Origin of the sequence: Saccharothrix algeriensis (genome assembly GCF_016907655.1) — a bacterium.
Taxonomy (GTDB): Bacteria; Actinomycetota; Actinomycetes; order Mycobacteriales; family Pseudonocardiaceae; genus Actinosynnema; species Actinosynnema algeriense.
On sequence record NZ_JAFBCL010000001.1, the window covers coordinates 6,327,649 to 6,385,319 of the forward strand.

The following is a 57,671-nucleotide window of genomic DNA, read 5'->3' on the forward strand; positions in this document are numbered from 1 at the left end:
ACGGCGGCGACGGCCGCTGGGCGCCCCTGAACGACGACCGCAAGGCGTGGCCCGCCACGCAGGTCGGCAACAACGTCTCGTTCAACTGGCTGATCACGGCCAACCACTCCACCTCCACGTGGCAGTACTTCGTCGGCGGCAGCAAGATCGCCGAGTTCAACGACCACGGGCGCCAGCCGGGCCGGACGGTCAAGCACGACGTGAGCCTGGGCGGTCGCACCGGCCGCATCAAGCTGCTCGCCATCTGGAACATCGCCGACACGGCCATGGCGTTCTACAACTGCGTCGACCTCCAGGTCGGCCCCGGTGGCGGCCCCGGCCCGACGACGACCACGACGCCGACCACGACGACCACCGAGCCCACCACCACGACGACCACCACCCCGCCGGTGAGCGGTCCGTGGACGACGGGGGTCGCGTACTCGATCGGCTCGCAGGTCACCTACGGCGGCTCGTCCTACCGCTGCCTCCAGGCCCACACCTCGCTGGCCGGCTGGGAACCGCCGAACGTCGCTTCCCTCTGGCAGCGCGTGTAGGTCGCAAGCCGGCCCTCGCGCCGGGGTGCGCCACAACCGCACCGCACAGCAGTTCCGCGTCGCAGTCGCCCTCGGCGGCTGCGACGCTGCTGTTCCGGGGAAACCGCCCCTGGTCCGGTCCGCGACGCCCGCTCGGCCGGACACCTCGCGCCGGGGGAGCGCGACACAGTGCGGCACAACAGGTCTTGACAGCGGCCGGACAATGAAAAGTCGGCGTGCTCTCCGAAACTCGAAGGAGAACCCGCCGAACCTAATGCCAAGTTAGCCGCTGTGAGGGGCATGTGTCAACTCAGGGGTACGAAGACGAGCTGCGGTCCGAGCGGGACTACGTGGCCGGGCTCTACGAGCGGCTCGACGCCGAGCGCGCGCGGGTGAAGGGCGCGTACGAGGCGGCGTTGCGGGGCACCGGTGGGACCCCCATGGAGCGGGATTTCGAGGTGCGCGCGCTGGCCAGGGAGGCGAAGCGGCTCGACGTGGCGGACAACGGGCTGTGCTTCGGCCGGCTGGACGGCCTCTCGGGCGACCGCTCCTACATCGGCCGCATCGGGATCTTCGACGAGGGGGACGAGTACGAACCGGTGCTGCTCGACTGGCGGGCGCCGGCGTCGCGCCCCTTCTACGTCGCCACCGCCGCCAACCCGGAGGGGATGCGCCGCCGCCGCCAGTTCCACGCGCGGGGCCGCCGGGTGGTCGACTTCACCGACGAGGTGCTCGGCCGCCCCGACGGGCGGGAGCGCGGCGACGCCGCCCTGCTCGCGGCGGTCGACGCGCCGCGCGGCGAGGGGATGCGCGACATCGTGGCGACGATCCAGGCCGAGCAGGACGAGGTCATCCGGCTCGACCACCCCGGCGTGCTGGTGATCGAGGGCGGTCCGGGGACCGGGAAGACGGTGGTGGCGCTGCACCGCGTCGCCTACCTGCTCTACACCCAGCGGGAGCGGATGGAGCGGCACGGCGTGCTCGTGGTCGGGCCCAACCCGGCGTTCCTGCACCACATCGGCCGCGTCCTGCCGTCCCTGGGCGAGTCCGACGTGGTGTTCACGACCCCCGGCGGCCTCGTGCCGGGCCTGCGCGCCACCGCCGAGGACACCCCGGAGGTCGCGCGGCTCAAGGGGTCGCTGGAGATCCTCGACGTGCTCGCGGCGGCGGTCGCCGACCGGCAGCGGCTGCCCGAGCGGCCCGTGCCGGTCGAACTCGGCGGTGTCGCGGGGCGCGTCGACGCCGAGACCGCGCAGTGGGCCAGGGAGGAGGCGCGGGCGAGCGGCCTGCCGCACAACGAGGCCCGCGCCGTGTTCACCGAGGTCATCACCTACGTGCTCACCGAACGGGCCATCGCGCGGATCGGCCGGGGCTGGCTGACCAGGCAGGACCGCGCGGGGTGGGAGCGGCTGCGCGCGGACCTGGTCGAGGAGCTGGCGCAGGACGGGGCGTTCACCGCCGTGCTCGACGAGCTGTGGCCGGTGCTGACGCCGCAAGCGGTGCTGGCGCGGCTCTACACGTCCCCCGAGCGGCTGCGGGCGGCCGGGGCCGACCCCGCGCTGCTGCGCTCCGACGGCGAAGCCTGGACGGTGTCGGACGTGCCGCTGCTGGACGAACTGGTCGACCTGCTGGGCCGCGACCGGCCGGCCGACCGGGCCGCCGAGCGGGAGCGGGAGCGGGAGGCCCGGTACGCCGCCGAGGTGCTCGACGGCCTCGTCGGCCGCCAGGACTCGATGGACGACGAGGACCACCTGTTCGCCACGGACCTGCTCCACGCCGAGGACCTGGCGGACCGCGTCCTGGAGCGCGACACCCGCGAACTGGTCGAACGCGCCGCGGCCGACCGGGACTGGACCTACCGGCACGTCGTGGTGGACGAGGCCCAGGAACTGTCCGAAATGGACTGGCGGGTGCTGATGCGCCGCTGCCCGGGGCGGTCCTTCACGGTGGTCGGCGACCTCGCCCAACGCCGGTCGGCCGCGGGCGCGACGTCGTGGGCCGCCGTGCTGGAACCGTACGTGCCCGGCCGCTGGGTCTACCGGCCGCTGACGGTGAACTACCGCACCCCGGCGGAGGTCATGGCGGTCGCCGCCGCCCTGCTGGCCGACTTCGCCCCGGACGTCCGACCCCCGGACTCGGTCCGCGCCTGCGGCGTCCGACCGTGGTCCAGGCGGGTCACCGAGGACGAACTGCCCGCCGCCGTCGAGGAGTTCACCCGGGAGGAAGCCGCGCGCGAGGGCACCAGCGTCGTGATCGGCCCGCCGGGCGTGCCGGGGGCGGTGCCGGCGTCGGAGACCAAGGGCCTGGAGTACGACGCCGTCCTGGTCGTGGAACCGGGGCGGATCCTCGCCGACGGCCCGCGCGGCGCGGCCGAGCTGTACGTGGCGCTCACCCGGGCCACCCAACGCCTCGGCGTCCTGCACCGGGACCCCCTGCCGGCGGCCCTGTCGGGCCTGGTGGAACCGGGAGCACCCGCCCGGTCGGGCGACCGGCGGTAGGGGCGGCGACCCGCGCGCGGCCGGGCGGGGGCGGACCCGGCCGCGCGCGGACCTCCCGCTTGCGCCTCCCGGCACACCGGGCGCCTTCTCGTTCCCCGCACCGGATCGATTCGGTGGTTGGTCGCGGCGGTCGGCCGTTGCCGGTCCGCGGGCGCTCAGGGGGGTGGCGGCCCCGCGGTTTCCGGCAGGTGCGCCGCGACCACCTCCGAGTCGACCCGCCAACCCAGCGACTCGTACAGGCGACGGCCCTCGACCGTGCTGACGAGAACCGCGACAACCGCGCCGCGCACCTTCGCGTGCACGCCGATCGTGCTCATCACGTGCCGGCCCAGGCCGCGCCGCCGGTGTGCGGGCTCTGTCACGACCTGGTCCACCACGGCCACCCCGCCGTGCACCGCGAACCGGCCGCGCGCGGCTCGCGCGCCGTCCGAGGCGACCACGACAACCTCGTGGAACCCGTGCTCGCGCACGAGCCCGGTGCGGTACCCGGCCGGCGCGGCGACCGGTCCACCGCTCCCGCGCAGGGCGGTGCTCATCAGGAACTCCGGTTCGTCCAGCACCCAGCGGGGGTCGAGCAGCGGGGCCACGGCCTCGCGCCGCCCGCAGACCTTGAGCCACGTGCCCGGCTCCGCCGCCGCCCGCTCCCGCACCGACTCCGTGCCGGGCAGCACGAACCGGACGCGGTGGCCCGGCACGCCCACGTCGATCCGGAACCCGTCGGCCTCCTCGACCGGTTCCGGCGCGCCCCTGCACGACGACCAGCCCCGCACCCATTCCCGCACGCGCTGCTCCACCGGTCAGCAGCCCCCACTCCCGACCGGGGCGCCGGGCTGCCGCTCCGCCGTCGCGGCGTTCGCCCGCTGCGCTTCGACGACGCCCCGGAGTTCGGCCGGGGTGAGCCAGCGCGTGCCGCGGTGGACCATCCGGTGGCAGTTCGCGCACAGCACCGCCAAGTCCTGCAACTTCGTGGTGGTCTCGCCCGAGACGTGCAGCGGCACGACGTGGTGGCACTCGGCGTACCCCTCGCCCCTGGCGCCGTAGGCGCGGTGGAAGTCGAACCCGCACACCTCGCACCTCAGGGCGCCGTGCTCGCGGAGGGCCTCGGCGAGCTTCTTCCTGCGCAGGCGCGGATCACGCTCCCGGCGCAGGTGCCTGCGCTCCAGCAACCGCCCCTCCCGCGCCGCTCCCTCGTCGTCGACCACTTCGTCGGCGTCGGGCAGGTCGTCGAAGTCACCGGCCGCGACACCGGCGCGCAGCTGCGCGGCGCAGGCGTGCATCTCCTGCGGGCGGTCCAGGAACGCCTGCAACACCTCGCGGTCGAGCCGGCCGCCGTTGGTGTGCCGGCGCACCGAGTCCGGGTGCCGGGTGGCGATGTCGGCCATCTTCCGGCGCACGCTGCTCGGGCTGCGGAACTTCGGGCCGCGCACCGCGGTCGGGTGGACGGGCAGTGACCGCAGCACCTCCGACAGCTCGACCACCAGCGGGTTCTCCGAGGGCAGCTCGTGCCACCCGTTGCGGGCGACCAGGTCGCAGGCCAGGACCAGCTCGTCCCACGCCCACGCCGGGTCCCTCCCCGGGGAGCCGCCCGCCGTGCTCGTGCCACCCGCGCCCGAGCCGGCCGGGTCGCTGTCGTCCAGACCGGTCAGCTGCCGCGCTTCGGCCGCCGGGCCGTCGTGGAAGAACCGGTCGAGCAGCGCCCGGACCACCTCCGCCCGGACCACCGGGTCGGCGGTGAGCCGGTCGTGGAGCTCCACCGGCAGCCCACCCCGAGGGTCGTGCTCCTTCAGCCACCTCAACGGGACCGAGCCGTGCGCACGGGGCGCCTCCGCCCCCGCGTCCGCCAGCTCCCACCACCGCGTCCCGGCCAACGCCACGAACGGGTACTCCGGCGTCGGGCGGCTCCCCTCGCGCCCCAGCGCCACGAACAACGGCCGCAACTGCCCCTGCGCCTCGGACCAGCGCACCAACCGCGGCAACCCGCGCGCGGCCCTGCCAATCGCCCACAACAACAAGATCCCCTGGTGCCGCACAGGCCGCTCCGGAGCACCGGCCGGAGCCAGCTCGTCGACCATCGCCACCAAGTCCCCAGCCGCCACCACACGCCTCCCCACTAGGTTGACGACAGCATAGGAACCACCACCGACAGCGGACCGGATCGCCGAGCCGCGCCACGGCGCGCCGCCGGGGTCGACGGACGAGGAGGAGACCGGGGTTGAGCACCGGATCGAGCGGGCAGGCCGTGGAGCAGGTGCTCACGGGCGGGCTCAACGAGGTCGTCCGCGTCGGCGACACCGTCCGCCGCAGGCGCGGCCCGTGGAGCGAGCGGGTCACGGCGCTGGTGCGGCACCTCGAACGGGTGGGTTTCCGGCAGGCGCCGCGGTTCATCCGCGCGGAGGGCGACTTCGAGGTGCTGGAATTCCTGCCGGGCGAGGTCGGCTCCTACCCGCTGACCCCCGCCGCCCGCAGCACCACCGCGCTGGTCTCCGCGGCGAGGCTGCTGCGCGGCTACCACGACGCGACGGCCGACATCGCGACGAGCATGCCCGGCGGCTGGATGCTCGCCGACCACGAGCCCGCCGAGGTGATCTGCCACGGCGACTTCGCGCCCTACAACTGCGTGCTGCGCGGCGAGGAGGTCGTGGGCCTCATCGACTTCGACACCGCGCACCCCGGCCCGAGGTCCCGCGACCTCGGGTACGCGGTCTACCGGTTCGCGCCGCTGACCGACCCGGCGAACGAGGACGGCTTCGGCACGGTCGGGGAGCAGGCCGCGCGGGCCGGGCTGTTCTGCGACAGCTACGGCCTGACCGACCCCGCCGCCCGCGCCGCCGTGATCACCGCCGCCGTCGACCGGCTGCGCGACCTCGTGGAGCACATGCGCGCCCAAGCGGCGGCCGGGCACGAGGGCTTCGCCGCGCACGTCGCCGACGGCCACGACGAGCTGTACCTGCGCGACATCGCCCACATCGAGGCCAACGCCGCCGCGTTCGCCGCCGCGCCGGCGGGGTGACCGGGGGGTGGTGCGGTGACCCGCCGGTCACCCTGCCGGCGGGTCGGCGACCCGTCGCCGCGCTCCCGGCCCGGTCGCGGATCGCCGGGTCCAGGGCGCGCAGCACGGTCTCGACCGCGTCGGGCGACTCGCCGATCCCGGCCGGCTCGACGGTGGGGTGCTTCCGCACCACCACGTCGTCGGCGTGCGGCAGGGCGGCGTGCAGCGGGGCTGCGTGCAGCGCCGGCTGCGTGCGCAGCTCCGCCCGGGACTCGGCCGGGCGCGGCGCCGACGCCGCCGCGCGGTCGAAGACCTCGCGGTGCCCCGGTGCTCCAGCGCCGACACCGCCTGCGCCCACGCCGCGCGGTAGCGGTCCGCGACGTCGGGCGCGGACCGCTCAGGAGTCCGGGTTCGTCACGAAACCCTTGTCCACCAACCAGTCCCGGGCGACCACGGCCGGGTCGCGGCCCTCGACGTCCACCTCGGCGTTGAGCCGGCGGATCGTGTCGTTGTCCAGCTCCGCGACGACCGGCGCCATGACCTCCGCGATCCGCGGGTGCGCGTCGGCGAACTCGTCGCGCAGCACGATCGCGGCGTTGTACTGCGGGAAGAACCGCCTGTCGTCCTCCAGCACCACGAGGTTCAGCCCGAGGATCCGGCCGTCGGTGGTGAACACCTCGCCGAAGTTGCACGACCCCTGCGCGGTCGCGGTGTAGATCGTGCCGATGCCGAACGTCTTGACCTCCACCGAACCCGGGTCGAACCCGTAGGCCCGGGCCACCCCCGGGAACCCGTCGTTGCGGCTGGCGAACTCGGTCTCCAGGCAGAACACGCCCTCGCCGGGGTCGCGGCGGATCAGCTCGGCCATGTCGGACGTGGTCCGCAGGCCGTGCTCGCGGGCGTAGGTCTCGGTGACGGCGAACGCGTAGGTGTTGTTCACCGCCGCGTACTCCAGCCACCGCAGGCCGTTGCGGGCGAGGTCGGCGTCGCGCACGGCCTCGTACTGCGCCCGCTCGCCCGGGACCGGCTCGGTGTTGCCCAGGTAGCTGATCCAGCCGGTGCCGGTGTAGTCCCAGGACAGGTCGATGTCGCCGGTGATCAGCGCCTGGCGGGAGCTGTTGGAGCCCTGGATGTTGGTCATGTCCCGCACCTCGGCGCCGGCCGCGGTCAGCGCGACCTCGGCGATGTAGCCCAGGACCTGGTTCTCGGTGAAGTCCTTGGACCCCACCGCGACGGCCACCCCGGACAGCTCCGGCGCCGGCCGGATCGAGCCGGGGCCCACCTCGAACGGCAGCGCGAACGAGGACTCCAGGCCGCACCCGGACGCCAGCAGCGCCGTGGCGGCCACCAGCGCGACCAGCCGCCGCCGCTGCCCGCTCACCGCAGCCCCTTCGGCCCGAGGAAGGTCTCCGCGACGGCGCCGAGCCAGTCGACCAGCAGGGCGAGCCCGACGGCCAGCACCGCGCCGGTAACCAGCACCGGGACGCGGGCGAGCTTGTAGCCGGTGTCGATCAGCAGGCCCAGCCCGCCGCCGTTGACGAACACCGCCAGGGTGGCCACCCCGACCGCGTGCACCAGCGCGGTGCGCAGCCCGGCCAGGATCAGCGGCACCGCCAGGGGCAGCTCGACGCGGCGCAGCACGGTCGCCGCGGACATGCCGATCCCGCGCCCGGCGTCGACCAGCGCCGGGTCGACGCCCTGGAGGCCGACCACGGTGTTGCGCAGCACCGGGAGCAGTGTGTAGAAGGCGATCGGCAGCACCGCCGCCCACAGCCCCTCCAACCCCGACACCAGGAAGAACAGCACCAGGATGCCGATGGCCGGCGACGCCTGGCCGATGGTGGCGATGCCGAGGAACACCGGCGCCGCGCGGCGCGCCCACCGGCGGGTCAGCACCACGCCCAGCGGGACGGCCACCACCAGGACCAGCGCGGTCACCACGAGGCTGATCACCAGGTGGTCCCGGGTGGCCGACACCAGCGCCGGCCCGTTGAGGCTCTGCCGCTCGATCGAGTCGAGGTCCCGCGAGAACGCCCAGGCCAGCACCCCGCCGACCAGCGCCACCACGGCCAGCGGCTGGACCAGCAGCCGCGCCCGGTCGGCGCGCCGCCGCTGCCGCACCGCGGCCGTCACGAGCCCGGCTCCGCGTGGTCCTCGCGCAGCTTGCGCACCGCGCCGATCACGGTGTCCATCTCCACCAGGCCGACGTACTCCCCGCGCGCCCCGGTGACCACCGCCGCGCCGCCCTCGGTGAGGATCGCCTCCAGGGCGTCCTGCAGCGTCGAGCGCAGCGACACCGAGTCGCCGACCGGTCGGGGCTGCCCGGGGTGGCGGACGTGCGCCCAGCCCACCGGCCGGTCGCGGGCGTCGAGCAGCAGGGCGTGGTCGCGGCCGGACCCGAGCAGCCTGCGGCGGACCTCGGCGGGGTCGTCGGTCACCCGCGCGGTCACCGCCGAGCCCAGCTCGACCTCGCGCACCCGGCGCAGCCGCAGCTGCTTGAGCGACGCGCCCGCGCCGACGAACCCGGCGACCGTGTCGTCGGCCGGGTTGGCCAGGACGGCCTCCGGGACGTCGTACTGGAGCACCCGCGACCGCGGGCCGAGCACCGCGATCCGGTCGCCGATCTTGACCGCCTCGTCGAAGTCGTGCGTGACGAACACGATCGTCTTGCGCAGCTCCGCCTGCAGCCGCATCAGCTCGTCCTGCAGGTTGCCGCGGGTGATCGGGTCGACCGCGCCGAACGGCTCGTCCATCAGCAGCACCGGCGGGTCCGCCGCCAGCGCCCGCGCGACGCCCACCCGCTGCTGCTGGCCGCCGGAGAGCTGCCGGGGGTGGCGGTCGCGGAACTCGGCCGGGTCCAGCCCCACCAGGTCCAGCATCTCGTCCACCCGGTCGGCGACCCGCGACCTGGACCACCCCAACAGCCCCGGCACCGTGGCAACGTTCTGCCCGACGGTCAGGTGCGGGAACAGCCCGGCCTGCTGGATGGCGTAGCCGATGCCGCGGCGCAGGTGGTCGGGGTTCAGCGACCGGGTGTCCACGCCGTCGAGGGTGATCCGGCCCGACGTCGGCTCGATCAACCGGTTGATCATCCGCATGGTGGTGGTCTTGCCGCAGCCCGACGGGCCGACCAGGACCACCGTCTCGCCCGCCCGGATGGTCATGCTGACCGAGTCGACCGCCGGGGCGGCGACGCCGGGGTAACGCTTGGTCACGTCGATCAGCTCGATCTCACCGGCCACGGATCCCCCTGGGTGTGGTGTGGCGGCCGATCAGCGCGAAGACCCCGTCCAGCAGCAGCGCCAGCACGACGACGCCGAGCGTTCCCGCGATGGCCTGGTTGGTGGCGTTGGCGCTGCCCGCCCTGGTCAGCCCGGCGAAGATCTCCACGCCGAGCCCGGGGCCGCGGACGTAGGCGGCGATCGCCGCGATGCCCATCAGCATCTGGGCGGCGACCCGCGTGCCGGTGAGGATCGCCGGCCACGCCAGGCGCAGCTCGACCCTGGTCAGCACGCCGAGCCGGCTCATCCCGACGCCCCGCGCCGCGTCCCGCACGGCGCCGTCCACCCCGGCCAGCCCCACGATCGTGTTGCGCACGATCGGCAGCAGCCCGTACAGCACGAGCGCGACGACGGTCGGCTCCGCCCCCAGGCCCAGCACCGGGATGAGCAGCCCGAGCAGCGCGAACGAGGGGATCGTGAGGATCGCGCTGGTCAGCGCGGTGGCGATGGAGGAGCCCAGCGGGCTGCGGTGGACCGCGACCCCGATGCCCACGCCGATGGCCACGGCGATCAGCGTGCACTGCACCACGGCGCTGACGTGCAGCAGGGATTCCACCAGCAGCCGGTTCCACCGGTCGGCCACGAACTCCCAGAAGCTCACGGCCGCGCCCCGGGATGCCGGCCCGCCGGCGGGCCGCTCCGACCGGGGGCGGCGGTCGATCGGGCGGCGATCGGGGCGCGCACTGGGGGAAGGATCATCGACCACCTCTGCCGGGACGGACACCGCGGGCGCGCCGGGCCTCCGACCGGGGGAGGACCCGATCGGCCCGGCGCGGGGCCGCGCGGGCCCCCGGTGATCGGAGTCGGCGCAGCACCACCGTACCCCTGTCGATCACATCCGACCTGCGGACGTGATCAGGTCGTCCCCCGGCGTGCCGTCCACTGTGCACGGTCGGGCGCCACCGCTCCTCGACGGCAGGGCCGGTGCGGACGGGCGGAACGCCGCTCCCGGCGTCCACTCCGGAGAGTCGTCCCTGGGGCCGCGCCCCGATCGGGGAGCCGATCCCCGCGAACCGGTCGCGTCGGCTCGCGGCCCCGGGCCACGACCCCGTCGCGCGCCGCCGGCGGCACGGGGGCTCCCCGGCGACCTCGTCGGGCGGCGGGGCCGGATCGGCCCTTGCCCGCCGCGATACCGTCGGACATGCGCTCTTCCGGACGGGAAAGCTGGTGCGTGTCCTCGAGTTCGGGCGGTGAGCTGTTCTTCGCCCTCTACGTCCGCGACGCCCTCGGCCTGCCGTCCACGTCACCGGAGCCGGTACCGCCGCTGGAGCCCGCCGTGGAGCGGTTGTCGGTCGCCCTGCCCGTCGACCGCTCCACGGCGGCGCTGCGGTGGGACCGGTGGTGGGACCGGCTCGTCGGCGCGCGCGTCGCCACCCCGGACGCCCGCCTGCCGCCGGCCGGGTTCCCGACGGGTTCGGGGACCTGACGGCGCGGTTGCGCCGCGACAGCTCGCAGTGGTCCTGGGAGCAATGGGCCGAACAGCGGCGGAGGGGGGAACCGGACACCCGGGACGTGTTCCCCGTGCAGGAGGCGGTCGACCGGGTCAGCCGGGAACTCGGCCGGGACCGGCTGCTGTTCGACCTGTCGATCGAGGAGGTCCCCGTGCGCGGCTTCCTCTGGCGGCGCCTGGGACCCGGGACGGTGCTGGCCTCGACGACCACGCTGCGCTCGCCGCGGGTCGTGGCGGAACTGCGGGCGGTGATCCGCGAGCTGGTCGACGGCGGCACGGGCTGAGCCCCGGCCGGGAGGCCGGACCCCGCGCCGCCGCGCCCGTGCCACCGCTCCCGGCCACCGCACCGACCGCACCGACCGCATCGCCGAAGCCGCTGCCGGTGCCGCCGCCGGTCCCCGGTCACCGGCGGGGCCGGTAGCCGCGCAGGCGCAGGCTGTTGGCCACCACCAGGACCGACGACAGCGACATGGCGGCCCCGGCGACGAGGGGGTTGAGCAGGCCCAGGGCGGCCAGCGGGAGGGCGGCGGCGTTGTAGCCGAAGGCCCAGGCCAGGTTGCCGCGGATCGTGGTCAGGGTGCGGTTGGCCAGCTCGACCGCGTCCGGGATCGCGTGCAGGTCCTCGCGGACGAGGATGACGTCGGCGGCGTGGGCGGCGACGTCGCTGCCGCGCGCCACGGCCATGCCGAGGTCGGCGGTGGCGAGCGCGGGGCCGTCGTTGACGCCGTCGCCGACCATCGCGACCCGGTGGCCGCGGGCGCGCAGGTCCGCCACGGCGGTCGCCTTGTCGACGGGCCGGACGTCGGCGATCACCTCGGTGATGCCGACCTCCGCGGCGACCGCGCGGGCGGCGGCCGGGCCGTCGCCGGTGAGCAGGACGGTGCGCAGGCCCAGGGCGTGCAGGCGGGCGACGGCGTCGGCGGCGGAGGGCCGCACGGTGTCGCGCACGGCGATCCCGCCCACCAGCGCCCCGCCGCGGGCGACGAGCACGCCGGTGGCGGGGCCGAGGCCGGCGAGCCACCGGTCGGCGGCGGGGGAGGCGGCGACCCCGAGCCCGGCCACCAGCTCCGCGCTGCCCACGGCGGTCGGCACGCCCTCGACCTCGCCGCGCGCACCGGCCCCGACCAGCGCCGCGAACCCGGTCACGGCCGGCAGGCCGCCGCCGGCCGCCGCCACGACGGCCGCGGCGATCGGGTGCTCCGAGGCCGCCTCCACCGCGCCCGCCCAGCGCAGCACGTCGCGTTCCGCGGCGTCGCCGAACGCGACGACGCCCACGACGGCCATGCGGCCGGTGGTGACCGTGCCGGTCTTGTCCAGCACCACGGTGTCCACCGCGCGCGAGGCTTCGAGCGCTTCGGGCCCCTTGACCAGGATGCCCAGGCCCGCGGCGCGGCCGACGCCGACCATCAGGGCGGTGGGCGTGGCCAGGCCGAGCGCGCACGGGCAGGCGATGATCAGCACGGCGACGGCGGCGGTGAACGCCTCGCGCGCGCCGTGCCCGGTGGCCAGCCACCCGGCCAGCGTCAGCGCGGTCAGGGCGAGCACCGCCGGCACGAACACCGCGCACACCCGGTCGACCAGGCGCTGCACCGCGGCCTTGCGCTGGGCGGCCTGCTCGGCCAGCGCGCTCATCTGGGCCAGCTGGGTGTTGGCGCCGACCTCGGTGGCGCGCACCACCAGCCGCCCGGTCCGGTTCACCGTGCCGCCGACCACGCGGTCGCCCGGCCCGACGTCCCGGGGCACGGGTTCGCCGTTCATCGCGGCGGTGTCGACCGCGGAGGTCCCGTCGGTGACCACGCCGTCGGCGGGCAGGCCCTCGCCGGGGCGCACGACGAACAGGTCGCCGACCCGCAGCAGCGCGGCGGGCACCGGGTGCTCCGCGCCGTCGCGCAGGACGCGGGCGTCCTTGGCGGCCAGCCCGGCCAGGGCGGTGAGCAGGCCGACGGCGTTGCGGCGCGACCGGGTCTCGAAGTAGCGGCCGGCCAGCAGGAACGTGGTCACCCCGGCGGCGACGTCGAGGTAGACCGCGTCCGCGCCCTCGGCGGTGACCCCGAACCCCAGCCAGTAGCCGGGCCCGGAGGACCCGGCGGCCAGCGACCACACCGCCCAGCCGAACGAGGCCAGCACGCCCAGCGACACCAGCGTGTCCATGCTGGAGGACCCGTGCCGCAGGTTGCGCAGCGCGGCCCGGTGGAACGGCCACGCCGAGAAGGCCACCACCGGCAGGGCCAGCAGCACGCACAGCAGCTCCCAGCCGGCGAACCGCAGCGAGGGCGCCAGGGCCAGGCTGATCGACAGGTTGCCCAGCGGGACGGCCAGCACCGCGGCCACCACGAGCCGGCGCCGCAGGTCGGCCACGGCCGCGGTGTGCGCGGCCCGGTCGTCCTCGGCGCGGTGGCGCACGCGGGCGTCGTACCCGGCCCTGCGCACCGCCTCGATCGCGTCGGCCGCGCCCAGCTCCGCCGGGAGCTGCACGACGGCGCGCTCGGTGGCGTAGTTGACCGAGGCGCGCACCCCGTCGAGCTTGTTGAGCCTGCGCTCGATCCGCGACGCGCACGCCGCGCAGGTCATGCCGGACACGGCCAGCTCCACCGGAGCCGCCGCGCCCGCCGTGGTGGTCATCGGTGCGGTCCTCTTCCCGTGATTCAGTCCCGCCGCCCGGCCAGGTCGGCGAGCATGGCGTTGTAGGCGGCCAGGCGGCCGTCCTCGGCGCTGTCGAGGCGGCGGTCGAGCCGGGTGGCCTCGCGGCGGTCGGCGGCGGCCCACTGGGCCAGCAGCGCCACCACCACGACCAGCATCGGCACCTCGCCGGTCGCCCAGGCGATGCCGCCGCCGAGCCGCTGGTCGGTGAGCAGGTCCGGCACCCACGGCAGGGCCAGGTGGCGGTAGAAGGTCTCGGCGATCACGGTCTGGTGGTTCATCAGCACCACGCCGAAGAACGCGTGGAACGGCATGACCGCGAACAGCAGCCCGAGGCGGCCCAGGTGCGGCAGCGGCCGGGGTGGCCGGTCCGTCCCGACCACCAGCCAGAAGAACACGTACCCGGACAGCAGGAAGTGCAGGTTCATCACCTGGTGCGCCCAGTGGTAGCGCATCGCCTCGCCGAACAGGCCCGAGAAGTACAGCAGGTAGAACGAGCCGACGAACACCACGGCGGCCACCGCCGGGTGCGCCGCCAGCCGCGCGGCCCGGCTGTGGACCAGGGCGACCAGCCACGCGCGCGGCGCGGGCGGCAGGGTGCGCAGGGCCAGGGTGATCGGGCCGCCCAGCACCAGCAGCACGGGGGCGAGCATGTTCAGGGACATGTGCGCGACCATGTGCGCGCTGAACGTCCCCGGCGCGTAGCGGCCCAGGCCCGAGGACGTCACCACCAGCACCACCGCGCAGCCCGCCAGCCACGCCGCCGTGCGCGCGCCCGACCACCGGTCGCCACGCGCGCGCAGCCGCCGCACGCCCACCAGGTACGCCACCGCCGCCGCCACCGCGCCGACGCCGAGCACCAGGTCCGGCCGCCACCCGAGCAGCAGCCCGGCGGCGGAGGGCGCCGCGGGCAGCTCGTAGCCGAGCACGGTCTCCTGCACCGACGGGCGCGCGGTCAGCCAGGTCGGCGGCACCAGGTGCGACAGGCCCACCGACGCGCCCAGCGCCACGCCCAGGCCCACCGCCTCCGCCGCGAGCGGCCGGCGCGCGCCCCAGCGGCGGCGCAGCGCCAACAGCACCGCGCACACCGCCAGCTTGACCGCCAGCAGCAGCCCGTAGCCGGAGACCGGGCCCGCCGGGCCGGCGAGCACCGCGCCGGTCACCGCGCCACTGGCGACCAGCACCACCAGGCACACCAGGGTCAACCGGCGGTAGCGGCGCAGCACCCCCTCGTCGGCGGCGCGCCTGCGCAGGAACCCGCGCAGCGCCACCAGCGCGCCGACCCACACCGCGGCGGCCGGCACGTGCCACACCACCGCGTCGGTCGCCAGGTCGTGCCACGCCCCGACCGACACGTGCCCGGCCACCACCGGCGGCAGCAGCCCCACGACCGCCAGCGCGCACCACAGCACCGCCACCGGCCACGTCAACGTCGCCCGCGCGCCGACCGCCACGACGGAGGCGACCACCGCCACGCCCAGCCACGCCTTGGGCTCCTCGGTCGCGGCGACCAGGTCCACCAGGTGCGCCCGCACCACCCCCGGCGGCTGCCCCGAGGCGTCGCCCGCCGACAGCGGCACCGCCGCGAACGCCGCGGCGGCCCACACCGCCGCCGCGCCGGCCGCCAGCCGGACCGCCGCGTAGGCGTCCGCGGTCAGCCGGCCGCCGCGCGCCGGGGGCACGACGAACGCCGCGAACGCCGCCGCACCCGCCGTCACGGCGCCGGCCGCGTCGGCGACCAGCCGCACCACCGCGAACAGGACCGAGGCCGACCGCCCCGGATCGGTGTCGCCGAGCGCCGAGTGCACGTCGCCCGCCGCGAGCACCACCGCCGCGGCGCACGCCGCCGCCGCACCGCCCGCGAGCACCACGGGCCTGTCAACCTTCACGTCTACACCGGTCGGGTGAACCGGCCGGGTGGTTCCCGGGGATCGCCGCTTCCGGTGGAGGGCGCGCCCGGCCCCGCAGGGCCGCCCGCAGTCGCGCCGGTCGCGGCGGGGTGTCGCCGGGGGAAGTCGGACCGGGTGGGGCAGAGTCCTGCACCGGGGTCCGCCGCGGCGGACCCCGTCGGGGTGGGGCGGAGCCGGGTGGGACACGCCGGCGTCGAGCGGGAGGTGCGGGGTGGGCGCGTACGCCGGGCGGGTCGCGGTGATCACGGGCGCGGGGTCGGGGATCGGCCGGGCGCTGGCGCTGGCCCTGGCGGCGCGCGGCGCGCGGCTGGCCCTGTCCGACCTGGACGCCGACGCGGTGGGCGAGACCGGGCAGCGGTGCCGGTCGCTGGGCGCGGTGGCGCGGGTCGACGTGCTGGACGTGACCGACCGGTGCGCGGTGGCGGCCTACCCGGAGCCGGTGGTGGCCGGGTTCGGGCGGGTGGACGCGGTGTTCGCCGTCGCCGGGGTGATCCACGTCGGGGCGCTGGTGGACTCCGAGGTGGCCGACGTGGAGCACGTGCTCGACGTCAACGTGCGCGGCGTGGTGCGCACGGCGGCGGCCTTCCTGCCGCACCTGATCGCCTCCGGCGACGGCAGGCTGGTGACCGTGTCCAGCGCGTTCGGCCTGGCCGGCGTCCCGTACTACAGCGCCTACAGCGCGTCCAAGGCGGCGGTGCGGGGGTTCACCGCGGCCCTGCGCCAGGAGCTGGTCGCCGACGGGCACCCGGTGGCGGTCACCTGCGTGGTGCCGGGCGGCGTCCGCACGCCGATCATGCGCCACGGCCGGTACGCCGCCGGCGAGGACCCCGCCGCGGTGGCCGCGGTGTTCGACCGCAGGATCGCCCGGACCGACGCGGGCGCGGCGGCGCGGGCGATCCTGCGCGGCGCCGAGCGGCGGCGGGCCGAGGTGCTGGTCGGGCCGGACGCGCAGGTCGTGTCGTGGTTGGTGCGGCTGCTCGGCAGCTCCTACCAGAACGTCCTGCCGCGCCTGCTGCGCGGCGGGTCGCCCCGGCGCTAGGCTTCCGCCCCCAGGGGGTCCGTTCCGGCGCCGGGTTGGGCGAGCGACGACGGCATGGGGGTGGTGGCGGTGGCCGGGAAGTGGCTGCTGATCGAGACGTTCGGCGGGGAGGGGCACGAGGAGCCGACGGTCATCGGCGTGGGCAGCAGCCCGCGGCGCATGGTGCCGTTGAAGTCCGTGCTCGGCAGGGGTCGCCACCTCGACGACGTGCGCGCCCTGGTGGCGCGGGTGGTGGCGGCGCGGCGGCCGGTGGAGGCCGGCACGGCCGACGGGCGGCGGCGCATGGTCGGCCTGCCGCTGGTGACGTTCGCGGGCCGGGTGCACGGCGTGTACGCGTGGCTGGGCGAGCACGACGAGCAGCCGCCGCCGCGGGACCCCGCCGGGGCCTGGTACTTCAACCTGTCCACGGACAAGATCGGCGGGTCGGACGACCTGCTCGACCTCTACGGCGTGGCACCGGCGGACCGCCGCACGCAGCGGGCCACCGCGGAGGCGTTCGGCCGGCTGGTCACCAACGCGGACGAGTCCGCGGCGCTGGCGGTGATCGTCCGGTCCACGCCGGGCGCGGAGCACCAGGCGACGTGGACGGTCCGGCGCGACGACGGCAGCCTGCGCGCGGCGAACTTCGCCTGCCGCGCGGTGGAGGAGACGACCGAGGACGGCCGGGTCGAGGTCGTGCTGCACGGCATCACCCACGACATCGGCCCCGCCGACACCACGCCGAGCGCGCCGCCGCCCAGGCCGGTGGTGCTGGCGCAGCAGGTGCTCGCGGCCGAGCGGGAACCGGGCCGCCACCGGGCGATCCTCAACCTGCGCAACCTGACCCTGCTGCGGTGGCTGGACGACCCGATGCCCGGCGTCGCCTGGGAGCTGGCCGCCGAGCGGCCACCGGGCATCCACCCCGACGACCTGCCCGTCGCGAAGGAGCTGTCCAGGGGGCTGGCGACCGCCGGCCGGGTGGAGGGCGTGGTCCGGGTGCGGTCGACCACCGGCGGCTGGCTGCCGGTGCACCTGGTGGCGAACCTGATGCTGCTCGACCAGCACACCACGGCCGCGCTCGTGACGCTGTCGGACCCCGATCACCCGAACGGCCCCCGCCGGTGACCCGCCGTAGCGCGCCGGTTGCTCCGGGTGTCCCATCCTGATTGACGGGTGATCCACCGCTTCGTACCCTGTCCACGCCCCCACAGCAGTGGGTTGGGTCGGTTCTGTCGCCCTCGCACCGGTCCCCGCGCGCAGTGATCAGCAGGCCGTCCCGGTCTGCCGGATCGACGTGACCCGGGGGGGTCGACATGATCGACACGACGCGATCGAACGACGACGCCGGAGGCCGCGACGCGGCCCGGTGCGGTCTTCTCGCCGGCCTGCGGCGCCTGGCCGCACGGCGCTCACGCCGCCGTTCACCGGCTTCCGGGCAGTGCTGCCCCGCGTGCGGCACGCCGCTGGAGAGCAGGTGGACGCTCGACGGCCACACCGGTCTGCTGGTCTGGGGGGCCTGGCAGGACGACGCGGACGCCGCCCTGGCCTGGGCGCGGCGCGCGGACCGGCAGTGCGCCCTGCTGCTGGTCGACCTCGACCGGTTCAAGACCATCAACGACTCCCACGGGCACCTGGCGGGCGACGCGGTGCTCACGGCGGTGGCCGACGTCCTGCGCTCGGCGACCCGCCGCGGCGACGTCGTGGGCCGGTACGGCGGTGACGAGTTCGTCGTGCTGCTGGCCCCGGCGGACGCCGCGGAGGCGTCCCGGATCGCCCGGCGCGTCACCCGCGGCATCCGGGAGCTCGTCGTCCCGGTGACCACGACGGCCGGGGAGGTGGTCGCCGTCGACCGGCTGTCCGCCTCCGTCGGCCTCGCGCTGGCCGACGAGGGGACCGACCTGCGGTGCCTGCTGCTCCGGGCGGACGCGGCCCTGCTGTCCGCCAAGCGGCACGAGGACGACCACGTCGTGCGGTCCATCGCCGACGCCCCGCGGCCGAGGTCGTGGCGGCGCGCCGCCCACGGGTAGGGCCGGTCGGCGATCGGGGGCGCACCCGATCAGGGGGCGACGACGCCCTCCACGATCGACAGCCGGGTGTCGGTGGGGACGACCCGGGTCAGGCGGAGGCCGGCCCGGGCGAACAGGCCGTCGAACTCGGCGCGGGTGCGCTCCCGCCCGGGCATCGAGCTCATCATGAGCAGGTCGATGACCTTGCCCGGGTCGGGGTCGTTGCCCGGCGGGACGACCGCGTCGACCACCAGCACCCGGCCGTGCTCGCGGGCGGCGCGCCGGCAGTGGCGCAGGACCCGGACGCAGCGCTCGTCGTCCCAGTCGTGCAGGATCCGCTTGAGCAGGTAGACGTCGCCGGGCGGGGCCTCGGCGAAGAAGTCGCCGGCCGCCGACTCCCAGCGGTGGTCCGCGCCGAGTTCGCCGAGCCGGTGCCCCTCCAGCACGTGCGGCCGGTCGAACAGCACCCCGCGCAGCCCGGGGTGGGCGCGCAGCACGGCCAGCAGCAGCCCGCCGTGCCCACCGCCGACGTCCACCACCACGGCCTGCGAGGGGAAGTCGCAGGCCCGGGCGACCAGGGGGTTCTCCGGGTCCGACATCGACGCCATGCCGACGTGGAAGACCGCCGCGGTGTCGGGGTCGCGGGCGAAGTGGTCGAAGAACGGCATCCCGAACAGCCGCTCGAACGGCGAGGTCCCGGTGCGCACGGCTTCGTCCAGCTCGCCGGCGGGCTGCCAGGACGTCCTGTCGGTCAGCATCAGGATCGCCGAGCGGAACGACGACGGCACGTCGGAGCGCAGCAGCTCCGCGGTCGGCGTGAGCGCGAACCGACCGGCGCCGTCCTCCACGAAGATCCCGCGAGTCGCCAGCAGGCGCAGCGTCCGGTGCAGGTTGAGCGGATCCGCGCCCACCGCTCCGGCCAGCTCGGCGACGGGCCTCGGCCCTCGCACCAGGTGGTCCGCCTCCCCCAGCACCGCCGCCACGCGCAGTGCGGCGGGGAACAGGTAGCCCATCGCGTGGTCCATGAGGGCGAAACGGGGATCGACCTCCGCCGGCCGGTCGACCGGCCCGGGGAGGGCTTCAGCAGTCGCCACGCACTGCACAGAACATTTCACGGAGGGTGATCACCAGCGGCAGCCGCGCAGCCGCTCCGCGCGGCGGCACTCCAGCCCTCCCCACAGGCCGCGCTCCGCGCGGCGGCGCTTCAGCGCAGCCGTGTGCCTCGTGTTCTCCCCGTACGGCCTGGGCGCAGCCCAATCATCTTTGTCGGGGGGTGTCAAGCACGCTTCACCGCTTGACACCCCCCGACAAAGATGATTGCCTCCGGCAGGCCGTACGGGGAGAACACGACGCACTTCCCTCCTCCTTGGGGGCCTCTCGGCCGCTCTTCATACCAAGGTCGCGCACCGATCCAGGAAATATTTGGTGCGGTACGGATCCAAGCTGAAGAGCTTTAAAGAGTCCTCGCCGGACAGGCAGACCGCCAAGGAGAATGAAAAGAAACAGCGGTCGTGTTCCCCCCGCATGACCTGTCAAAGACGACCATGCTTTTCCTGGGGGTGCAAGCGAAAAGCGTGCTTGCACCCCCAGGAAAAGCATGGTAGCCCTCCGGGCAGGCCATACGGGGAGAACACGAGAGCACCGGTCTGCACGGGGCGTGCCAAGAGCTACGAGCAAAAGCCACAAGCCGATCCGAAGTGGTTGCCGTGCGGGAGTGCTAGAGGACCAGGTACTGCTGCCCCGGCATGAAGTCGCCGAGCGGGACTGCCGTCGTCCCCGCCGCGAGCACGGCTCCGGTGAACGGGTCCCCGGCGTGCATGGCCAGCAGGAGGGAACCGGCGCCGAACCAGCGGCGCTCCACCACATCCGCCCTCGCCTTCGGAGTGCTCTCGTTGAGCGCCCAGTTGGAGATGAACAGGTCCGCGGCCACCTCCGTCGCACCGACCAAGCCGATCGGCACGAGGTTGACGCGCCCGGGAACCGGCAGGACCGGAGGGGAGTCGTGCAGGACGACCCGTTCCTCGCCGAGCGCTGCCGACAAGTACAGCCACTGCACCGCGCTGAAGATCGGGGTGTCGAAGACGACGCAGGTCGGCTCGCCGCTGTGCAGGGCGACGATCAAGCGCATCAAGGCGCCGAACCCGCCACCCCACTCCACGACCGTGGCCGCGTCGTCGATCCGCCGCCCGGTCGCCTCCTGGTAGCGCAGCAGGTGGAACATCTGGTGCACGGTGTTCGACGTGGTGCGCGTCCCGGTGCCCGACAACGTCACCGTCGGGGGGTCGCCGACCGGAGGCTCGGCGAGCAGGCGCTCATCGGCGAGGTGCGAGCGGACGTAAGGGAGTTCGTGTGGCAGCACCCGTTCGCCGACGAACATCTGGAACGCGATCGACGGGTGGCGGAGGAAGTCGCGAGGGGGAAAGGGCAGCAGGTCGCGTTCGAGTTCGGCGTTGCGCTGCGCCCAGTCCGCGCGCACGTACCGCTCGTCCACCCAGGGCCGCACCGCGGCGACCCGCTCGGCGAAGCGCTGTGCCGGCCCGGCGAAGACCGGGTCGTCGCGGGAAGCGCGCTGCCGGTCGTCTGCTGAGTGCATGTCGACTCGCTACCCCGTGCACCGCTTGTGAAACCCGCGGTGACGGGCGCAGGGGAGTGGCTGTCGGCCACACTGAGCTACGAACCGTCACGCCACCCGACGAGTTGCGCTCGTCTCGTTATCCCGACCCCGATCCCGGGTAGGCCGAAAGGAGCAAAACCGCGCACGACGGTGCAGAAGGGACCACGCGAGCTGATGACTGACGTGGCGAGCAAGGGGCCGGAGCAGGGCGACGACCGCCCGGTGCTCACCAACCGACAGGGGCACCCGGTCTACGACAACCAGAACCAGCGGACGGTGGGGCCGCGCGGCCCGGCCACGCTGGAGAACTACCAGTTCCTGGAGAAGATCAGCCACTTCGACCGCGAGCGCATCCCGGAGCGGGTGGTGCACGCGCGCGGTGCGGTGGCGTTCGGGCACTTCGAGAGCTACGGCAAGTGGGGCGACGAGCCGATCTCGTCCTACACGCGGGCGAAGCTGTTCCAGGAAGCGGGCAAGCGGACCGACGTGGCGGTGCGGTTCTCCACCGTCATCGGCGGGCGGGACTCGTCGGAGTGCGCCAGGGACCCGCGCGGCTTCGCGGTGAAGTTCTACACCGAGGACGGCAACTGGGACCTGGTCGGCAACAACCTGGCGGTGTTCTTCATCCGCGACGCCATCAAGTTCCCGGACGTCATCCACGCCCTCAAGCCCGACCCCGTGACGTTCCGGCAGGAGCCGAACCGGATCTTCGACTTCATGTCGCAGACGCCGGAGTCGATGCACATGCTGGTCAACCTGTTCAGCCCGCGCGGCATCCCGGCCGACTACCGGCACATGCAGGGCTTCGGCGTGAACACCTACAAGTGGGTCAACGCCGAGGGCGTCACGCACCTGGTCAAGTACCACTGGATGCCCAAGGCGGGCGTCAAGAGCATGACCGAGGCCGACGCCGCGAAGATCCAGGGCACCGAGCTGGGGCACGCGACGAAGGACCTGTACGAGTCGATCGAGCGCGGCGACCACCCCGAGTGGGAGCTGCTGGTGCAGGTCATGTCCGACGACGAGCACCCGGAGCTGGACTTCGACCCGCTGGACGACACCAAGGTGTGGCCGGAGAACGAGTTCCCCGCCAAGCCGGTCGGCCGCATGGTGCTCGACCGCAACGTGAGCGACTTCTTCGCGGAGAACGAGCAGATCGCGTTCGGCACCGGCGTGCTGGTCGACGGCCTGGACTTCTCCGACGACAAGATGCTCGTGGGTCGCACGTTCTCCTACAGCGACACCCAGCGCTACCGGGTCGGCCCGAACTACCTCCAGCTCCCGGTCAACCAGCCGAAGAACGCCCGGGTGCGCACCAACCAGCGCGACGGGCAGATGGCCTACCACGTGGACTCCGGCGGGGAGAACCCGCACGTCAACTACGAGCCGTCGATCACCGGCGGGTTGCGGGAGGCGCAGTACCCCACGACGGACGACCAGGGGCCGGTGATCGAGGGCCGGGTGACGCGCAAGCGCATCCCGCGCACGAACGACTACCAGCAGGCCGGTCAGCGCTACCTGCTCATGGAGCAGTGGGAGCGCGACGACCTGGTGCACAACTTCGTGACGCTGCTCTCGCAGTGCGACCGGCCGATCCAGGAGCGCATGGTCTGGCACTTCCTGCTCGTGGAGGACGACCTCGGCCTGCGGGTCGGCGAGGGGCTCGGCATCAAGCCCCAGGACGTCGCCCACCTGCAGCCGCTGGCCAGCCAGGACCTGACCGACCAGGACCGCGAGCGCCTGGAGAACCTCGGCGCGAACGGGCCGCGGGACGTCGCCGACCTGGAGATGACGCACTGCGTCCCCGACGAGCGGGTCCGGCTCGCCTGACGGGAACGGCTCGGGGCGCGACCCCGCACGGGCGGCCGGATCGTCCGGAAGTGTTGAGCAGGCAGCACTTCCGCGCGGTCCGGCCGCCCGTCGCGCGGGCGGGGGCCGGAAAGCGGATTGCCCCGCCGGGCGGGGTGCGGCGATGCTGGCCCGGACCGCCGCACCCGACCCCGCGGAAAGGCCGTGATGTTCTCGATCCCCCTCGGCGACGACGGCGCCGGACTGCACCCGCTCGAACCGTGGCAGGCGGAGGAGTTCCTGGCCCACGTCGACCGGGGCCGGGAGTTCATCGGCCGGTACACGGGGTTGGCCGACGCCGTCACGGACCTGGCGTCGAGCCGCGCGTACCTGCAGGGCTACGCGGACCGGGCCGCGGCGGACACCGGGCGGATCTGGGGGACCCGGCTGGACGGCGTGCTGGTCGGCGGCGTGCTCTTCCGGGCGCTCGACGTGGCCCGGGGCACCGCCGAGGCGGGCTGCTGGCTGGAGCCGTCGGCGGCGGGCCGGGGCCTGGCGACGCGGGCCGCGCGGGTGATCATCGACTGGGCCGTCCGGCAGCGGGGCGTGCACCGGGTGGAGTGGTTGGTCGCCGCGGGGAACGACAGCAGCGTCGCGGTGGCCCGGCGGCTCGGGATGACCAGGGACGGCGTGCTGCGGGAGCACTTCCCGCACCGGGGCGAGCGGTACGACACGGAGGTGTGGTCGGTGCTGGCGCCGGAGTGGGAGGCGGGCGGGCACGGCTCGGCGGCGCTTCGACGCCCGCGGTGACGCCCGGCGCGGGGACGCGGAGTTCCGCGCCCGCCGGCCCGGCCGGGGGCGCACCGGGTTTCACCCGGGCGCCGCGGCGGCGCGGGGTTACAGTGGCGATCGGTCCGGATCGCGTGGAGGGGCGTGAGCGCCGTGTCGACCAGCGCGGAGGAAATCGCTGCCGGGTACGAGGAATACGACGACCTGCCCGAACGGGTGCTGGGGTACCCGACGGCGTTCTCGGCGCTGCGACTGGGCGCGCCCGACGTGCGCACGGTGCTCGACTACGGCTGCGGACCGGGCAAGGTCGCGCTCCGCGTGGCCGAGGGGTACGGGGCGCGGGTGCACGCGGTCGACATCTCGGCCCGGATGCTGGCGATCGCGCGGGCTCGGCGGGCGCACCCGCTCGTGGCGTACCACCTGGTCGAGGGCGCTTCGCTGCGGTTCCTGCCCGATGACTCGGTCGACGCCGCCCTGTGCTGCTTCGTGTTCGTCACCGTGGCCGAGGCCGACCGGCTGCGGGAGGTCTGCGCGGAGGTCCACCGGGTGCTGCGGCCGGGCGGGCGCTTCGCCGTGCTCGACGTCAACCCCGACGCCACCGGGATCCGCTTCTCGACCTTCCGCACCGGCGAGCCGGGCGCCCGCTACCGGCCCGGCCAACAGCGCCCCACGTGGCTGCACCTGCCCGACGGCGGCGTGCTCGACCTCGCCGACCACCACTGGCCCCGCTCCGCGTACCGGGCCGCGCTGGCCGGGGCCGGGTTCGGCGACATCGCCTGCGCCGCGCCGCTGCTCGGCGGGGCCGACGCCCCGGCGGAGGCGCCGCCCGGCTCGCTGCTGGACGTGGAGCGCCCCGCCGAGGCCCTGCACCCGCCCTTCCTGGTCACCTCCGGGGTGAAGTGACCGCACCCGGCCCCGGGCAGCCGGTCAGGCCGACCCGGAGGGGACCGGCCCGCCCGCCGGCTCCGCCCCGGCGGGCGCGGGGCACCGGCCGCCGGCCGTCCAGCGCTCCTGCAGGTCGGTCGGGATGCTGAGGGTGGTGGACTGGCCGTCGGTGAGGTTGCGGACGCTGCCGCCGAGCAGCAGCGCGCCGGCGCGGTCGAGGATCGCGGTGGCCAGGGCGCTGTTGTCCTCGGAGCGCTCCAGCGCCCGCACCAGGCGGGTGCCCAGCCGCACCGCGCCGGCCCAGCCGCGCGAGTTCGGGACCTGCATCCAGTCGGCGACCTCGGGGTCGACCACCTGGCGCACCATGGCGGCCACGACGCCGTCGAAGACCTTGCCGGGGAACAGCCGCTCGTACAGGTCCAGCAGGTGGCGGGTGAGCACCTGCCCCTCCGGCGACGGCCCGTAGGACGCCTCGACCATCGTGGCGCTCAACTCGCGGGCGTCGTCGAGGGACTCGGGCAGGGCCTCGACGGGGATGCCGAGCATGGCCCCGGCCACGCGCCAGACGTAGTAGTAGTCGGCGGCCTCCTCCTCGGTCACCGAGATGCCGATGCGGCGCATCCCCTCGACCACCTGGACGGAGAAGATCAGCAGGGCGCCGACCATGTCCTGCTGGCACACCGGCACGCCGTCGACGGCGACGTCCCAGCGGCCCGACGCGGTCAGGTAGTGGCGCACGGCGGCGTGGATGAGGCGGGTCTTCTGGATGGCCGGCACGAACGAGCCCCCGGAGCCGAAGGCGTCGCGGCCCATCATGTACATCACGAACTGGGAGGTCTCCGACAGCCGCCGGTGCGGCTGGTTGAGGCCGTGCGTCAGGGTCAGCGCGCGGGAGGCGCGGGGCTGGGCGTAGCAGTTGACCATCGCGCCGAAGGTGAGCACCGAGGCGACGTGCACGCCGTCGTCGACGAAGAACTCGTAGGCCCGCGCCACCCGGTCGTGGTCCACCCACTCCGGCGGGGCGTCGGTGGCGATCAGGAACTGCCGCACCGGGTCGGGCAGCTGCTCGGGAATGGGCTGGTCGTTGGTGCGGAAGTGCTCCAGCACCTCGTTGACCGCGCCGATCCGGCCGGTGGCGACCAGGTCGGCGATGACGGCGTCGGCGAGCGGGTCGCCCTGGAACTTCAGCGCTTCGACGCCGGCGGTGTCGATCACGGGAGGCCAACTTTCGCTCGGTGGTGGGAACTCCACTCCACTCTTCGTTCCGACCCGTGACCAGAACACGATCCGGTGGTTTGTGAACGAACTCCTCTACTCGGAGTGCTCAATCCGCAGCGAGCGGAGGCCCGTCGGGTGGTCCCGCGACGTCGGGACCACCCGACGGGCCCGGTCAGCCGATGTCGCCGAGCAGCTCCTCCGCCGCCGCGATGGCGGCGTCCTGGTGCGGCTGGAGCTCCTGCTGGCCCAGGTCGTCGAACCCGAACGGGACGTCCAGCGGGTCCTCGACGCCCGCCAGCACCTCGATCACGGCGTTCGCGCAGAACGGCACGTAGGCCGGGTCGTACCCGCCCTCGTGCGCGCACACGACCCGGCCGTCGCACAGCTCCTCCGCCGCGCCCACCACCATCTTCGCGATCTCGCGGTACCCCTTGGGGGTGACCATCATGCGGCCCAGCGGGTCCAGCGCGCTGGCGTCGAAGCCCGCCGCCACCACCACCAGGTCCGGCCGGAACCGGTGCAGCGCGGGCAGCACGACCCGGCGCACCGCCTCCAGGTAGCCGCCGTTGCCGGTGCCCGGGGGCAGCGGCAGGTTCAGGGTGTAGCCGAAACCGGCCCCGGCGCCGCGCTCGGTGAGGAACCCGGAGTCCGACGGGAACATCCGGTCCTGGTGCAGCGAGAGGGCGAGCACGGCGGGGTCCTCGTAGAACACCGCCTGGGTGCCGTTGCCGTGGTGCACGTCGATGTCCACGACCGCGACCCGCTCGACGCCGCGCGACCGCCGCGCGGCCTGCACCGCGATGGCGATGTTGCCGAACAGGCAGAAGCCCATGCCGGAGTCGGGCACCGCGTGGTGGCCCGGCGGGCGGACCAGGGCGTAGGCGTTGTCCACCTCCCCGTCCAGCACGGCCTCCACGGCGCGGATCACGCCGCCGGCCGCGAGCCGCGCGATGTCCACCGACCCGCGCCCGAACGGGGTGCCGCCGTCGCCGCCGTCGCCGCCCGTGTCGTTGGCGTCGACCAGCCGCTGGAGGTGGCCGGGCGTGTGCACGAGCAGGATCTCCTCGTCGGTGGCCTGCCGCGGCGTGAGGCGGGTCAGCCGGTCGATCAGCCCGGTCGCCACCACCAGCTCGTGCACCCGGCGCTTGGCGTCGTCGTTCTCGATGTGCCGGTACGGCTGGATGCCCCGCCGGGAGTCCGCGGGCGCCAGGCGCGCGTGCGTCCCCGTGTCGTGCCAGCCGTACAACTCGTGGTACACGTAGCCGCTCGCCATGGGCCGATCCTGGCCTCGGAGCCACCGGGCGTCCAGGCACTGATGCGGAGTAGCGGCGACGGATGCGGCCGGGGGCGGGCGCGTCGCGCGCCCGCCCCCGGATCCGGGGTCAGCGGCCGAACACGGTGCAGGTGGAGGTGGAGGTCTTGGACGGGTCGCTCTCCGAGGTGGCCTTCAGGGTCACCCTGGTCAGCGGCGGCCCGCCGGCCCGCTTCACGTGCACCGGCACCTGGACCAGCCGGCCGGCCTCGGCCGCGGCCAGCTCGTTGGGCACCGCCACCGCCCAGCCGGGGCCCTCCGCGGTGGCCGAGACGCGGTAGACGTCGCTGCCGAGGTACCGGCGGACGTCCTCCGGGTGCCCCCCGGCCGCCACCGCGCCGCGACCGGTGTTCAGCAGCGGGAACCGGCACGTCGCCACGCCGTCCGAGCCGGTCCGGCCGGCGGTGGGCAGGACCCGCACGCCCCGCTGTTGCGGGCCCGCGCCGTCCAGCGACCGGATGGCGACCGTGTAGGACAGCACGCCCCGGTCGTCGCGCTCGACGCCCAGGACGTAGAAGTGCAGGCGGTTGGCCCGGTCGACGTGCTCGTACTCGCTGCCGGAGTTCGTGCCGGCGTGGAACAGGGCGTCCGACAGCTGCCGGTAGTCGCCGATCGTGATGGGCACCCCGGTCCCGTCCGGCAGGACGTAGTCGGTCATCCCGATGTCCTGCGGGTTGGCGTCGACCACCCAGGCGAACGGCGCGCGGTCCTCGTTCTTGGTCTTGGCCAGCAGCACGCCCGCGTCCGGCGTGAACGAGTCCGAGCCCATCCGGTCCACGACCTCGACGGTGTAGTTCTGGTAGCCGCCGCCGTCGCAGAGCGGGTCGGTCCGCACGTCGCAGGCGGGGGAGAGGTCGCCGGCGCCGAGTTCGACGTTGACGCCCGAGAGCCCCTCCGGCCCCGGCTGCACGGTCCGGGCGGTGACCCGGGCGACCACCACGCCGGAGCCCGCGAGCGCTTCCCGCGACAGCCGCAGCACGTTGCGCTCGTCCACGATGCCGAGCTTGATCTTGTTGCGCAGCACGTGCTGGGCGCCCATGGACCCGCCCGCGGTCGCCGGGACGACCCACCGGGAGTGCGGGCCGCCGGGCCCGTTGAACGAGCCGCGGGACAGCATGTCCCAGATGCCGGTGTAGGCGCGGCGCGGCGGGTTGCCGTACGGGTTGTTGTAGTTGTCGCCGATGCCCAGCAGGTGGCTCAGCTCGTGGGCGTACACGCCCTGGCCGGAGCTCTCCGCCTGCGTGGACGAGCCGTTGCCGGCGTTGGGCCACAGGCTCGAACCCGCCGCCCACGACGTCCAGTCGACGTACCGGGTGCGCGACCAGTTCGGCAGGGCGTCGTCGGGCGGGCCGAACTCGTCGGGCACGTCCTCCTTCGTCGGGAACTTCATCACCCCGAACTCCTGCCAGGTGCCCGACTCGTCCTGGCCGGCGGACAGGAAGTAGACGAAGTCGAACCCCGCCGGGACGGCGGAGCCGACATCGGCGACCCAGGCCGCTCGGCCGTCGGTGCGCAGGTCGCGGTCGCACCGGTCGCCCGCCGGGCAGCCGGAGCCCTCCTGGAACTCCATCGCGTACTCGTGGTCGTCGCCCGGCATGGTGTACGGGCCGAACGCCGTCAGGTCGACGCCGTAGCGCCCGCCGGAGTCCTCCATCCAGTACTCGTGCACGGTGTGCCCGCGGTTGAGTTCGTTCGGCTTGTTGAGGAAGTCCTGGTAGAACTGCGCGACCCGGTCGCGCGGGATGTCGTGGGCCTCCGCGCTGGGGTTGCCGAACACCGTCGACTCCCGCGGCTGCGTCACGACGAACGGCTGGTTCGGGTAGTCCAGCAGCACCAGCGCGCCCTTGAACGTCCGCACCGACCCCTTGACGGTCGGGTCGGCCCAGTTGGTGCCGGGAATCCCGCGGTAGTCGCGCTCCCACGTCATGTGGTCGGGGTTGACCCAGTTCTGCGGGTCGATCGGACCCGGGAAACCGGCCTGCGCCGCCACGCGGGCGGGGTCCCGGGCCTCCTGCCACGGCTGCTGCTGCGGCCAGTGGTCGTACTGCCAGGGGTGCGGCGGTCCCTCGGGGGGCGCGGCGAGCGCGCCGGCGTTGCCCGCGGTCAGCGCGGCGACGGAGAACAGCGCGGCCACCAGGAGTGCGGGTCGCCCGCGCCGACGACGGATCGGTGTGTGGTACATGCCACCTCCGAAGTGTTGATCCACACACGCTAACCGCCGCCAAACCCCCGACACGCCCCCCGAACCCGTTGTCAGTTGACAAAGGTGCACCCCTGCACTTGGCACGAGGGACCGCGCACCCAGTGCGCACACCGGTCGCTTCGTGTTCTCCTCCCCGTACGGCCTGGGCGCAGCCCGATCAGGTTTTCTGGGGGGTGTCAAGCACGCTTTTCGCTTGACACCCCCCAGAAAACCTGATTGCCTCTGGCAGGCCGTGCGGGGAGGAGAACACGACCGCTCTTTCTTTTCCTCCTCCTTGGGGGCCTCTCGGCCGCTCTTCATACTTGTGCCGCGCACCGATCCGGGTGAGATTTGGTGCTGTACCGCCCGAGGCTGAAGGGATTAAAAGAGTCCTCGCCGGACAGGCAGGCCGCCAAGGAGGAGGAAGAGCAAGGGCGGTCGTGTTCCCCCCGCATGACCTGTCAAAGACAACCATGCTTTCTTGGGGGGTGCAAGCGAAAAGCGTGCTTGCACCCCCAGGAAAAGCATGGTAGCCCTCCGGGCAGGCCATACTGATCTTCAATTGTTGGGGTCAGGTTGGTTCGGGGGTGAGGGTCAGGCCGGTGTGGGCGAGGAATCCGTCGAGCAGGTCGGGCCGGTTCCGGATGAGGCGGAGTCGGCGGCGCACGATCGGGACCAGGTCGTTCAGACCGACGGGGGCGAGGTTGGCCAGACCGCGTTTGAGGTGTGACCACACCCCTTCCACCGGGTTGAGTTCCGGGGCGTAGGCGGGTAGTCGGATCACGTGCAGCCAGTCCCGGGCGGCGAGGGCGGGCCGTATCCGGGCGCTGATGTGCCGGTCGAGGTTGTCCCAGATCAGCACGATCGGGCCGCCCAGGCGACGGTGGGCGTCGTCCAGCAGCGCGAGGTAGTGCCGCTCGAGGAAGCTGCGCGGGGCCGGCGGGCTGCGGCGGCGGTGGTGCACGAGCACCCGGTGCAGCAGCCGGGTGCGTTCGCCGGGTTTGACGCAGAGCAGGCCGGCCACCGAGATCCGACCCTGGGAACCGGCCCAGTAGGGCAGGACCGGGGTGTGGCCGCGCCTTGCCCAGGTGCGGGCCTTGTGCGGGCGGGTGTTGCAGCCGGTCTCGTCCTCGAAGCACAACCAGGCGCCCAGGTCCGCGGCTAGGGTTTTCCCCGCGCCCACGACTCCCGCCGCCAGGCGGTGACCGCGGCCTCGTCACGGCGGTCGGCCCGCCGGGCCGGCACCTGGGGGCTGTAACCGATGCGGTGCAGCACCAGCGACATCCCGGCCGGGGTGTAGCGCACCGCGAACAACCGCGCGACCAGCTCCGCGACCCTGGCCAGGGTCCAGCGTCGATCCTCGGTGTACCCGTGGGCGGCCGGCCCCTGCTCCAGGGCCTGGACCAGCCGGTCGAGCCGGGCCCGGTCCAGACGGCAGTCCGGCCCGCCCGGCCCCCTGGAGCGCAGGGCCTGCCGGCCCCCGGCACGCCACAAACGCCGCCAGGCATAGGCGGACTTGGTCGACACCCGCAGACCACGAGCGACCTCGCAGGCGCCCACACCACGCTCGAACCAGTCGGCGGCCTGCATCCGCACCGCCTCACGTCGGGCCCGTTCCCGTCCGGTCAGGCCACCACCATCGGGATAGCGCATACCCCACGGGTACCCCCGGGACAGCCCCACCCACCGACACAAGCCACCACAGACCCCAACAATTGAAGATCAGTACGGGGAGAACACGAAGCAACCGGTCTGCACGGGGCGTGCGGAAAAGCCGAGAACTGCAAGCCGCGAGCAGGTGCTAATTGGTGTGCTCGAACTCGGGCACGTCGAGGGTGGCGGCCATCAGGTCCTGCGTGTAGGGGTGGGAGGGGGCCGTGAGCACGGAGTCGGTGGGGCCCGACTCGACGACCCGTCCCCGGTTCAGCACGACCACGCTGTCCGCGATGCTGCGCACCACCGCCAGGTCGTGGGTCACGAAGATCATCGACAACCCGTCCCCCGACAACGAGCGCAGCAGTTCCACCACGGCCGCCTGCACCGACACGTCCAGGGCGGAAGTCACCTCGTCGCAGATGAGGAGCTTCGGCTCGCACACGAGGGCGCGTGCGATGGCGACGCGTTGGCGCTGCCCACCGGACAGCTCGGCCGGGTAGCGGTCGGCGAGGCGTGGTGGGATCTCCACGCGTTCGAGCGCTTCCCGGACCCGTTGCCGGCCCTCGCGCGCGCTGACCCCGAAGTAGTGCCGCAGCGGCACGAGGAGGCTGCCCTCCACGCTGCGGTGCGGGTTGAGCGAGCCGTAGGGGTTCTGGAAGACGTACTGCACCTCGCGGCGGGTTTCCTTGCTGCGCTTGCCGGCGGCGGCGGGGATCGGGCGGCCCTCGAAGGTCAGCGTGCCCCGCTGCTCCTCGTGCAGCCCCACGAGGCAGCGCGACATCGTGGTCTTGCCGCTGCCGGATTCGCCGACGAGCGCCAGGCACTCGCCGCGTGCCAGGTCGAAGGACACGTCGAACAGGATCTGCCTGCCGCCGTAGCCGGCGTTCAGCCCGGAGACCGAGAACACGCCCCGCGCGTCCCCGGGAGCGACGCGCTTGTCGTGGGGGAGCGGCAGGACCCGTGGTGAGCGCACCACCTCGTCCACGCGCAGGCACCGCGCCAGCGTCCCGGACGGCCCGGGGACGAGTCCGGGGCGGGTTCCCCGGCACTCGGCCACGGCGTGACCGCACCGCGGCGCGAAGACGCACCCCCGGTGGTCCTCCCCGACACCGGGGGCGCGGCCGGGGATGGGGACCAGGCGGTGCCGGTGGGTCGCGGACGGCACGGCGGCCAGCAGGGCGCGGGTGTAGGGGTGGGCGGCGCGGGTGAGCACGTCGCGGTCGGTGCCGCTCTCCACGACCTCGCCGCCGTACATGACGGTGACGTGGTCGGCGACCTCGGCGACCACGGCGAGGTCGTGGGAGACGTGGATCGCGGCCATGTCGTGCTCGCGGCACAGCTCGCGCACCACCTCCAGCACGCGGGCCCGGGTGGAGACGTCGAGACCGGTCGTCGGCTCGTCCAGCACGATCAGCCGCGGCCCGGCCGCGACCGCCATCGCTATGGCGACGCGCTGCTGCTGGCCACCGGAGAGCTGCCGGGGGCGGCGCTTGAGGAACGCGTCGTCGCTCGGCAGCCCGACGTCGTCCAGCAGCCGCCGGACGCGCACGAGCGCCTCGCGCCGGGGCGCGCGCAGCCCCTCGGTCAGCTGTGTCGCCAACGCCAGGCTCGGGTTCAGCGCGGTCGCCGGGTCCTGCGGGACGTAGGCGACCCTGCTGCCCCGCGCGCGGCGCAGCTGCGCCTCCGGCAGGGCGAGCAGGTCGACGCCGTCGACGACCACCCGGCCGCCGGTGATCGTCGCGCCCTTGCGCGCGAACCCCAGCAGGGCCAGCGCGAGGGTGCTCTTGCCCGAGCCCGACTCGCCGACCACGCCCATGACCTCGCCCCGGCCGAGCCGGAAACCGACGTCCCGGACGATGGCGCTCCCCGTGGCGTCCAGCACCACCGTGAGGCCCGAGACCTCCACCTCCGCCACCACGTCAGCTCCTCCCCCCGGTGCGGCCCACCGCGCGGGCGACGGACTCGGCGACGAGGTTGCCCCCGAGCGCCATCATCAGGATCAGCGCGATCGGCGCCAGGACCGGCAGGGGCGCGATCGGCAGGCCGTCCTGGTTCTCGCCGACCATCAGGCCCCAGTCCGCCGCCGGCGGCGCGATGCCGAACCCCAGGTAGCTCAGCGAGGAGATCGCCGAGACCGCCCAGACCAGCCGCATCCCGGTCTCCACCATCAGCGGCGAGGTCACGCCGGGCAGGACCTCGCGGAGCAGGACCCGCCCCGGCGGCAACCCGTTCGCCCGCGCCCACAGCACGTGCTCGCCGCCGACCACCGGCAAGGCGGCTCCGCGCATCACGCGCGAGACGCCGGGCACGAACGCCACGCCGACGAGCACCGCCGTCAGCAGCGTGCTGCGGCCGAGCACCGACACGAACAGCAGCACGAAGACGATCTCGGGGAAGCTGAGCAGGACGTCCATGGCGCGCATGAGCACCGCGTCCACCGCGCCACCCCGGTAGGCGGCGGTGAGGCCGACGAGGCAGCCCAGCGACACCCCGAGGGCCGCGGCGAGCAGCGCCATCCACGTCAGGTGCACGCCGCCGTGGAGCAGGCGGCTCAGGACGTCGCGGCCGAGGACGTCGGTGCCCAGGGGGAACCGCCCGCCCGGACCGGCCAGCGGCTGCCCGACGATGGCGTCGGGGGCGTGCGGGGCGAGGAAGGGCCCCGCCACGACCAGGAGCCCGACCGCCGCGAGCAGCGCGAGGCCGAGCCGCGCCTGCCCGGTGCGCAGGGCGCGTCCGAGCACCGTGCGGCCCGCCCTCCCGCCCGCCGGCGCGTCGACCGCGGCCGGTGGCGCGGCGGGGACCGGGATCGGCGGCGCGAGGCCGGGTGTCGGGTTCGTCGTCACGGCTTCCTCCCTCATCGTGACCTGCTCATGGCCGCGAAGACGTCCGCGAGGAGGTTGAACAGGTAGTAGGTGGTCGCGAGGACCAGGATGCACGCCTGCATCACGGGCAGGTCGTGGGAGTTCACGGCGCTGATCACCGCCGTCCCGAGGCCGGGGTAGGAGTAGACGTGCTCGACCACGACGACGCCCGTGATGGTGACCGCCGCGACCAGGCCGGCCGCCGGCAGGGCGGCGGCGAGCGCGTTGGGCAGGGCGTGGCGGAGCAGGACGCGGCGACCGCTGAGCCCCTTCAACCGCGCCGTCTGCACGTACTCGCTGTCCATCGCGTCGATGAACGAGGCGCGGACCAGGCGCCCCAGGTACATGACGCCCATGAGCGTGAGGGTGGTGACGGGCAGGACCAGTTCCGCCGGGTACCACCAGGGCAGGTCCCCCGGCGGGATGGTGGAGACCCCCGGGAGCACGTCCAGCACCGACGTGGCGAACAGCGCGATCAGCAGCATCCCCACGACGAAGGCGGGCAGCGCGGTGAACAGCGAGGACACCGCGACGAAGACCTTGTCCAGCGCGCTGTCGCGGTGGCGGGCGGTGAGGACGCCGAGGAGCACGGCGATCGGGAGGATCAGGGCCATCGAGGTCAGGCCCAGGGCGAACGAGTTGGCCATCCGCGGCCCGATGATGTCGGCCACCGGTTCGCCGTTCTCCAGCGAGGTGCCCATCTGCCCGGTGAGCACCCCGGTGAGCCAGTTCCAGTACTGGGCGACCAGCGGCTGGTCCAGCCCCAGCTGCTGCCGGAGGGCCGCCACCTGGTCGGCCGTCGCGTCCTTGCCGAGGACGATCCGCGCCACGTCCCCCGGAAGCGCCTGCGTCACCAGGAAGAGCAGCACGGAGACCAGGAACAGCACGAGGACGCCCGAGCCGAGCCGGCGGACCGGCCACGGGATCGTCGTGCTGCCCGGTCCCGGTGGGGAACCGCGGTGGGGTGCGCGTGTCCGCGCCGCCTGTTCAGACATGACAACCTTCGCCGTTCGGGTGCGGTGGGGGCGCCTTCCCGGACCGGTCCGGCGCCCCTCCCGCGGGGGTGGGGTGGGTGTCAGCTCCCGACCGTCACGTCGGTCAGGAAGGACAGCGGGCGGCCGTTGACGTCGGGCACCAGCCCGCGGACGTCGCTGCGGTGGGGCATCAGCACGTTGACGAAGGCGGGCACGATCGTCGCCCCGCTCTCGTGCTCGATGCGGTGCATCCGGTTCATGATCGAGCACTGCTCCTGCTCGGGCGCCAGGAACAGCTGTTCGGCCAGCCCGACGAAACCGGGGTCGTTCCAGTGCGTGGCGTTGCCGACGCGGTCGGGGAGCAGACCCCCGATGACCGTGGGCAGGTAGGGGACCGGGTTGAAGTCGATGAACGCGGGCCACTGGCCCCACTTGGACAGCAGCTCCGGCACCGTGACGACGTCGACCTCGACCCGCACGCCCGCCTCGGCGGCGTTCTCGGCGAACACCTGGGCCAGTTCCTGCATCCCGGGCAGCAGCCCGTCGGTCGTGATGGCGAACGACAGGTCGCTCCGACCCGCCTCGGCGAGGAGCTCCTTCGCCCGCTCGACGTCCTGCTCGCGCTGGGGCAGGTCGGGCGCCGGGCACTGCGGCGTGCCGCCCTCGTGGTCGTTGGCCACCCGCGCGTACCCGCCGAAGGCGTTGGACACGACCTGCCGGCGGTCGACCAGCAGGCGCAGCGCCTGCCGCACGCGCACGTCGTCGAAGGGCGCGACCGCCGTGTTGAACCCGATCCGCAGGGTGAAGTCGCCCTTGCTGTCGAGCAGTTCGACGTCGTCCCTGTCCGCGAGCGACTTCGCGATGGTCGGGGTCGCGCCGGAGGCGATGTCGACCTGGTCGGACAGCAGGGCGTTCGCCTGCGCCTGCTGGCTGGGGTACTCGACGATGTCGACCGCGCCGACCTTCGGCTTGTCGCCCCAGTAGCCGTCGAAGCGCGCGAGCCCGGACTGCCGCCCGGCGGTGAAGGTCCGGACGGCGAACGGGCCGGTGCCGATCGGGTTGTCCGGTGCGGAGCCCGCCTTGGTCATGGGGAGCAGGACGTTCGCCCAGACCTCCTTGAACGGGGCGAAGGGCTCGGTCAGTCCTATCCGGACGGTCAGCTCGTCCACCGCTTCGACCGCGCCCGGGTCGATCTTCTCGATGAGCGCCAGCCCCTGCGCGGCGTGCGCGGGGTCGCGCAGGTAGCCGATGCTCGCCACCACGTCGGCGGAGGTGAAGGGGCTGCCGTCGGTGAACCGGACGCCGGGTCGGAGCCGGACCGTCCACTGGCTGAAGTCCGCGTTCGGGGTCATGTCCGTGGCCAGGCGCCACTCCGGCTTCCCGGTGGGGTCGGTGCGGGTGAGGCCCTCGTACAGCAGCGCGCTGCGCAGTTGCTGGGTGGGGCTCTGGTTGCTCGCGTAGGGGTTCAGGCTCTCGCCGGGGTCGGTGGCGGCGGCGATGCGGAGCGTGCCGCCCCCGCCGGCCCCGGCGCGTTCCGGAGGGGCGCACCCGGCGAGGGCCGCGGCGGCGAGGGCGGCGCCGGTCGCGACGCCGAGCAGCCTGGCCGGGAAGCGGCCGGCCGGGGCGCCCGGCCCGGGGCGTGGGGGTCTGCGCAACACTGGGCGACTCCAGTTCCAAGTGGACGGTAGGCAGAGTTCTAAGCCTTTAGATCGGCTTCCCCGTGGCCGATCCCGGATGAACTTCGCCACAGAGTACGACGAGGTTCAGTCCTGCGGAAGGGGGTCGCGCAGACCTTTCTAAGCGATTAGAACGCTGCTAGCCTCGGCCCGACCGCCCAGGGGGCACCACGTGGAGGAAGAGGGACGATGACCAGTCCGTACGAGCACCTGTTCGTGAGGAAGATGCCCAACTGCATCGAAGACCTCGTCAACGAAGGAGCCGCCGCCGGCGTCGTCGAGCCCGACAACGTCGGCCCGGCGCTCGCCCTCATGCGCTCGCAGGAGGTGCCCGAGAGCAAGATCCACCTGACCTACACGTGGATCGGCGAGTGCGACGAGCCCGTGCAGTGGGTGAAGGAGCACGAGCACGACTACGACGAAGTCCTGATCTGGCACGGCAACGACCCCGCCGACCCCGACGACCTCGGGGCGGAGATCTACCTCGACATCGAGGGCGTCCGCCACACGATCACGACCAGCGGCTCGGTCTACCTCCCCGCGGGCGTCCGCCACTGCCCGCTGGGCTTCACCCGCGTCGACCGGCCGTTCCGCTTCAGCGCCCTGTCGTTGAGCCCCAACTACGGGTCGGACGAGCACACGCCCAAGCCGTAGGGCGCGCCGAGGGGCGCCGACCCCGCCGCGTGCTCACGCGGCGGGGTGCGCGGCCTGAAGCCCCGGCGGCACAAGGCTTTCCGGTGCGGACCCGTCACCCGTCCGGCTGTGCGGCGGCGTGCTCGCACCCGCACGTCACGCCGATGCTGAGCGTGCCGTCCAGGACCACCGACGCGCCCGGCGCCCCGCCCGCGTAGAAGGTCTCGTCCAGGGCGTCGAAGGCGCGGACCGCCAGCTCGTCGAGCGGGAGGCGGACGGTGGTGAGCGGGAAGCCGCCCAGCCGCGCCTCGCGGATGCCGTCGAAACCCACGACCGCGAGGTCGTCGGGCACGCGCAGCCCCAGGTTCGTCGCCGTGCGGATCGTCACCAGCGCCTGCTCGTCGGTCGTGGCGTAGATCGCCCGCGGCCGGTCGGCGCCCTCCAGCACCTGCCGCACCGCCCGCTCCGCCTCGACCCGGTCGAAGGAGGACCGGACGAGCCTGCCCCGCGTGGGCAGGCCCGCGTCCTCCATCGCCCGGCGCCAGCCGCCCTCCCGGCCCACCGCCGGCCCCGCCTCGATCTCCCCGGCCAGGCAGACGACGTCCCGGTAGCCGTGCTCCAGCAGGTGCTCCACGACCAGGCGCGCGCCCTGGAAGTCGTTGAAGGTCACGCTCGGCGAGGTGGCGTCGGGGGCGGCCCACTGCACGTAGACGCGCGGGGTCTCGTCCTCCTGCCGCGGCTGCTCCCCGGTCGTCACGAAGATCCCGCGTGGACGCAGCTCGGAGAACGCCTCGCCGTAGTCGGCCCCCAGCGACGGGCGGTAGCCGGTGTTGCCCAGCAGCGTCAGCAGGCCCCGGCGACGCCCCTCCGCCTCGACGCAGCGCGACAGCTCGCCGAAGAAGGCGTTCGCGGTGTCGGGCACCAGCAGGCCGATGAGGTTGGAGCGGCCACCGCTCAGCGCGCCGGCGAGGGGGTTGCGCCGGTAGCCGAGCATCCGGATCGCTTCCTCGACCTTGACCCGCGTCTTGTCCGACACCGGCCGGGGCCCGCCGTTGAGCACGTAGCTGACGACCGCCGTCGAAGTCCCCGCGAGGCGCCCGACGTCCTGGAGGGTGGGCTTGCGCGCGGGACGCGCCGGACTCCTGCCTCCCACGCTCCTGCTCCCTGTCACTCCCGTAGCGGCCCGTGAGCCCCGGGCGCCGTCCGCGCCGCCGCCGGTGACGTGGTCGCGCTTCCACTCTAGAGCACACCGGGTGGCGCGTGCGGGCCGGAACGGCCGACGCGCAAGGGATGCGGCGCCGGGCGGTCCGGCCGTCCACAGCGGGCGCGAGCCGGGCGGCGCCGGGTGTCCGGCCAGGACGGCGCGCCGCGGGCGACCCCGGTCGCCCACCGGGGCCACCGGCTCGCCTCGGCGGCCGGGGGACGCGAGTCCGCCGCGGCTCTCGCGAGCACCCGCCGCGCCGCCACCGGCGCCCGGAGCCGGGAGGGCGCCGCGTCGGCGCTCGGGGCACGCGCGCCGTGGCGCGGATGTCGTTTCCGCGCCTTTCGGAAAACCGCGCGGCAGGCGTATTCGGGCGGCGCTCCACCGCGCCGGCGCGGAAGTCCCCGGCACGGTCCGGCCGAGGCGGTGCGGCTGTGTCGAGCGGAATCGGGGAACCGGTGTTTTGCCTGTTCACCGGCCGGCGCGCCGGTTGCGCGACATCTCCCGCCCGGTTGGCCGATTTCCGGCACACCGCTTCGGCGGACCTGGCGGGTGCGGCGGCGCTCCGGGCCGCGTCGGGCCCGGAGCGCCGCGGGTTCACCAGCGGTCGACCAGCAGGGTCCAGCCGACGATGCCGAGCTGGCAGCCGTAGGCGCTCCACGCGCCGTTGTTCTTGCCGTTCAGCCCGACGGTCTCGCAGACGTCCTCGGAGTCGGTGAAGACCGGGACGTTGGCCAGCAGGTTGTTGCTCGGGTCGACCAGCGTGCTGTAGCCGCCCACGCCGCTCTTGCACTCGTAGGAGTCGAACACGTCGTTGGCCACGCCACCGTCGCCGATCTTCTCGCAGAGCGCTTCGGTGCCGGTGTAGAGGTGGACCGTGTTGGGGACGGCCTGCGCAGCACCCCCGGTGAGGGCGACCGTGGCCGCGCCCGCGACCACGGCAGCGCCCAGAACACGCGCGAGCTTCGTCATGGCAATTCTCCACAATGTCGGATTCGACCTGATTGTGCCGCGGGGCGGCACCTGAACCGACGTTAACAGCCGATTACCGGATACGGCCGAAGCATTCTCTTCGACTGTGAAAGAACTCCTGCGGAATAGATTCGGGCTATCCGGCGAAAGCGCTGGTGGAAGTCCTTGTGATGAGTAATATGTGATGCGCGTCACGTAGTTCTGTAACAGAATAGGGCGCGGACCGGCGGAGTGCCGCGGGAAAGCGCCCGCGACGCCGCCCGACCCCGGTCGCCGCGGCGGCGGCCGGGGTCGGGCGTGGCCCCCGCGGTCACCCCGCCGCGTCGGCTTCGGCTGCGGCGTCCGCGTCCGCGTCTGCGTCGGTGACGGCCTCGGCCTCGGCCTCGGCGATCACCCTCCCCTCGTGGACGCGCACCCGCACCCGCACCGGTGACGTGCCGACCGGCCGGACGCGCAGCACCTCGTCGGCGACCGGCGCGGCGAGGTCGGTCCGCACGTGCCGGCGCACCGCCCGCGCCCCGTACACCGGGTCGAAGCCGCGCCGCGCCAGCAGCCGAACGGCCTCCTCGGCCACGTCCAGCCGCACGCCCCGGTGGCGCATCCGGCGGGCGAGCGCCTGCACCTCCAGCTCCGCGACGCCCCGCGCGGTGTCGGGGCCCAGCGCGGAGAACTCCACCACCTCGTCGATCCGGTTGAGGAACTCCGGGTCGAAGAACCGGCGCAGGGCGTCGGTGATCACCGCGTGGTCGCCCCGCCACGGCCGCCGCCAGCGGCGCGCCAGCTCCGCCGAGCCCAGGTTCGAGGTCAGGAAGACGAAGGTGTTGCGGAACGACACGGTCTGCTGGCCGTTGGCCAGCCGCAGCACGCCGGCGTCGAGCACGTGCAGCAGCGCCCGCAGGACGGTCGGGTGCGCCTTCTCCACCTCGTCGAACAGCACGACGCCGGGGGTGTAGGGGTCCCCCTCCACGGTGGACCGGTCGAAGACGCTGAACCCCTCCTTGCTGCCCGCGTAGCCGGGCGGGGCCCCGCTGAACGACGCCGCGTAGTGCTCCTGCGCCAGCGCGCTCATGTCGACCCGGCACAGGTCGTCCGGCCCGGACCGCAGCTCCGCCGCCACCCGCCGCACCAGTTCGGTCTTGCCGACGCCGGTCGGGCCGACGAGCAGCAGGTTGGCCAGCGGGCGGCCGGGGTCGTGCGCGCCGGCCCGGGCCAGGGCGATCGCGCGCACGACCGCGTCCACCGCCCGGTCCTGGCCCAGCACCCTGGTCCGCAGCCGGGCGGCGACCGCCGCGGGTGACGGGTCGCGCCCGTCACCCGCGAGGCGCTGCCGGTTCTGGTCGTGGAACCGGTCGGTCAGGTACGGCATCCCGTCATGCCTCGTGCACGCGCTCGGCGGGCAGCGAGCCGACCCGGCACTCCGCGACGCCCACGGTGTCGCGGGTGAGGGCCTCGACGTTCTCGCGGGCCTTCTGGGCGTCGGTGACCCACAGCTTGTAGAAGTCGAACGGGCAGTCCGCGACGCCCTTGTCGCCGTCGCCCGCCGCGTGCACGCCGGAGTAGCCGCGGTGCAGCAGCTTGAACATGTGGTTCTGCGACTGGTCGTAGTGCCGGGCGTCGCGCAGGGCGGACAGCGAGAGCTGCGCGTACTGGATGCCGTACTCCTCCTCGCCGGTCTCGCCGAGCGTGCGGCCGTCGAAGCCGATGATCGCGGAGTGGCCGAAGTAGGAGTACACGCCGTCGAACCCGGCGGCGTTGGCCACCGCGACGTAGCAGTTGTTGGCCCACGCCATCGCCTTGGACATCAGCACCTGCTGGTCCTTGGCCGGGTACATGTAGCCCTGGCAGCGCACGATCAGCTCGGCGCCCTTCATGGCGCAGTCCCGCCAGATCTCCGGGTAGTTGCCGTCGTCGCAGATGATCAGGGAGATCTTCATGCCCTTGGGGCCCTCGGAGACGTAGGTCGTGTCGCCGGGGTACCAGCCCTCGATGGGGCACCACGGCATGATCTTGCGGTACTTCTGCACGATGTCGCCGCGGTCGTTGATCAGGACGAGGGTGTTGTAGGGGGGCTTGTCCGGGTGCTCCTCGTGGCGCTCGCCGGTGATGGAGAAGACGCCCCACGTGCGGGCCTCGCGGCAGGCGGCGGAGAAGATCGCGGTCTCCTCGCCGGGGACGGTGGCGGCGGTCTCGAACATCTCGCCCGGGTCGTACATGATGCCCTGGGTCGAGTACTCCGGGAACACGACGAGGTCCATGCCCGGCAGGCCGGTCTTCATGCCGACCACCATCTCGGCGATCTTGCGCGCGTTGTCGAGCACCTCGGCCTTGGTGTGCAGCCGGGGCATCTTGTAGTTGACCACTGCGACGCCGACGGTGTCGGGGCTGGCGGAGATGTCGCCGTGCCTCATGGGTTTCTCCTTCGCGGGGTTGGTGGTTCAGGCCGTTGCGGGGACGGGTCGGGGGCCTCGGGAGGCGAGCAGCGCCGCGCAGCCCAGGAGCAGCACGGCGACCACGGCCGCGAGCACCCCGGCGACCGCGTCGGGGCGGTAGGCCCCGGTCAGCCCGAGGAACGCGGGCAGGGTGCAGGTGGTCTGGCTGAGCAGCACGGCGACCCAGCCGGTGAACCGGGTGAGGTCCGCGCGGCCGAGGGCGAGCACCAGGAAGAACAGCGCCCACAGCAGCGCCCACGACAGCCAGATGACGCCGAAGACGGGGTCGCGGTCGTGCCAGAAGGACAGTCCTGAGTAGACCATCGCGCAACCGGCGACGAAGAGCGAGAACCAGCCGACGCCCGCCGGGTCGAGGTTCGCCAGCGACGCGAGGCCGACGTAGAGGTAGGTGAAGCCGAACAGGTACAGCCCGGAGGCGGCCAGCACGGCGTCGGTGTCGTCGCCCGCTCGGATGATGAGCACGGTCGGCGTGACGCACTGCAGCGCGCCCACGAACAGGTTGAGGGCGGCGGCGGAGCGGGCCGGCAGCCGGCCGAGCAGCACGAGACCGTTGAGCAGCAGGACGGCGCCGACGTAGAGCAGTCCGACGTTGGCCATCGCGGCCTCCCGTTTGTCCCCAAGTGGGTTATTTTCAGCTGAAACTAAACGTCGGCACGGCGGCCGTCAAGGGGTCGGGGGAGCGGGGTCGGGACCGTTCCACGAGGACTGACCGGGCCCGGCGCGGGTGATGGCGCGGGCGGTGGCACGGCTGTCGGCGCGGGTGACGGCGCGGGCGCCGGTGCCGGTGCGGCCGGTGGCGCGGGTGACCGCGGCGGGATCGGCGGCGCGGTGGTCACCGGTGCGGGCGGCGGGGACCGGCGCGGTGGACGCGCCTCGGGAGGGGCGTGGTGGCGCAGGCCGGGGCCGCCGCTCCGGGACCCGTCCCGGAGCGGCGGCCCGCGACGCCGGTCAGCCGGTGGCGATGTGGTGCCAGTAGTCCGACAGCAGGTCGGGGATCTCGTCCGCGCTGCGCGTCACCCGGGACTCCTCTTCCCCGTGGGCCAGGCCGAACCCGACGACCTCCGGCAGGCGCTGCTTCATCTCGGCGGGTTCCTCGCGGTAGTTGTCCAGGTAGGCCACCACCGAGCGCGGCACGTTGTCCAGGTCGCGCAGCGCGTCGGCCAGCGCCGCGGCCACCGGGCAGAACAGCTGGAAGTCGGTGTGCACCTCCATCGCCGCCTCGGCCGCGCCGGCGTGGCTCGCCACCCAGGCCACCGCCTGGTTGAGCTGCATCACCGCCTGCGGCGGGTCGGTGCGGCGCAGGGCTTCCGGGTCCAGGCCCACGTCGGCCGCGGCGGCGTCGGCCAGCAGCCGCCGCTGCCCGATGAACTTCGTGGCCACGAACGCGAAGAACCCGGCGGGCACCTCGTGGCTGAACCGGGTGAGCAGCGAGCCGTACCGGGGGATCTCCGCCTCCTGGGTCAGGAACTCCGCGGTGACCAGGCGCTGGAGGTGGCGGGGGTGCACCCGGCCGGCCCGGGCGGCGGCGAGCAGTTCGTTGTCCTCGACCTGCCGGCGGACGGGCAGCAGGGCCTCGTAGCGGTGGATGAGCTGGTCGGCGTTCGGCACGGCCTCCTCCTCAGGGCGCCGCTCCGGCCGGGACCGGGCCCGGCCGGAGCGGCCGACGGCGCGACGGGCGGGTTGCCGGGCCGACCGCCGCGCGGCGGCAGTCACGACATCGGCTCGGCTGCGTCACCGTAGCAGGGGGACCGGATAAATCTTTCCGCTGTGTCGAAATGTGTCGGAAATGCTCCGAAGGGGTGACGGAGTGGTAATGGCCGAACCAGATCGGACGGCCCTCCGGAAACGATCAGGGGTATTACTACAAGCGAGCGACATCGGCTGCGATGTGCCGGTGGCGCTGGACTGGCCACCGGGGTGATGTTACGTTACCCCTGGTAGAAGCGTTGCCAAGGATCCGGGTGGGCCGTGTGGAGCACGGCCGGTCCGGGTGCGCCGGATAATGCCGACCCCGGCCTCCCCCTCGTCGACCGGGTATTCCGATTGCTCGTGCCGACGGTCCGCCGGTCCATTCCCGAGCCTTCCGGCGGCGGGCGGCGACCGGCCGACGAGGTCGGTCTGCGCCCGGCCGAGCGCCGAGGAGGGAATTCCCGGTGAGCGAGCCAACCGCCGTCGACCTGCAGGTCGACTTCCCGTTCGACTACGCCGAGTACGTCGGTGGCGGGCGGCGCGTCGGCCGCCTGCCCGACCACGCCCTGGGCGCGCCCGTGGCGGTGATCGGGGCGGGCGGCAGCGGGTTGACCGCGGCCTACGAGCTGCTGCGGATCGGGTGCCGCCCGATCGTCTACGAGGCGGAGGCCGACCCGGACGGGCCCGGTGGCCGCAGGCTGGGCGGGCGCATGTACTCCCGGCGCCTGTCGCCCGCCGACAGCGCCGTGGTCGAGCTGGGGTGCATGCGCTTCCCCGACACGGCCCACCTGCTGCGCCAGTACACCGACGCGTTCGACCTGCGCTGGACGCCCTTCCGGGACGAGTACGCCGCCGAGGTGACGCCGCGGACCGTGCTCGACGTGGACGGTGTCGGCTACGTCGCCGGCGGGATCACCGACCTGTACCCGCAGCACGAGCGGTTCGGCCGGGCGCACCGGCGGTGGACCGCGGCGGTGCGGCGGATCGGCGTGTTCGAGCTGCAGCACGCGGTGCGGGGGCGGGACCGGGCGCGGGCCAAGCGGCTCTGGGCCGACCTGGTGCACCGGTTCGAGGAGTGGAGCTTCTACCGCTTCCTGCGCGACCCGGGCGGGGTGGGGCTCAGCCGGGCCGACGCCCACCTGCTGGGCACCGCGGGCATCGCCACGACGGTCTGGGACAGCCTGTACGACCTGTCGTTCCTGGAGACCCTGCGGATGCTGCTGGCCACCGAGGGCGCCTCGATGCACCTGCTGGACGAGGGGATCAGCGCCCTGGCCGAGGCTTTCTGGGTCCACCGCACCACCGGTCCGGACGGCCGGTCGACCAGCCTGGCCGAGGTCAACCGCGGCGCGCCCCGGCCGGCCGTCGTGGCGCTGGAGGTCGGCGCGGATTACGCGCAGGGCGTGGTGGTGCACTGCGCGGACGGCACGAGCCAGTGGTACCCGGCGGCGGTGTTCACCCCGCAGCTGCACGTGCTGGAGACGGCGGTCGAGGTGCGCCCGCAGCGGAGCGGCCGGCCCGCGCCGTTCGGGCCGCGGCTCACCCGGGCGATCCGCCGGCTGAGCTACTGGCAGTCGGCCAAGACCGTGCTGGTGACCCGCACGCCGTTCTGGGAGGGCACCGGCATGGACGGGGTCACCCTCACCGACCGGCTGCCCAGGGCGGCCTACACCCTGGACTACGGCCCGCCGCCCGAGCCCGGCGGCCGGCGCGGCGTGCTGGTGCTGAGCTTCACCTGGTCCAAGGACTCCCTGAAGCTCGGTTCGTCCACTGTGGACGAGCGGGTCGCGGCGCTGGTCCGGGAGCTGGGCGAGGTCCACCCGGAGCTGGCCGACGAGCTGCGCCGGCAGGCCGCCGCCGGCGAGGCGTGCACGATCTCCTGGGAGAACGAGCGGAACTTCCGCGGCTACTGCCGCTACTCCCGGCCCGGCGAGTACACCTACCAGTGGGACCTGTTCGCCCACTTCCTCAAGGACTTCACGGGTTCGCCCGCGGTGCCGGGCGAGCCGCCCAACGCGCTGTTCCTGGCCGGGGACGACATCGCCTGGTCGCCCGGCTGGCTGGACCACGCCATGTCCTCCGGGCTCAACGCGGCGTGGGGGGTGATGCGCTGCCTGGGCGGCGCCGCGCTGCCCGACAACCCCGGCCCGGGGGACGTCTGGGGCGACGAGGACTACCGGCCGCTCACGGTGCCCGATGAGGCCGAGATCGCCGGCTGACCGGGAAACCGCCGCCACCGGGGCGCGACGGCGGTGGACTTCGCGCTGCGGGGCGGCGCCGTCCGCTCCCGACCGGCGCCCCGGGGCGCCGCGACGACCGGGGCTCAGCCGCCGCGACGACCACCCGGTGAATTCCGCGCGCGCGTCCCGAAATGCCGGCGCACCGGGGTGACGGCCCCCGCGGCGAACCGCTGGGGCGGGTTCCCATGCGATTTCCCGATCGCGCCGATAAGCGCGTGAAGTGCGCCGGCACCAAGGGTTCGTGGGCCGTTCGGTCCAACGCCAGGCCGGTCGGGTTGGACTACGCTCGGAGTGGCCCCGTCATCGCACGCCGGGGCGTCGCCTTGCCTTGCAGGTACCGACCGGAAGACATCCATGCGCATCTTAGTGCTGCACCGCGTTCCGGACGCGCTGGTCCGCTACGCGGATAGCATCGACCACCACGCACACGAGGTCACCTACATCGGGGTGCCCGACCGCCTGGCGACCACGCCGGCCGGGGTGCCGGCCCGCCGGCTCGCGCGGCCCGGCGTCGGGGAGACCGACGTCGAGGTGCTCGCGGCCCTGGCCGGCGAACCCGCTCCGGACGTGGTGATCGCCCTGTCCGAGTACGACCTGCTCGCCGCCGCCCGCGTGCGCGAGGCGCTGGGCGTGCCCGGCCCCGTCGAGGCCGAGGTGCTGCCCTACCGGGACAAGGTGGCCATGAAGGCGGCCGTCGCGGCCCGGGGCCTGCGCGCGCCCCGCTGCCGGCGGCTGCCCGCGGTGGCCGCCGACGTGCCGTGGGACGGCCCCACCGTGCTCAAGCCCCTCTCCGGCGCCTCCAGCGAGGGCGTCACCAGCCACCCGACGGTCGCCGCCGCCCTGGCCGCCGCGCGCGCCGTCGACACCGGCGAGTTCGAGGTCGAGGAGTTCGTCGACGGCCCGATCATCCACGTGGACGGCCTGGTCGCCGACGGCGCGGTGGTCGCGGTGATGGTCAGCCGCTACGTCAACACCTGCCTGGCCTTCGCCGAGGGCCGGCCGCTGGGCTCGGTGCAGGTCGACGCGGACCCGGGGGTCGTCGACTGGACCGCGCGCTGCCTGGCCGCGGTCGGCATCGCCACCGGGCCGTTCCACCTGGAGGCCATCGAGGGCCCCGACGGCCTGGTGTTCCTGGAGGTCGGCGCCCGCTTCGGCGGCGCGGACGTGGTCGACACCTTCGAGCTGGCCACCGGCGTGCGGCTGCCCGACGCGCAGCTGCGCCTGCTCGTGGAGGGCGCGAGCGCCGACATCGACGCCCGCGTGCCCGCCCCCGACGCCCGCTACGGCTGGTTCGTCTGGCCCGGTCACACCCTGGGCTCCACGCACTGCCGCGTCGCCCACGCGGAGGACTTCGCCGAGCACCCGCTCGTGCGGCGCTGGGTGCAGCGCCCGCCCGACGAGCCGGTGTCGCGGACCATCACCTACGCCGACGCCCACGTCCCGCTGGCCGGCGTGCTCGGTCCGGGCTCCAGCGAGGACATGGCGCGGCTGCTGGACATCATGTTCGCCACCGTCAAGGTCGAGCCCGCCGACCCGGGCAGCGCTGGATGACCGGTACGGAGCAGGCGCCGGCGCGCGGGTGGCGCGCCCGCGTCGCCGGACTGGTGCCCGAGGGGCGAGCGGCGCGGCGGCTCGTGGGCGCCTCGTTCGTCGACGCGCTGGGCACCGGCCTGTTCATCGCCGGCTCGGCCCTGTTCTTCACCAAGGCCCTGCACCTGACCACCGGCCAGGTCGGCATCGGCCTGACCATCTCCGGTCTCGCGGGCCTGCTCGGCGTGCCCGTCATCGGCCGCTTCGCCGACCACGTGGGCCCCAAGAAGGGCCTCGTGGCGCTGTACACCTGGCGCGGCCTGTGCTTCCTGATCTACCCGTTCGCCGACAGCCCGGTGCTGTTCTACGGCGTCGCGTTCCTGGTCGGGTTCGCCGAGTGGAGCAGCGGCCCGCTCACGCAGTCCCTCGTCGGCGCCACGTCCACCGGCGAGCGGCGCGTGCGCACCATGGCCGTGATCGGCTCGGTGCGCAACGTCGGCTTCACCGTCGGCGCGGTCCTGGCCACCGGGGCCGTCGCGGCCGGCGACCCGGCGTACTACACCGGCCTGGTGGTGGCCGACGCGGTGACCTTCCTGGCCGCGGCGGCCCTGCTCGCCCGGCTGCCGGTCACCGCCGGGCAACCGGTGGGGGAGCCGGAGGGGGAGCAGGCGCGCGCCGGGGCCGTGGGCAGGGTCCGCGACCCGAAGTTCCTCGCCCTCACCGCGCTCAACGGCGTGCTGTACCTGCACTCGATCCTGCTGACCGTGGGGCTGCCGCTGTGGATCAGCACCCGCACGTCCACGCCGCTGGCGGTCGTCGGGGCGATCGTGGTGGTCAACACCGTGCTGGTGATCCTGCTCCAGGTGCCGCTGAGCCGCGGCGTCGAGGGGCTCGCGCCCTCCGCGCGCCGCCAGCTGTGGGCGGGCTGGCTGCTGGCCGCGTGCTGCGTGCTGGTGGCGTTCACCCCGGAGGTCGGCCCGGTGTGGGCCGTGGTGCTCGTCCTCGCCTCCGTCATCACCATGACGCTGGGCGAGATCTGGCAGTCCATCGGCGCGTGGGGCATCTCCTACGCCCTGGCGCCGGAGGACCGCCGCTCGACCTACCTGTCGGTCTACCACCTGGGCCTGACGGGGTCGAGCGTCGTCGGGCCCGCGCTGATCACCTTCGCGGTGATCGACGTCGGCCCGGCCGGCTGGCTCGGGCTGGCCGCGGCGTTCGCGCTGACCGGCTTCGCCGTGGTGTTCATCTCCGGGCGCGTGGGAGCGCCCCGGTGACGTTGTCGCGCAAGGGAACCTGGGGGTAGAAGTGGTGCAGACGCTGTTGCTGGTCGGGGTCGGGCGGATGGGGCTGCCCTACCTGGCGGCCGGCCGCCGGCTGGGGGCCCGCGTGGTCGCCGTCGAGACCGCAGCCAAGGCCGGGGCGATCGCCGACCTGGTCGACCACCTGACGATCAGCCGGGGTGACTCCGACGAGCTGTGGGCCGAGGCGGCGTGGGCGGCGGTCGCCGCGCAGCGCCCGGACGGCGTGATCGCGTTCAGCGAGCCGCAGGTCACCGCGGCCGCCCTGGTGCAGGACGAGCTGGGCCTGCCGGGCCCGTCGCTGCGGGCGGGCGTGCTGTCGCGCAACAAGGCCCTGCAGCGGGGCCGCTTCGCCGCCGCCGGCATCGCCCAGCCCGAGCACCTGGTGACCGACGGCCTGGCCGCGGCGCGCGAGTGGGCGCTGGACCGGCTGCCGGTCGTGGTGAAGCCGCTGTCGCTGGCGGGCAGCATGGGCGTGGAGCTGGTGGCCGGCGCCGCGGCGTTCGACGAGGCGGCGGCGCGCCGCGCGGGCGAGGGCCGGCTGCTGGTGGAGCGGGCCGTCGAGGGCCCCGAGTACAGCTGGGAGGCCCTGGTCCACGAGGGCCGGGTGTGGTTCGCGAACCTCACCGCCAAGGAGACCACCGGGCCGCCGCACTTCATCGAGGTCGCCCACCGCACCGCCCCCGACGTGCCCGAGGCCACCCGGCGGCGGGTCGACGGGTTCGGCGGCGAGGTCCTGCGGGCCCTGGGGATGCGCAGCGGCCTGGTACACCTGGAGTTCCGGCTGACTGCCGAGGGCCCGGTCCTGATCGAGGTCGCCGTCCGCACCCCCGGCGACCACCTGATGGACCTGCTCGGCCTGACCTACGGGCACGACTGGTTCGAGCTGGTCGCCCGCGTCGCGCTCGGCCGCGACCTGCCCGACCCGCCGACCGGCCCGATCCGGTACGCCGCCGGCTACCTGCCGCTCGCGCCCGCCGGCACCGTCACCGCCGTGCGGGGCCTGGAGCAGGTCCGCGAGCACAAGGCCGTGGTGGAGGCGGGCGTGCTGGTGGAGCGGGGCTCGGTCGTGCAGGCGGCGCGCTCGTCCAACCAGCGCGTCGGCCAGGTGCTGCTGGCCGCGGGCGACCGGGCGGAGCTGGCCGCGGCGCTCGCCGAGGTCCGCCGCACCCTGGTGGTCGAGACGGCCTGACCCCCGGGCGCGGGGCCGGTGCGCGCACCGGCCCCGCGCCGGGCTCACGCCTCGGGCGCGACGGTGAACAGCTCGTCGGTCCGCTTGGCCGCCAGGTCGTCGGCGTAGGCCCGGAAGCCCTCCGCCCCGTCGGCGGCCGGGCCCGGCTTGAACACCTCCAGCACGCCGTCGCGCGCCAGGTAGGACGTCAGCGAGCGCGACACGTCGCCCACCTTCGCCGTCGGGTACAGGCCCACCTCGTCGGGCGTCAGCGCGTCCACCGACCGCACCTCGGTGAAGGTCCCGGGCGGGGCCTTGAGGAACGTCGTCGCGCCGATGCCGCGCGCGGGCCGGTCGAAGTCCGGGAACCCGCTGAACGGCCCCAGGTAGGAGGCGTAGTGCACGTCGTACGGGCTGAACCCGTACACGCGGTCGATCAGGTCCATGATGCCGTCGCCGCCCGGCCGCGCCGCGACCTCCACGACGCTGAGGTCATCGCCGTCGACGAGCACCTCGACGTGCGCCAGGCCGCGGGTGATGTCCAGCGCCGCGCACGCGTCGAGCGCCACCTGCCGCAGGGCGGCGTTGTCGCTGTCCCGGCTGGGCACCAGCTGCCCGCGCTCGGTGAAGTACGGCGGGCCGGACTTCGCCTTGTCGGTCACCGCGACCACGGCCCGGTGGCCGTCCCAGTTCGCGACCTCCACCGACACCTCGTGCGTGGCGGCCACGAACTCCTCGGCCTGGAACCGGCCGTCGGCGAAGTCGTAGACCGGCGCGATCTCCAGCAGCGAATCCCGGCAGTAGTCGAACGCGGCGGGCAGCCCGTCGGGCCCGTCCACCTTGACCGTGCCCACGTTGCCCGCGAAGTCGCGGGGCTTGAGCACCAGCGGGAACACCAGTTCCGCCGCCGCCGCCCGCAGCTCCTCCAGCGTCGAGAACAGCCGGTGCCGCGCGCACGGCACGCCCGCCGCCTCGAACGCCTCTTTCATCGTGTGCTTGTCGCGCGAGCGCGCCAGCGCCTCGTCGGACAGGGTGCGCAGCCCGTAGTGCCGGGAGATCGCCACCGACACGTGCACGCACATCTCGATGATCGGCGCCACCGCGGCCGGCCGCAGGCCCGTGCGCCGCTCGAACTCCCGCACCGCCTCCAGCGCGGCCTCGGCGTCGTAGTAGTCGGCCTGGAGCACGTGGTCGAAGAAGCGGTGCAGCGGCGAGGATGCGGGCGACTCGCTCATGCCCAGCACCGGGCCGGGGAACGTGCGCACCGCCGAGACCACGGCGCGCTCGCGTAAGAGGATGTCCGCGCCCAGGACGAGCAGGTACCGGTCGTCGGTGTTCGCGGCGCTGGAGAAGTTGAACATCGCGGGTCCTTCGGTGCGCAGGACGATCGGCTGCTCCCGCCCCCCGCGCGGGGGGCGGGAGCAGCCGATCGCGGTGGAAGTCGTGCGGTGGTGCGTCAGTAGCGGTAGTGCTCCGGCTTGAACGGGCCCTCCACGTTCACGCCGAGGTAGCTCGCCTGCACCTCGGTCAGGGTGGTCAGCTTCGCCCCGACCGCGCTCAGGTGCATCCGCGCGACCTTCTCGTCCAGGTGCTTGGGCAGCATGTAGACGCCCACCGGGTACTGGTCGCGCTTGGTGTGCAGCTCGATCTGCGCGATCGTCTGGTTGGAGAACGACGACGACATCACGAAGCTGGGGTGCCCGGTGGCGTTGCCCAGGTTCAGCAGCCGGCCCTCGGACAGCACGATGATCGAGTGCCCGTCGGGGAACCGCCACTCGTGGACCTGCGGCTTGATCTCGACCCGCTCCACGCCGGGCACGCGGGCCAGGCCCGCCATGTCGATCTCGTTGTCGAAGTGGCCGACGTTGCCGACGATGGCGTTGTGCTTCATCTTCACCATGTCGGCGGCCATGATGATGTCGCGGTTGCCGGTCGTGGTCACGAAGATGTCGCCGCGGGAGATCACGTCGTCCAGGTGCACCACGTCCAGGCCGTCCATCGCCGCCTGCAGCGCGCAGATCGGGTCGATCTCGGTGACGACCACGCGCGCGCCCTGGCCGCGCAGCGACTCGACGGCGCCCTTGCCCACGTCGCCGTAGCCGCACACGACCGCGAGCTTGCCCGCGATCATCACGTCGGTGGCCCGGTTGATGCCGTCGATCAGCGAGTGGCGGATGCCGTACTTGTTGTCGAACTTGCTCTTGGTCACCGAGTCGTTGACGTTGATGCCCGGGAACAGCAGCTTGCCCGCCCGGTGCAGCTGGTAGAGCCGGTTGACGCCGTTGGTCGTCTCCTCGGTGACGCCGACGATCCGCTTGGCCATCTCGGTGTAGCGCGTCGGGTCCTCCGCCAGCGAGCGGCGCAGCGTCTCCAGGATCAGCCGCTGGTCGTCGGAGTCGCCCTCGGCGTCGGCCGGCACCGCGCCCGCCGCCTCGTACTCCGCGCCCAGGTGCACCAGCAGCGTGGCGTCGCCGCCGTCGTCGACGATCGAGTCCGGCCCGCTGCCGTCCGGCCACTTCAGCAGCTGCTCGGTGCACCACCAGTACTCCTCCAGCGTTTCACCCTTCCAGGCGAACACCGACTGGCCCTGCGGCTTGTCCACCGTGCCCTCGGGGCCGACCACGACGGCCGCGGCGGCGTGGTCCTGCGTCGAGAAGATGTTGCAGCTCACCCAGCGGACGTCCGCGCCCAGGGCGACCAGCGTCTCGATCAGCACGGCGGTCTGCACGGTCATGTGCAGCGAACCCGCGATCCTGCGGCCGGCCAGGGGCTGCTGCGGGCCGTACTCCTCGCGCAGCGCCATCAGGCCGGGCATCTCCAGCTCGGCGAGCTGGATCTCCTTCCGGCCGAACGTGGCCAGCGACAGGTCCGCCACCTTGAAATCGGCCACCGAACCCGCGCTGTCGGCGATCAGCTGGCTCGTCACGTAGTTCTCCTCTGGTCACGTCGTCTAGGGGAGCGGTGCGGACGTTTCCGCCTGTGGTGAACGGTTTTCCCGGTGGTCGGCGCCCCCTGCCGGCCGCCCCCGGCGAGCTTATCGCGTCGGCCGCCGCCCGAGCGGGGCGCGGGCGGCGCGCCTGCGGTCAGATGTGGCCGAAGCGGGCCAGCAGCTCGTCCAGGGTGGCCCCGCCGTTGATCAGGTCGCGCACCACGTCCTCCTTGGCCAGCAGGTCCCGCACGCCGGCCAGCACGGCGTCCGCCTCCGCCGGCGGCACCACGCCCACGCCGTTCTCGTCGGCCACGACGATGTCACCCGGCCGGATCAGCGCGCCGCCGACCTCGATCGGCACGTTGACCCGCACCGGCGCGCTCTGCCCGGGCACGACCGGCGGGCACCGGCGCGGGTGGGCCGTGCGGTACCAGAGGGGGAAGTCCAGCTCGCGCAGCTCGTCGACGTCGCGCACGGCCCCGTCCACGACGGCGCCGGCGATGCCCGCCATCTTCGACAGGGTGGTCATCAGCCCGCCCCACATGGCCATGTCGACGCGGCCGTGGCAGGCCAGCACCACCACGTCGCCGGGGTGCGCGCGGGGCAGCACCGGCAGGATGTCCACCAGCAGGTCGGCCGGCAGGTCCACGGTCAGGGCCGGTCCGGCCACCACGTGCTCGCGCTTGACCACCTGCCACCCGCCGATCGCGCCCACCTCCGGCGAGGCGTCGGCGACCAGGCAGCTCGGGCTGTAGGAGCGCAGGACCTCCTGGAAGGCGGCGACCTGCTCGGCGGGCGGGCGGACGGCCTCGTTGTAGACGGCTTCCATGTCTTCGGCGCCTCTCGTGAGTGGTCAGGCGGTGGCGGAGCGGGCGGCGGCGGTGTAGGCGGCGGCGAGCCGGCGCACGCCCTCGGTGATCAGGTCGTCGTCCACCCGGCTGTAGGACAGGCGCAGCTCGTGGCCGCCCCGCCGGTCGGGGTAGAACGCGGTGCCGGGCACGTAGGTCACCCCCGCCTCCCGCGCCCGCTCCCGGAAGACGCCCTGGTCGACGTGGTCGGGCGCGGTCAGCCAGCTGAAGAAGCCGCCGGTGGCGCGGGTGAACGCCACGTCCGCCGGCAGGTGCTCGGCCAGGGCCCCGGTCATCAGCGCGTTGCGGGCCGCGTAGAACGACCGCGACGCCGCGATGCCCGCGTCGAACCGCCCGGACCGCCCGTAGCCCTCCAGCAGCAGCTGGGCGAGCCCGGAGGTGCACTGGTCGGTGTTCTGCTTGGCCCGGACCAGCTGCTCGACCAGCGGGGCGGGCGCGGCCACCCACCCCAGGCGCATGCCGGGCGTGAACGTCTTGGAGAACGTGCCCACCTGCGCCACCACCTCCGGCGCCAGCGACCACAGGCTCGGCCGCCGCTCGCCGTCGAACCCCAGCTCGCGGTAGGCCACGTCCTCCACCAGCAGCAGCCCGTGCCGGCGGGCCAGCTCCACCAGCGCGCGCCGCCGCGGCGTGGACAGGCTCACGCCGGTCGGGTTCTGGTAGTCGGGGATGGTGTAGAGCAGCTTGGGCCGCGGCCCCGGCCCGGCCAGCAGCGCCGCCAGCGCGTCCACGTCGAGCCCGTCGGCGTCCACCGGCACGGCCTCCACCCGCGCCAGGGAGCGCTGGAAGGCCACCAGGGCGCCCATGAACGTCGGCCCCTCGACCAGCACCCGGTCGCCGGGGTCGAGCAGCGACTTGACGACCAGGCCGAGGCCCTCCATCCCGCCGCTGGTGACGATCAGCTCCTCCTCGGCGGGCCGGGCGCCGTCGTGGCGCTCCAGCCACCCGGCGAACCAGTCCCGCAGGCCGGGCAACCCGGCCGTCGGCCCGTACTGCAGGCCGGCGGGCTGCTCCAGGGCGTGCCGCATCCCCTCCTCCAGGGCGGCCCTGGGGAAGGTCCGCGGGTGCGGGAAACCGCCGGAGAAGGCGATCGTCCCGTCGCCGCCCGCCTGCTTGAGGATGGCGGTGATCTCGTCCCCGGTGTCGCCGGCGACGTGCCGCGCGAACACCTCCTGCCACCCGATGCCGTTCGTGGTCACTGGCTCAGTCCCGTCGTCCCGGGCGCCGGTCGCTCCTCCGGCGCAGGCCGCAGCGTGCGTGGTCTTCCGTTGTAGAGCAGGAGCGGCGCGCCGTCATCGGCCCACAGCCGGTCCACCGAGGCCACGTGCAGCACGTGGTCGCCCGCGGGGTGCGACGCGCGGACCGTGCAGGCCAGCTGCACCAGCGCCCCGTCGATCAGCGGCAGGCCGTCGCGCCAGTCGAAGCGCACCTGCTCCGGCGCGGCCTCGACGCCGGCGAAGTGCCGCGACAGCGCCTGCTGCTCCGCCCGCAGCACCGACACGCCGTAGCGGCCGGTGTCGGCGATGCGCCGGTGCGACCGCGCCCCGGCCGCCACCGACACCAGCACCAGCGGCGGGGACAGCGACACCGACAGGAACGCGTTGGCCGTCATCCCGTGGGCCTCGGGGCCGTCCGGCCCGTCGACGGCGGTCGTGACGACCGTCACGCCGCTGGCGAACCGGCTCATGGCCCGCCGCAGCCGGGTCGGGTCCACGTCGCCCGCGTCGAGCAGACCCCCGGTCGTGCTCCCGGTCATCGCAACCTCCCCAGGGCAGTGCGGTCGCCTCAACCGCGGGTGACGACGGAGATGTCCGCCGGGTCGAACAGGTCCGGCTGCGTCCAGCCGTCGAGGTCGTACTCCCCGAGGCACCGGTCGACGAACCCCTTGAGCTGGTCGGCCATGCCGGAGCCCTCGTAGGCCCACAGGGTCTGGAAGCGCACCGCCTCGTGGTCGCCGCCGTAGTTGCGCTCGTACAGCTCGTGCCGGCCGCCGAACTCGGTGCCCACCGCGTCCCACAGCAGCTTCATCAGCTTGACGCGGTCGATGGCCTCGATGCCGTTGGACCCGCGCAGGTACCGGTCGAGGTAGGGGCGGATCTCGCCGTTCTTCCAGTCGGCGGCGTGCGAGTTGAGGTAGATCAGGCTGGACCCCAGCGTCTGCTGGAGGATCTCCTTGATGCGCGGGTAGCCCACGCCCATGAACGTCCGGTACGCCATCCCGAAGCGCAGGTTCGGCTGCACGCTGTCGCCGACCCACGGCTCCGGCGACTTCGCCATGGCGTCGGACAGGCCCCAGAACAGGTCGCGCCAGTTGATGATCTCGCCGACCTGCGCCTGCACGCCCCGGAAACCGGAGGTGCCGGTCATCTCCACGGCCTTGAGCGCGCACCCGGCGATGAAGTCGAGCTTGACGGCCAGGCGGGTGCAGCCGTGGAAGGTGAACCGGTTGACGAAGCCCGACCCGTTGGCGAAGGAGTTGGCCGCCTCCGCGTCGTACATGAACACGTTCTCCCAGGGCACCAGCACCTTGTCGAACACCATCACCGCGTCGTTCTCGTCCATGCGGCTGGACAGCGGGTAGTCGAACGGGGTGCCCATCGCCTTGGCGGCCATCTCGTAGGACGCGCGGCAGAACAGCTTCAGGCCGGGCGAGCCCATCGGCACGGTGAACACCAGGCCGAACCGCTTGTCCCGCAGCGGGAGCCCGTAGTGGGCGATGAAGTTCGCGTTGGTCAGCGCGGAGCCGGTGGCCACCACCTTCGCGCCGGAGACGACCAGCCCGCTGTCGGTCTCCCGCTCGACGTGCACGCACACGTCGGCGGTCTCGTCGGCCGGCTTGTGCCGGTCGATCGGCGGGTTGACGATCGCGTGGTTGAAGTACAGCACCTGCTCCTGGGCCCGCCGGTACCAGTCCAGCGCGTTCTGCCGGTATTCGCCGTAGAAGTCCGAGTTCACCCCGAGCGTGCCCAGGAAGGCGGCCTTGTAGTCGGGGGTGCGGCCCATCCAGCCGTAGACCAGGCGCTGCCACGCCACGATCGCGTCGCGGGAGCGGACCAGGTCCTCGGCGGACCGGGCGGACTTGAAGAACGGGTGCGTGAACCCGCCGTTGCCGGTCTCGGTCGGCACGCGCAGCACGCCCTCGGCCTCCGGCTCGTGCAGCGCGTCGTAGAGGCGGGCGATGCTGCGCGCGCTGTTGTAGAACGCCGGGTGCGCGGTGACGTCGCGCACCCGTTCGCCGTAGATGTAGACCTCGCGGTCGTCGCGCAGCGACTCCAGGTACTGGGCGCCGTTCATCGGGGAGTTGCCGTTGGGTGCCCCGGTGGTCCCCGGAGCGGGTGCGACGGTGGTCATGGGTTCCTCCGGTGCGGCGCTGTCGGGCGCGGTCATGCGGACTGAAGGGTCGTGCCGGCCGCGGTCAGCCCGTCGGCGGCGTCGAGCAGCAGCAGGTCGTCGACGATGTCGCGGGCGCGGTCGACCAGCGACGGCATCCCGAAGGTGAAGAACAGGGTGCCGCCGGCGAGGTCGCCCAGGGCGTGGTAGCGCGGGTCGGGCACGCCGTCGACGGTCAGCCGGCTGGTCGCCCGGTCGACGTGCACGCCGCCGCGCGGGTGCGGGCGGGCCAGCCCCGCCGCCACCAGCCCGTCCACCAGCGGGCGGGCCATCGCCGAGGTGGAGCGCACGGCGGGGTTGACGGCGTTGACCACGACGTCGACCTCGGTCCGGGTCCTGCCCGCGGTGAAGGCGAAACCCCCGCCGGGGCGCGGCACGACCCCCTCCAGCCCGGCGACGACGGACAGCCGGCCGGCGTCGACGAGGTCGACCAGGGTCCGCGCGGCGGCCGAGGTCATGGGGCAGCAGATGCTCATCAGCGCCCGGTAGTGGTGGCGCAGCAGCTCGGCCTTCTCGTCCTCGGCCAGGACCGTCCACACGTCGGGACCGGCGGCGGGGACCGCCTGCTGGAGGATGCGCAGCGCGCGGTCCGGCGAGTCCACGGCCGCCAGGTGCCGCCGCAGCCGCGCCGTCGGGTCCTCCACGCCCAGCGAGGCCAGCTCGGCGGTGATGACGGCCGGGTCCTCGCCGGCGGCGGTCAGCTCGTCGCGCATCGCGGTGACGAGCCGCCGCAGCGGGATCGTCTCGCCCCGCAGCGCGGCCTCGCGCAGCTCGTCGGGGCGGAAGTGGACGAGTTCGTGCTCGATCGCGCGCTGGCGCACCATCGGCAGGATCCCGCTGCGCGACAACAGGTGCACCCGCCCGCGGTGGCCGCGTTCGGCCAGCGCGAGCACGACGTCCACGCCGGTCAGGCCGCTGCCCAGCACCGCGACGTCCTGGTCCGGGCCCACCTGCTCCAGGGTGCGGGTCAGCGGGTACGGGTCGGCGACGTGACCGGGCGAACCGGACAGCCCGTAGTCGTCGGGCGGGGTGCCGCG

48 protein-coding genes (2 of these 48 only partly in view) are annotated in these 57,671 nt (G+C 74.0%); 16 read left to right on the forward strand and 32 right to left on the reverse strand.

Going from position 1 to position 57,671, the window contains the following annotated elements; genetic code table 11:
• Window positions 1-536: the 3' portion of a lytic polysaccharide monooxygenase gene (locus JOE68_RS28490; RefSeq protein ID WP_204845456.1), read on the forward strand. It extends 214 nt beyond the left edge of the window; only the last 536 of its 750 coding nucleotides appear in the window; its start codon lies off the left edge, out of view; the stop codon is at window positions 534-536.
• A gap of 281 nt (window positions 537-817) precedes the next feature.
• Window positions 818-3,013: an RNA polymerase recycling motor ATPase HelR gene (gene helR, locus JOE68_RS28495; RefSeq protein ID WP_204845457.1), complete on the forward strand. Its 2,196-nt coding sequence runs from the start codon at window positions 818-820 to the stop codon at window positions 3,011-3,013.
• 155 nt (window positions 3,014-3,168) lie between these two features.
• Here the strand turns inward: helR and JOE68_RS28500 are convergent, their stop codons facing one another.
• Window positions 3,169-3,795 carry a GNAT family N-acetyltransferase gene (locus JOE68_RS28500; RefSeq protein ID WP_307819955.1) on the reverse strand — a complete coding sequence of 209 codons (627 nt, stop codon included), beginning with the start codon at window positions 3,793-3,795 and terminating at the stop codon, window positions 3,169-3,171.
• 15 nt (window positions 3,796-3,810) lie between these two features.
• A complete protein-coding gene (locus tag JOE68_RS28505; RefSeq protein WP_204846337.1) occupies window positions 3,811-5,085 on the reverse strand; it encodes a phosphorothioated DNA-binding restriction endonuclease family protein in 1,275 nt (424 codons plus the stop codon).
• 140 nt (window positions 5,086-5,225) lie between these two features.
• Here JOE68_RS28505 and JOE68_RS28510 point away from each other — a divergent pair, with 140 nt between their 5' ends.
• A complete protein-coding gene (locus tag JOE68_RS28510) occupies window positions 5,226-6,023 on the forward strand; it encodes an aminoglycoside phosphotransferase family protein (protein ID WP_239562384.1) in 798 nt (265 codons plus the stop codon).
• A gap of 376 nt (window positions 6,024-6,399) precedes the next feature.
• Here JOE68_RS28510 and JOE68_RS28515 read toward each other — a convergent pair whose 3' ends face one another.
• The 4 genes from JOE68_RS28515 to JOE68_RS28530 are packed head-to-tail and all read right to left on the reverse strand — an operon-like array spanning window position 6,400 to window position 9,884.
• Window positions 6,400-7,383 (reverse strand): glycine betaine ABC transporter substrate-binding protein, encoded by a 984-nt coding sequence (locus JOE68_RS28515; protein ID WP_204845459.1) that lies wholly within the window; start codon window positions 7,381-7,383, stop codon window positions 6,400-6,402.
• Window positions 7,380-8,135 (reverse strand): ABC transporter permease, encoded by a 756-nt coding sequence (locus JOE68_RS28520; protein ID WP_204845460.1) that lies wholly within the window; start codon window positions 8,133-8,135, stop codon window positions 7,380-7,382. The genes JOE68_RS28515 and JOE68_RS28520 overlap by 4 nt, the downstream gene beginning before the upstream one ends.
• Window positions 8,132-9,244 (reverse strand): ABC transporter ATP-binding protein, encoded by a 1,113-nt coding sequence (locus JOE68_RS28525; protein WP_204845461.1) that lies wholly within the window; start codon window positions 9,242-9,244, stop codon window positions 8,132-8,134. Before JOE68_RS28525 ends, JOE68_RS28520 begins: the two co-directional genes overlap by 4 nt.
• Window positions 9,234-9,884 (reverse strand): ABC transporter permease, encoded by a 651-nt coding sequence (locus JOE68_RS28530; protein ID WP_204845462.1) that lies wholly within the window; start codon window positions 9,882-9,884, stop codon window positions 9,234-9,236. Before JOE68_RS28530 ends, JOE68_RS28525 begins: the two co-directional genes overlap by 11 nt.
• Before the next feature lie 570 nt (window positions 9,885-10,454).
• On the opposite strand from JOE68_RS28530, the gene JOE68_RS28535 reads away from it, so the two are divergent.
• Both JOE68_RS28535 and JOE68_RS28540 read left to right on the forward strand, forming a co-directional pair.
• Window positions 10,455-10,709: a hypothetical protein gene (locus tag JOE68_RS28535; RefSeq protein WP_204845463.1), complete on the forward strand. Its 255-nt coding sequence runs from the start codon at window positions 10,455-10,457 to the stop codon at window positions 10,707-10,709.
• An 86-nt stretch (window positions 10,710-10,795) separates the two neighbouring features.
• A complete protein-coding gene (locus JOE68_RS28540; RefSeq protein ID WP_204845464.1) occupies window positions 10,796-11,017 on the forward strand; it encodes a hypothetical protein in 222 nt (73 codons plus the stop codon).
• A 118-nt stretch (window positions 11,018-11,135) separates the two neighbouring features.
• On the opposite strand, the gene JOE68_RS28545 is transcribed toward JOE68_RS28540, so the two are convergent.
• On the reverse strand, window positions 11,136-13,355 hold the full coding sequence (locus JOE68_RS28545; protein WP_204845465.1) for a heavy metal translocating P-type ATPase: 2,220 nt from the start codon (window positions 13,353-13,355) through the stop codon (window positions 11,136-11,138).
• Between the two features lie 23 nt (window positions 13,356-13,378).
• Window positions 13,379-15,262, reverse strand: a complete 1,884-nt coding sequence (locus tag JOE68_RS32340; protein WP_204845466.1) for a bifunctional copper resistance protein CopD/cytochrome c oxidase assembly protein — start codon at window positions 15,260-15,262, stop codon at window positions 13,379-13,381.
• 232 nt (window positions 15,263-15,494) lie between these two features.
• Between JOE68_RS32340 and JOE68_RS28555 the strand changes: the two genes are divergently transcribed.
• The 3 genes from JOE68_RS28555 to JOE68_RS28565 all read left to right on the forward strand — a co-directional run bounded on the left by JOE68_RS28555 (window position 15,495) and on the right by JOE68_RS28565 (window position 18,328).
• Complete coding sequence (locus tag JOE68_RS28555) at window positions 15,495-16,322, forward strand: SDR family NAD(P)-dependent oxidoreductase (protein WP_204845467.1); 828 nt, start codon at window positions 15,495-15,497, stop codon at window positions 16,320-16,322.
• A gap of 54 nt (window positions 16,323-16,376) precedes the next feature.
• On the forward strand, window positions 16,377-17,426 hold the full coding sequence (locus JOE68_RS28560) for a GAF domain-containing protein (RefSeq protein WP_204845468.1): 1,050 nt from the start codon (window positions 16,377-16,379) through the stop codon (window positions 17,424-17,426).
• Between the two features lie 188 nt (window positions 17,427-17,614).
• A complete protein-coding gene (locus JOE68_RS28565; protein WP_204845469.1) occupies window positions 17,615-18,328 on the forward strand; it encodes a GGDEF domain-containing protein in 714 nt (237 codons plus the stop codon).
• 29 nt (window positions 18,329-18,357) lie between these two features.
• Here JOE68_RS28565 and JOE68_RS31530 read toward each other — a convergent pair whose 3' ends face one another.
• Window positions 18,358-19,401 carry a methyltransferase gene (locus JOE68_RS31530; RefSeq protein WP_204845470.1) on the reverse strand — a complete coding sequence of 348 codons (1,044 nt, stop codon included), beginning with the start codon at window positions 19,399-19,401 and terminating at the stop codon, window positions 18,358-18,360.
• 623 nt (window positions 19,402-20,024) lie between these two features.
• A complete protein-coding gene (locus JOE68_RS28575; protein WP_204845471.1) occupies window positions 20,025-20,900 on the reverse strand; it encodes a class I SAM-dependent methyltransferase in 876 nt (291 codons plus the stop codon).
• Between the two features lie 195 nt (window positions 20,901-21,095).
• Between JOE68_RS28575 and JOE68_RS28580 the strand changes: the two genes are divergently transcribed.
• The 3 genes from JOE68_RS28580 to JOE68_RS28590 all read left to right on the forward strand — a co-directional run bounded on the left by JOE68_RS28580 (window position 21,096) and on the right by JOE68_RS28590 (window position 24,401).
• The gene (locus JOE68_RS28580; RefSeq protein ID WP_204845472.1) at window positions 21,096-22,751 is read left to right on the forward strand and encodes a catalase; all 1,656 of its coding nucleotides are present in this window, start codon (window positions 21,096-21,098) and stop codon (window positions 22,749-22,751) included.
• A 186-nt stretch (window positions 22,752-22,937) separates the two neighbouring features.
• Window positions 22,938-23,519, forward strand: coding sequence for a GNAT family N-acetyltransferase (locus JOE68_RS28585; protein WP_204845473.1), 582 nt, complete (start codon window positions 22,938-22,940; stop codon window positions 23,517-23,519).
• 123 nt (window positions 23,520-23,642) lie between these two features.
• Window positions 23,643-24,401, forward strand: coding sequence for a class I SAM-dependent methyltransferase (locus JOE68_RS28590; RefSeq protein WP_204845474.1), 759 nt, complete (start codon window positions 23,643-23,645; stop codon window positions 24,399-24,401).
• Between the two features lie 24 nt (window positions 24,402-24,425).
• Here JOE68_RS28590 and JOE68_RS28595 read toward each other — a convergent pair whose 3' ends face one another.
• The 9 genes from JOE68_RS28595 to JOE68_RS28635 form a co-directional block, all read right to left on the reverse strand.
• Window positions 24,426-25,598: an oxygenase MpaB family protein gene (locus JOE68_RS28595; protein WP_204845475.1), complete on the reverse strand. Its 1,173-nt coding sequence runs from the start codon at window positions 25,596-25,598 to the stop codon at window positions 24,426-24,428.
• Window positions 25,599-25,773: 175 nt separating this feature from the next.
• On the reverse strand, window positions 25,774-26,874 hold the full coding sequence (locus tag JOE68_RS28600; protein WP_204845476.1) for a histone deacetylase-like amidohydrolase: 1,101 nt from the start codon (window positions 26,872-26,874) through the stop codon (window positions 25,774-25,776).
• A gap of 109 nt (window positions 26,875-26,983) precedes the next feature.
• Entirely contained in the window at window positions 26,984-29,095 is a 2,112-nt protein-coding gene (locus JOE68_RS28605) for a M6 family metalloprotease domain-containing protein (protein ID WP_204845477.1), read from the reverse strand.
• Window positions 29,096-29,666: 571 nt separating this feature from the next.
• Window positions 29,667-30,278, reverse strand: a complete 612-nt coding sequence (locus JOE68_RS28610; RefSeq protein ID WP_307819415.1) for a transposase — start codon at window positions 30,276-30,278, stop codon at window positions 29,667-29,669.
• Complete coding sequence (locus tag JOE68_RS28615; RefSeq protein ID WP_204840485.1) at window positions 30,257-30,748, reverse strand: winged helix-turn-helix domain-containing protein; 492 nt, start codon at window positions 30,746-30,748, stop codon at window positions 30,257-30,259. The genes JOE68_RS28610 and JOE68_RS28615 overlap by 22 nt, the downstream gene beginning before the upstream one ends.
• Window positions 30,749-30,896: 148 nt before the next feature.
• Window positions 30,897-32,669 (reverse strand): dipeptide ABC transporter ATP-binding protein, encoded by a 1,773-nt coding sequence (locus JOE68_RS28620; protein ID WP_204845478.1) that lies wholly within the window; start codon window positions 32,667-32,669, stop codon window positions 30,897-30,899.
• A gap of 1 nt (window position 32,670) precedes the next feature.
• Window positions 32,671-33,609 carry an ABC transporter permease gene (locus JOE68_RS28625; RefSeq protein ID WP_204845479.1) on the reverse strand — a complete coding sequence of 313 codons (939 nt, stop codon included), beginning with the start codon at window positions 33,607-33,609 and terminating at the stop codon, window positions 32,671-32,673.
• Window positions 33,606-34,607, reverse strand: a complete 1,002-nt coding sequence (locus JOE68_RS28630) for an ABC transporter permease (protein WP_204845480.1) — start codon at window positions 34,605-34,607, stop codon at window positions 33,606-33,608. Before JOE68_RS28630 ends, JOE68_RS28625 begins: the two co-directional genes overlap by 4 nt.
• An 80-nt stretch (window positions 34,608-34,687) precedes the next feature.
• Window positions 34,688-36,244 (reverse strand): ABC transporter substrate-binding protein, encoded by a 1,557-nt coding sequence (locus tag JOE68_RS28635; RefSeq protein WP_204845481.1) that lies wholly within the window; start codon window positions 36,242-36,244, stop codon window positions 34,688-34,690.
• A gap of 207 nt (window positions 36,245-36,451) precedes the next feature.
• On the opposite strand from JOE68_RS28635, the gene JOE68_RS28640 reads away from it, so the two are divergent.
• Window positions 36,452-36,916: a hypothetical protein gene (locus JOE68_RS28640; protein WP_204845482.1), complete on the forward strand. Its 465-nt coding sequence runs from the start codon at window positions 36,452-36,454 to the stop codon at window positions 36,914-36,916.
• A 94-nt stretch (window positions 36,917-37,010) separates the two neighbouring features.
• Here JOE68_RS28640 and JOE68_RS28645 read toward each other — a convergent pair whose 3' ends face one another.
• The 6 genes from JOE68_RS28645 to JOE68_RS28670 form a co-directional block, all read right to left on the reverse strand.
• Window positions 37,011-38,048, reverse strand: coding sequence for a LacI family DNA-binding transcriptional regulator (locus JOE68_RS28645; protein WP_204845483.1), 1,038 nt, complete (start codon window positions 38,046-38,048; stop codon window positions 37,011-37,013).
• 645 nt (window positions 38,049-38,693) lie between these two features.
• On the reverse strand, window positions 38,694-39,068 hold the full coding sequence (locus JOE68_RS28650; protein ID WP_204845484.1) for a hypothetical protein: 375 nt from the start codon (window positions 39,066-39,068) through the stop codon (window positions 38,694-38,696).
• A 310-nt stretch (window positions 39,069-39,378) separates the two neighbouring features.
• Window positions 39,379-40,434 carry an AAA family ATPase gene (locus JOE68_RS28655; protein ID WP_204845485.1) on the reverse strand — a complete coding sequence of 352 codons (1,056 nt, stop codon included), beginning with the start codon at window positions 40,432-40,434 and terminating at the stop codon, window positions 39,379-39,381.
• A gap of 4 nt (window positions 40,435-40,438) precedes the next feature.
• The gene (locus JOE68_RS28660) at window positions 40,439-41,476 is read right to left on the reverse strand and encodes an aliphatic amidase (RefSeq protein WP_204845486.1); all 1,038 of its coding nucleotides are present in this window, start codon (window positions 41,474-41,476) and stop codon (window positions 40,439-40,441) included.
• A 27-nt stretch (window positions 41,477-41,503) separates the two neighbouring features.
• Window positions 41,504-42,115: an AmiS/UreI family transporter gene (locus JOE68_RS28665; RefSeq protein WP_204845487.1), complete on the reverse strand. Its 612-nt coding sequence runs from the start codon at window positions 42,113-42,115 to the stop codon at window positions 41,504-41,506.
• A 351-nt stretch (window positions 42,116-42,466) separates the two neighbouring features.
• Complete coding sequence (locus tag JOE68_RS28670) at window positions 42,467-43,126, reverse strand: hypothetical protein (RefSeq protein ID WP_204845488.1); 660 nt, start codon at window positions 43,124-43,126, stop codon at window positions 42,467-42,469.
• A gap of 545 nt (window positions 43,127-43,671) precedes the next feature.
• Here JOE68_RS28670 and JOE68_RS28675 point away from each other — a divergent pair.
• The 4 genes from JOE68_RS28675 (at window position 43,672) to JOE68_RS28690 (ending at window position 49,467) form a co-directional block, all read left to right on the forward strand.
• Window positions 43,672-45,426, forward strand: coding sequence for a flavin monoamine oxidase family protein (locus JOE68_RS28675; protein ID WP_204845489.1), 1,755 nt, complete (start codon window positions 43,672-43,674; stop codon window positions 45,424-45,426).
• A 375-nt stretch (window positions 45,427-45,801) separates the two neighbouring features.
• Window positions 45,802-46,998: an ATP-grasp domain-containing protein gene (locus JOE68_RS28680; protein WP_204845490.1), complete on the forward strand. Its 1,197-nt coding sequence runs from the start codon at window positions 45,802-45,804 to the stop codon at window positions 46,996-46,998.
• Complete coding sequence (locus JOE68_RS28685) at window positions 46,995-48,251, forward strand: MFS transporter (protein ID WP_204845491.1); 1,257 nt, start codon at window positions 46,995-46,997, stop codon at window positions 48,249-48,251. Before JOE68_RS28680 ends, JOE68_RS28685 begins: the two co-directional genes overlap by 4 nt.
• 34 nt (window positions 48,252-48,285) lie before the next feature.
• Entirely contained in the window at window positions 48,286-49,467 is a 1,182-nt protein-coding gene (locus JOE68_RS28690) for an ATP-grasp domain-containing protein (protein ID WP_204845492.1), read from the forward strand.
• A 44-nt stretch (window positions 49,468-49,511) separates the two neighbouring features.
• Here JOE68_RS28690 and JOE68_RS28695 read toward each other — a convergent pair whose 3' ends face one another.
• From JOE68_RS28695 to JOE68_RS28725, 7 genes are all read right to left on the reverse strand, one after another.
• Complete coding sequence (locus JOE68_RS28695) at window positions 49,512-50,807, reverse strand: ATP-grasp domain-containing protein (RefSeq protein WP_204845493.1); 1,296 nt, start codon at window positions 50,805-50,807, stop codon at window positions 49,512-49,514.
• 95 nt (window positions 50,808-50,902) lie between these two features.
• Window positions 50,903-52,372, reverse strand: a complete 1,470-nt coding sequence (gene ahcY / locus JOE68_RS28700; RefSeq protein ID WP_204845494.1) for an adenosylhomocysteinase — start codon at window positions 52,370-52,372, stop codon at window positions 50,903-50,905.
• A gap of 157 nt (window positions 52,373-52,529) precedes the next feature.
• On the reverse strand, window positions 52,530-53,204 hold the full coding sequence (locus JOE68_RS28705) for an RraA family protein (RefSeq protein WP_204845495.1): 675 nt from the start codon (window positions 53,202-53,204) through the stop codon (window positions 52,530-52,532).
• 24 nt (window positions 53,205-53,228) lie between these two features.
• Entirely contained in the window at window positions 53,229-54,443 is a 1,215-nt protein-coding gene (locus tag JOE68_RS28710) for an aminotransferase-like domain-containing protein (RefSeq protein WP_204845496.1), read from the reverse strand.
• Window positions 54,440-55,000 (reverse strand): flavin reductase family protein, encoded by a 561-nt coding sequence (locus JOE68_RS28715; protein WP_204845497.1) that lies wholly within the window; start codon window positions 54,998-55,000, stop codon window positions 54,440-54,442. Before JOE68_RS28715 ends, JOE68_RS28710 begins: the two co-directional genes overlap by 4 nt.
• A 29-nt stretch (window positions 55,001-55,029) precedes the next feature.
• Complete coding sequence (locus JOE68_RS28720) at window positions 55,030-56,595, reverse strand: 4-hydroxyphenylacetate 3-hydroxylase family protein (protein WP_204845498.1); 1,566 nt, start codon at window positions 56,593-56,595, stop codon at window positions 55,030-55,032.
• Window positions 56,596-56,627: 32 nt separating this feature from the next.
• Window positions 56,628-57,671: the 3' portion of an FAD/NAD(P)-binding protein gene (locus JOE68_RS28725; protein ID WP_204845499.1), read on the reverse strand. It continues 495 nt past the right edge of the window; only the last 1,044 of its 1,539 coding nucleotides appear in the window; its start codon lies beyond the right edge, outside the window — the gene reads right to left on this strand; it ends in the stop codon at window positions 56,628-56,630.

Excerpts from the sequence above, each read along its gene's own strand:
- JOE68_RS28715 (WP_204845497.1), bottom strand. The coding sequence starts at position 55,000 with ATGACCGGGAGCACGACCGGGGGTCTGCTCGACGCGGGCGACGTGGAC.
- JOE68_RS28505 (WP_204846337.1), bottom strand. The coding sequence starts at position 5,085 with ATGGTCGACGAGCTGGCTCCGGCCGGTGCTCCGGAGCGGCCTGTGCGG.
- JOE68_RS28640 (WP_204845482.1), top strand. The coding sequence starts at position 36,452 with ATGACCAGTCCGTACGAGCACCTGTTCGTGAGGAAGATGCCCAACTGC.
- JOE68_RS28575 (WP_204845471.1), bottom strand. The coding sequence starts at position 20,900 with ATGCACTCAGCAGACGACCGGCAGCGCGCTTCCCGCGACGACCCGGTC.
- JOE68_RS28545 (WP_204845465.1), bottom strand. The coding sequence starts at position 13,355 with ATGACCACCACGGCGGGCGCGGCGGCTCCGGTGGAGCTGGCCGTGTCC.
- JOE68_RS28580 (WP_204845472.1), top strand. The coding sequence starts at position 21,096 with ATGACTGACGTGGCGAGCAAGGGGCCGGAGCAGGGCGACGACCGCCCG.
- JOE68_RS28615 (WP_204840485.1), bottom strand. The coding sequence starts at position 30,748 with ATGCGCTATCCCGATGGTGGTGGCCTGACCGGACGGGAACGGGCCCGA.
- JOE68_RS28680 (WP_204845490.1), top strand. The coding sequence starts at position 45,802 with ATGCGCATCTTAGTGCTGCACCGCGTTCCGGACGCGCTGGTCCGCTAC.
- JOE68_RS28600 (WP_204845476.1), bottom strand. The coding sequence starts at position 26,874 with ATGGCGAGCGGCTACGTGTACCACGAGTTGTACGGCTGGCACGACACG.
- JOE68_RS28585 (WP_204845473.1), top strand. The coding sequence starts at position 22,938 with ATGTTCTCGATCCCCCTCGGCGACGACGGCGCCGGACTGCACCCGCTC.
- JOE68_RS28655 (WP_204845485.1), bottom strand. The coding sequence starts at position 40,434 with ATGCCGTACCTGACCGACCGGTTCCACGACCAGAACCGGCAGCGCCTC.
- JOE68_RS28705 (WP_204845495.1), bottom strand. The coding sequence starts at position 53,204 with ATGGAAGCCGTCTACAACGAGGCCGTCCGCCCGCCCGCCGAGCAGGTC.
- JOE68_RS28650 (WP_204845484.1), bottom strand. The coding sequence starts at position 39,068 with ATGACGAAGCTCGCGCGTGTTCTGGGCGCTGCCGTGGTCGCGGGCGCG.
- JOE68_RS28720 (WP_204845498.1), bottom strand. The coding sequence starts at position 56,595 with ATGACCACCGTCGCACCCGCTCCGGGGACCACCGGGGCACCCAACGGC.
- JOE68_RS28665 (WP_204845487.1), bottom strand. The coding sequence starts at position 42,115 with ATGGCCAACGTCGGACTGCTCTACGTCGGCGCCGTCCTGCTGCTCAAC.
- JOE68_RS28695 (WP_204845493.1), bottom strand. The coding sequence starts at position 50,807 with ATGTTCAACTTCTCCAGCGCCGCGAACACCGACGACCGGTACCTGCTC.
- JOE68_RS28625 (WP_204845479.1), bottom strand. The coding sequence starts at position 33,609 with ATGAGGGAGGAAGCCGTGACGACGAACCCGACACCCGGCCTCGCGCCG.
- JOE68_RS28560 (WP_204845468.1), top strand. The coding sequence starts at position 16,377 with ATGGGGGTGGTGGCGGTGGCCGGGAAGTGGCTGCTGATCGAGACGTTC.
- JOE68_RS28605 (WP_204845477.1), bottom strand. The coding sequence starts at position 29,095 with ATGTACCACACACCGATCCGTCGTCGGCGCGGGCGACCCGCACTCCTG.
- JOE68_RS28630 (WP_204845480.1), bottom strand. The coding sequence starts at position 34,607 with ATGTCTGAACAGGCGGCGCGGACACGCGCACCCCACCGCGGTTCCCCA.
- JOE68_RS28685 (WP_204845491.1), top strand. The coding sequence starts at position 46,995 with ATGACCGGTACGGAGCAGGCGCCGGCGCGCGGGTGGCGCGCCCGCGTC.
- JOE68_RS28565 (WP_204845469.1), top strand. The coding sequence starts at position 17,615 with ATGATCGACACGACGCGATCGAACGACGACGCCGGAGGCCGCGACGCG.
- JOE68_RS28660 (WP_204845486.1), bottom strand. The coding sequence starts at position 41,476 with ATGAGGCACGGCGACATCTCCGCCAGCCCCGACACCGTCGGCGTCGCA.